This is a genomic window from Blastococcus sp. SYSU DS0669, assembly GCF_054050895.1.
Genome location: NZ_JBJHAE010000004.1, coordinates 1 through 55,842, shown reverse-complemented (window position 1 = coordinate 55,842; position 55,842 = coordinate 1). Strand labels below are relative to the sequence as shown.

The following is a 55,842-nucleotide window of genomic DNA, read 5'->3' as shown; positions in this document are numbered from 1 at the left end:
CTCGACGACCCGGTCGACCAGGGCGAGCTGCGCGCGCCAGCTCGGTGAGTCGACGCCCCGGACGTGCCCGGTGAGGTCCAGCTCGGCCATGTAGCCGTACGCCAGCGCCCGGGGTCCCGCGTCCAGCGCCGAGCGCATGAGCGCGGTGAGGTCGCCGGGGCCGACGGCGCCGGTGTAGCGGGCGCCCCGGTAGGCGGCCACGGTGAGCCCCGAGCCCGCGTAGGCCCACGGGCCGACGGCGGTGACCGCGACCCCGTCGGCGGCGACCCGCTCGAAGACGGTGGGTTGGGCCTGCCAGTCGGCCGGGTCCGGGTCGTCGCTCCACTGCGTGTGGTTGAGGGTGCGCCCCTGCCCTGGCACCTCGGTGACGAAGCCCAGGATGCCGTGGCTGCCCGGCGGCAGGCCGGTGCCGATGGTGGCGAGGCTGACCGGGGTGGTGCTGGGGCAGGGCGCCTGGAGGGTGCCGGCCGGGCTGGCCAGCGCCGCCAGGGTGGGGGCGATGTCGGCGTGGGCCCGGACCAGGTCGGCGCCGAGACCGTCCACCAGCAGGACCGCTGCACGGCGCGCGCCGTGCAGGGCCCCGGCCAGGCCCAGGGGGTCGACGGGGAGGTCGCCGCGGGGCACGGGGCTGCCCAGGGCCGCCGCGACGCCGGGCAGCACGTCGGCCAGGGTGGCGACGCCGTAGGCGGGCCGGTGCAGGTCGGGCGGCAGGGCGCCGTCGACCCCGCCGGTCACGCGCGGGTCGCCAGCAGGTGGAGGCCCGCGGCCACCTCGCGGTAGGGCGAGGTGTCGGCGAGCGCGAGCTCGAGGTCCCGGACCGCGGCGGGGTCGGCGCCGGACGCGGTATCCAGCAGGTCGGCGACGACGGAGACCCCGCGCCAGGTACCCGGCGTCAGCCCGGCGCCGGCGACCAGCGCGAGCAGGTCCTCGGGGGTGAACCGGCGGCGGACCGGCCGACCCGGCGCCGCGCCCTGGTCGCGGAGGTGCGTGAGGGCCTCCGCGGGGTGGCCGGCGAGAGCGCGGGCGAGCACGGAGCCGGCCCGGTTGGCGACGGCGAGGCTCACCCACCCCCCGCTGCGCAGGGCGCCGGCGATCTCGGCCAGGGTGACCGCGGGGTCGTCGACGACCTCGAGGACGGAGTGGCAGAGGGCGAGGTCGTACCCGCCGTCGTCCGCGAGGACCTCGTGCAGCAGGTCGCCGTCGCCCTGGACCCCGCGGACCCGGTCGCCCACCCCGGCGGTCTGGGCGCGCCGGCCCAGGGTGGCCAGGGCGTCGGCACTGGGGTCGACGACGGTGACGGTGTGGCCCAGGCGGGCCAGGGGGACGGCGAACATCCCGCTGCCGCCGCCGACGTCCAGCACGCGGAGCGCGTTCCCGGCGCCGACCAGCGGGTCGAGCGCGGCCCACACGGCAGCGGTCCGGACGGGCAGCTGCTCCGCGGTCGGCGAGGCGGGAACGGTCGGCACCCACCGGAGCCTAGCGGCGGACCGCGGCGCCCACCGCTTCCCCGCCGGTGGGCGCCGCGCCGTCGTCCCTGGGCACCGGGCTATGCGTCGACCTGGGCGTCGACCCCGTCGGCGGCCCGGCGGATCTCGGCGAGGTCGATGCGGCGCATCTGCAGCATCGCCTGCGTCGCGCGCTGGGCACGCGCCGGATCGGGGTCGTTGAGCAGGGCCATCAGCTCCTCGGGGACGACCTGCCAGGAGACGCCGAAGCGGTCCTTGAGCCAGCCGCACATGCTCGCCTCGCCGCCGTCGGTGAGCCGGTCCCAGTAGTGGTCGGCCTCCTCCTGGTCAGCGCACATGATCTGGAAGGAGACCGCCTCGGTGAACGGGAACTGCGGGCCGCCGTTGAGGGCGGTGTACTCCTGGCCGTCGAGGGTGAAGGTGACGGTCAGGACGTCGCCCTCCTGCATGGGCGGCGGCATGCCCGGTCCGTACCGGGTCACCTGGCCGATGCGGGAGTTCGGGAAGACCGAGGTGTAGAGCGTCGCCGCCTCCTCGGCCTGGCCGTCGAACCACAGGCACGGGATCTGCTTGGGCATGGTCGGTCCTCTCCTGCGCACGCCGGCCGGGTGCCGGTGTCGGTGGTGGGACCTCCGGCGTCGCCCGGACTCATCGGTCGGTGGTCGACCGGCGCCGGTCGTTTACCGGCCGGGAGCCCGGGGGCAGACCTGTCCGGTCAGTACCACCGACGACCGAGGAGTTGCCATGACCCGCGCCACCCGTCCACGTCTGCTCCGCCGGACCGCGGCCGCGTTCGCCATCACCGCCGCCTCCCTCACGACGGTCGCCTGCGGTGACGACGTGGTGGACGACGGCGTCGAGCAGAACATCGAGCAGGGTGTCGACGAGGTCGAGCAGGAGGTCGACGAGGCCACCGAGCCCGAGAGCGGCAACGGCTGAGCCCGGGCGCTGCCCCCGGCCGGCGAGCGGCTGGGGGCAGCGGGTTCTTCCTCAGTGGCCCGAGCTGCCCGGACTGGAGTGCCAGAGCTTCCGTGGCGGTCCGGCCGCGGCGCGGCGGGCCGCGCCCTTCGTCTCCTCGCCGGCCGGCTTGATGTCGGCGTAGGGCGACATGCGGAAGCCGGTCGGGTGGACCAGGACCGGGCGCACGACCACCGGTCGGGAGCCGTGCGATGCGGCCGCCCCGGCGATCGACTGCTCGGTGTACTCCCCCGGCGCAGCCATCAGGTCGCGGACACCGTCGAGCCCGTCGGCCTCCCACGCCTCGTGCAGCGCCGGGAGCTCCCACGCCCCGGTGGCCCGCAGCGACACCCCGCGCGGCCCGGTCCGGCGCAGGACCCCGCGGATGACCAGCAGCCACGAGTGGAAGACCGTCGCGGCGTAGGGACCCTGCGCGTCCTCGAAGAAGGTCGAGTCGGTGCAGCCGGTGCCGTCGTCGAGGGTCACGAACACCACGCGGCGCCCCGACCGGATCGGCGGGGTCTGGGTGGCCACCTTGACACCGGCCACCAGCACCTCGCTGCCGCTGCGGCAGCCGAGGAGCTCCCCGGCCGGCACCGCGCCGACCGCCGACAGGAACGGCCGGTAGAAGTCGACGACGTGCCGGCTGGCGTCCAGCCCGAGCACCTCCAGCTCCGCCCGCACCAGCTCGGCGTCGGTGAACTCGGGCAGCCCGCTGCCCTCGGCCCACTCCGGGCCGGCCGGCTCCCCGGTGGACTCCTCCTCGGGCAGCCCCATCCCCATGAGGTCCAGGCTCAGCTGCCCGTCGGACGTCGCCCGCGCGCCGCTGCGGCTCCACCGGTCGAGCTCGCTGATCTGCAGCAGCAGGTCGCGCCGGGTCACCTGTCGTCGCCGGCGGGTCGGCCGGCCGGCCTCCCGGTCGCGCATCCCGAACCCGTAGAGCGAGTCGAACCCCCCGGCCAGCACCAGCCGCTCCACCACCGGGCGGGACACCGACGTCCGCCCCCAGAAATCCGTCAGTGACCGATAGGGCTGCCCGGCGACCACCCGCGCGACCTCGTCGTCGGAGATGCCCTTCACGTCGGCCAGCGAGAGCCGGATGCCGTACCGCGTGGGGTCGGGCATCGTCGCCGGCATCCACTCCGGGCGATGCCAGCCCTCGACCTCCACCTGAGCTTCGGGGTCGTCGTCGGTGTCATCGCCGGCAGCGAGCCGTTCGACCCGGTAGCTGCCGGTCGAGGCGTTGACGTCGAGCCCGAGCACCCGGATGCCGAAGTTGCGCGCGTCGTCGAGGATCAGCCGCTTCGGGTACATGCCGGGGTCGTGGGTGAGCACGCCGGCCAGGAACGCCGCCGGGTGGTGGGTCTTCAGCCAGGCCGACTGGTAGGTGGGTAGCGCGAACGCCGCCGCGTGCGCCTTGCAGAAGCCGAACGACCCGAAGGCGGCCAGCACCTCCCACACCCGCTCGGCGACCTCCACCGGGTACCCGGCGTCCAGCGCGCGCGGGACGAACCAGGCCCGCACCTCGGGGTGGGCGTCCTTCTCCCCCAGCGCCCGGCGCACCTCGTCGGCCTCGGCCAGCGTGCAACCGGCCATCCGGGCCACCACCTGCAGCACCTGCTCGTGGAAGACCACCACCCCGGCGGTCTCGGCGAGAGCGAACTCCAGGTCGGGGTGGGGGTACTCGGCGTCGCGCCAGCCGTTCCGGGCCATGAGGAACGGGGTGACCATGTCGCTCTTCACCGGCCCGGGCCGGAACAGCGAGATGTCGATGATGATGTCCTCGAACGTCCGGGGGCCGAACTTGCCGACCAGCTCCCGCTGCCCCGGTGACTCGATCTGGAACATGCCGAGCGTGCGGGTGCTGCGGATCAGCTCGAACGTCGTCGGGTCGTCCCGCGGGATCGCGTCGATGTCGACGGTCTCGCCGTCGGTCCGCTCGATCTCGTCGAGGGCGTGCGCGATCGCCGACTGCATCCGGATGCCCAGCAGGTCCAGCTTGAGCAGCCCCAGCTCCTCGACGTCGTCCTTGTCGAACTGGCTCATCGGGTAGCCGAGATAGCTGCTCTCCACCGGCGTGCGGTCCAGCAGCGTGGCGTCGGAGAGCAGCACCCCGCACGGGTGCAACGCGATGTGCCGGGGCAGCCCGTCGAGCCGGGACACCAGGTCGAACAGCAGGTCGAGGTCACCGGTGCCGCCGGCCCGGCGCGAGCCGTACCGGCTGGCCCGCAGCTCGGGCAGGTCCCGCAGCGCGGCGTGCACCTGGTTGGCGCGGATGTGCGGGAACGCCTTGGCCACCGCGTCGACCTCCGCCGGCGGCAGGCCGAGCGCCGCACCGACGTCGCGGATGGCGTGGCGCACCCGGTAGGTGTCCATCATCGAGATGCAGCTGACCCGGTCGGCGCCGAAGCGGTCGATGACCGCGTCGTAGACCTCCATCCGCCGGGCGGACTCCACATCGATGTCGATGTCGGGCAGCTGGTGGCGCAGCGGCGAGAGGAACCGCTCCATCAGCAACCCGTAGCGCAGCGGGTCGACGTCGGAGATGCCCAGCAGGTAGGTGACCAGGCTGCCGGCGCCCGATCCGCGCGCCGCCGCGCGAACCCTCAAGCTCTTGATGAGGTCGACCACGTCCGCGACGGTCAGGAAGTAGGACGGGTAGCCGAGGGAGTCGATGACCCCGAGCTCCTCCTCGAGCCGCTGCCGCACCCGGGTCGTGGGCACCATGCCCCGCCGCCCCAGCCCCGCCTCGCACCGGGCGCGCAGCACCTGCGCCGGACCCATCCCCCGCTCCGCCGGCGTGGTGACGACGTCGAGCTCGGGGTAGCGGACGCTGCCGATGCCCAGGTCGCCGGCGGGGTCGACGGCGCACTGCTCGGCCAGCCGGGCGGTGCGTTCGAGCAGCCGCAGGGCGGCGTCCCGGTCGGGGCCGGTGAGGTCCTCGGCGACCTCGGCCATCTCCTTGCCCGACTTCAGGTAGCCCTCGGCCGTGGTGCGGTCGACGTGCCGGGCCCCCAGCGGGACCAGCCGCCGGGCGGCGTCCAGGACGTCGGCGGTGGGGGCGTCGAGAGCGTCGACGTACCGGACCGCGTTGCTCAGGACCACCGGCACCTGCTGCTCGGCGGCGAACCGGAGCAGCGCCTGGGCGCGCTGCCGGTCGCCCCGGCCGCGGTGGTGCACCACCTCCAGTGCCAGCCCCGGGCCGAAGACCGCGCGCCAGGCGTCCAGCTGCTCGACGGCCAGGTCGACCCGCCCCGCGAGCAGGGCCCGGCCGACCGGGGAGCCGGGACCGAGCAGGGGCACCAGCCCGGTGGCGTGCTCGGCGGCGATCGCCAGCGAGCTCACCGGCTCGCCGCGCGTGCCGCGCAGGTGGGTGGCGCTGGTGAGCCGGCACAGCGAGCGCCAGCCGGCGCCGTCGCGCGCGAGGAAGGTGACCCGGGGCAGCCGCGGATCGACGCTCACCCCACCGCGGGCCGGGGACCGGCGCGGAGGTGTCGCGGTCCGCGGCCGCGGGGACCGAGCCGCGGCGGGGTCCTCCCCCAGCACGTGCGCGAGCGCCGGCGGCACGCTGGTACCCAGCGCCGGCGCCACCGCCAGGTCGACACCGAAGATCGGCCGCACCCCGGCCGACCGGCAGGCCAGCGCGAACTTGACCGCACCGTAGAGCCCGTCCCGGTCGGTCAGGGCCAGGGCCGGCATGCCGTGCTCGGCGGCCCGTGCCACCAGGTCGGCGGGGTGGTTGGCCCCGTACCGCATGGAGTAACCGGAGGCGACGTGCAGGTGGACGAAGGGGTCGCTCACCGCCGGAGCCCGGCGGACCGGGACGGGGTCCGGCCGACCACGTGCGGCCGCGGGTAGCGGGGCGGCTCGGGCAGCGCGTCGACGCCGAGCCCGGCCTCGACCACGGCGAGGAAGCCCCGTACGTCGCGGACCAGGTCGTCGGCCTCCCGCTCGGTGACCGCCCGGGACAGCCCCGCCTCCGCCGCGGCGCGCTTGGCCGCGCCGGCGGCGAAGAAGGTGGCCCACTCCCCCAGCTCGGGGGCGACCTCGGCGAGCAGCACCCAGGCGCTGCGCGGGCGCCGGCGACCGCCCTCGGGACGGGTGCGCGCGGCCAGCACCGCGGCGGCGGCCCGGAGCGCCGCCAGGTGCGCGGTGGCATACCGCTCCCGCGGATCGGTGGCCGCGGCCGCCTCCGCCAGGCCGCGGTGCGCCTGGTCGAGCAGGCCCGCGGCCGCGGCGGGCAGCGCGGGCGGCAGCGGCAGCTGACCGGCCGGCACGGCTCGTGCGGCGCCCATCAGTCGTGCACCCGGACGAGCCACCAGTGGTTGCCGGCGGCGTCCCACGTCAGGTCGTAGACGCCGGCGAAGCTCATGCGGGACCGCCCGGCCCGCACCGCCTCCACCCGCCAGACCTCGCGGGGGGCGACCAGGTCGTCCGACGCGCCACCCACCTCGGCGTCCCGGAGCCACCACGGCGCGGTCTCCACCCAGGAGTCGAGCAGTTCTCCCACGACGTACCGGGACTGCCCGCGCCAGAACTGCACCGGGCCCAGCGGGCCACGTTCGACCTGCACCTCTTCGCCGGCCCGACCGACGACCTCACCGAGCACCCGGCTCATGACAGCCTCCCCACGCCTCGCCCCGCGCGCACGCCCGCCACCCCACCGGCGGGGAAGAGAGCCGGGAAGGACGGGCCGACCACATCGTTCGAACAAGTGTTCGAACGAGGTCCAGTAGACCGGAGCGCTCCCGCGTCGTCAAGCCGGGCCGCGGCGTGTTGTGGACAGCTGGCCGCGCTCGTCGAGGTCACGCCGCCCCACCCCCGCCCCCGCCCGCACCACGCGAATCGCCTCCGCCCACGACTCGGGCGAAGCCCCGGACAGTCCCCGTCCGTCCACCTGCCACTCCGGTCCGCCGGGCGACGCGCCGGGCACCGGCTGACCTCACGCGCGGAGCGGATCCGGGGGTGCGAGGTCGTCGAGCCAGGGCGGCTCCGGCTCGGGGTCGTGGTACCAGCCGGGCGGACGGGTGGTCCGGGAGACACCCGCCGGGGTGCGGACGACGAGCCGGCCGTCGGGGAGCAGGGTGAACGACCAGCCGCGGGCGAAGGTCTTGATCCGGTGGTGCCGCCGGCACAGGCAGCACAGGTTCCAGCAGTCGGTGGGGCGGCCGTCGGCGAAGGCCTGACCGTGGTCGATGTCGCAGCGGCCGGCGCGACGGCGGCAGCCGGGCACGCGGCAGTGTCGGTCGCGCACGGTGACGAGCCGTTCCTGGGCAGCGGTGGGCCGGTACCCGAGGGTCGGAGGAGGGGGCCGCAGGCCTGGCCCGTCGGGCTGCCCCGGCGGGTGGGCGCCCCGCGAGGCCTTCCCGCGCCGCACCCGACGGCCCCGGCCGGCGGCGCGACGGAGCTCGGCCCGGGTGGCCACCGCGACGGTCTCACCGGTCGCCGCGTCGTCGATGGCCACGTGCACCGACCCGCCGACCGGCGCCGGTGACAGGCCGAGCACGTCGAGGGAGTCGAGCAGTTCCCGGCACTGGGCGGCGGAGATCAGCTGCCCGTCCAGCTCCGCCGGCGCGGCGCCGGCCGGTGCGTCGTGCCGGAGCGAGGGCAGCGCGGCGTGGACGTGCAGGTGCGCGGTCACCGGCGGGCGGCTGGTGTCCCACGGCCTCAGGATCAGGTCCAGCGCCGCCGTCGAGCGCAGCACGCCCATCGGCCGGTCGTCCCCGTCGGCGCGCATCCACCGCGCGTACTGGTCGACCGCATCGCGGGCCGCGTGCACCGCCGGCAGCGGGCCCTCGATGACCAGCCGGCCGAGGTCGTCGGCGGTGCGCTGGACGTGCACGTCGGCCTTGCGCTCGGCTTCCCTGCGACGGCGTTCCCTGGCCGCGGCGTCCACCCGGTAGAGGTGGTAGCGGGTCCGGTCGCCCAGCCGGGACGGCGGGCAGTCCGCAGCTCCCGGGAGCACCCGCGCCTGCACCGCGGCGGCGACGGCGTCGGAGGCGTCGCCGAGCAGGTCGAGCAGGATCCGCGCCTTGCGGATCGTCAGCCGCCCGGCGAACAGCTCCGCCCACGTGGCGGCGAGCTTGGTGGTGAGCAGGATCGACTCGGCGGCCAGGCGGCCGGCCTCGACCTCGGAGCAGTTGCGGATCGTCGCCAGCTCGGAGACGAAGTCGTCGGAGACATCGGCCAGCGCAGCCGGGCGCGCCGCCCGGGAGTCCGGCCCCGGCCCGCCGCGAGGGCCGTAGTCGGCATCCCGCTCCGCCGGGCGCCGGCGCGCCAGCTCCGCGATGGCGGCCGCCTGCCGGGCGTACTCCCGGGCCATGTGGGCGTCGGCCGACCAGATGTCGCACACCAGCTCGAACTCCTCCGACGCCGGCGGCACCACCTCACCGGGGAGCAACGGCATCGGCACGCCGTCGCCGGCCGGCTGTGCGCCCCCGTCGTCCTCCATGCCCTGCACGGTAGGCAGGAGGTACGACAGTTCTCGCTGGTCAGGCGCCCGGAGGGCTGCAGGGATCGGCCGGTTCGACGGCTGCACCGCGGCGGGCCGCACCGCCGGGGGCGCGCACCCTCGGGCGGTGGCAGGATCGACGCATGAGCCCACCCCCGCACCCCCGGGTGGCCGCCGTCGCCCGTGCCCTCGCCGCGGCCGGCGCCGAGGGTGAGGTCCGCATCCTCCCCGCGGAGGTCCGCACCGCGGCCGCCGCCGCCCAGGTGCTCGGCGTGCCGGTCGGCGCGATCGTCAACAGCCTGGTCTTCCTCGCCGACGGCTCGCCCCTGCTGGTCCTCACCAGCGGCGCCCACCGCGTCGACGTCATCCAGGTCGCGGGGCTGCTCGGCATCGGCTCCCTGGTGCCCGCCCCCGCCGACGTCGTCCGCGAGCACACCGGCCAGCCCATCGGCGGGGTGGCCCCCGTGGGGCACCCCGCCCCCCTCGGCACCCTGGTCGACGTGGAGCTCGCCCGGTACGACCGGCTGTGGGCCGCGGCCGGGCACCCGGCGGCGGTCTTCCCCACCACCTACGACGAACTGCTCCGCATCACCGCAGGCACCGCGGCCGAGGTCGGCGGTGGGCCGCTCGACGGGACCGCCACCAGCCTCGGGGGCACCCCCCTCCCGGACGCCCCCCTCCCGGACGCCCCCCTCCCGGACGCCCAGCGCCCGGACGCCGAAGGGGCGACCGCCCAGTGACGGGGACGCGCAACGCCACCCGCATCCTCGAGCTCCCGGCCCCGTGGATGCGTGAGCACATGCACGAGGTGCTGGCGATCTACGGCCTGGCCATGGGCTACGACTCGGGCATCGTCGCCGGCCGGTACGGCTACGCCGTCCAGCACACCGAGCGCCCCGGGTTCCGCGCGGTGGGCGCCTTCGCCCGCTCCCCCGAGGGCGAGCGGCTGGTCGGGTTCGGCTACGGCTACCTCATCGCCCCCGGGCAGTGGTGGCACGACCAGGTGCGGGCCGCGCTCGACCGGCGGACGGCGAAGAAGTGGCTGCCCGGGGCCTTCGAGGTGTGCGAGCTGCACGTGCACCCCGACGCGCAGAGCCAGGGGCTCGGCCGGCAGCTGCTGCACGCCCTGGTGGAGGGGCTGCCGCACCCGGTGGCGTTGCTCTCCACACCGGACGCCGACACCAAGGCGTTCCGGCTCTACCGCGCCGACGGGTTCGTCGACCTCGCCCGCGGTTACCACTTCCCGGGCGACTCGAGGCCCTTCGCGATCCTCGGCGCGCGGCTCCCGCTGCATCCACCCGGCCCCTCCGCGACGAACTCCCGGGCGTGACCGCCTCCCCCGGTGCCGTGGACGTCGTCGTCGTGGGCTCGGGCCACAACGGCCTGGTGGCCGCCTGCTACCTCGCCCGCGGAGGCCTCTCCGTGGAGGTCCTCGAGTCCGACGAGGTCCTCGGCGGGGCGGTCTCCACCGTGGAGCGCTGGCCAGGGGTGCGAGTGGACCGCGGGTCCAGCGCGCACGTGATCGTCCGGCACAGCGGCATCGTCGAGGAGCTCGCGCTGGCCGAGCACGGCCTCCGCTACATCGACTGCGACCCGTGGGGCTTCGCGCCCGCGCCCTCCCCCGGCGACCCGGGCCCGGACGGCCGGCCGCTGGTCCTCTCCGTCGACCTGGACGCCACCTGCGCCTCGATCGAGGCCGCCTGCGGTCCGGACGACGCCGCCGCCTACCGCCGCTTCGTCGAGGTGTGGGGGCCGCGCAGCCGCGCCGTCGTCGCCTCGTTCGGCCGGGCACCGTCGGCCGGCGGCCTGCTCCGCTCGTTCTGGCCGCTGGGCGCGCCGGCGGAGGGGCGTCCGCGCACCCCGGGCGGCGAGCTGGCCGTCGACTTCCTGGGCTCCGGCGACGCGCTGCTGGACAAGTGGTTCACCAGCGAGCGGCTCAAGGCGGCGCTGGCGTGGTTCGGCGCGCAGTCCGGCCCGCCGATGTCCGAGCCCGGCACCGCGGCGATGGTCGGCTGGGTGGCGCTGCTGCACGACGTGCCACCCGGCCACCCGGTGGGCGGCTCCGGCGGGCTGACCCAGGCGCTGCGCCGCCGGCTGGAGTCCGACGGCGGCCGGGTGGTGCTCGGCGACGGCGCCGCGCGGTTGCTCGTGGAGGACGGCCGCGTCGCCGGCGTGGGGACCCGGTCCGGCCGGGTCGTGCGGGCGTCCTCGGTGGTCGCCGCCTGCCACATCGGCGTGACCCGCGAGCTCGCCGGGGACGCCGCGCCCCCGGTGCTCGCCGAGGCCGCGCCGCCGGTCGGCAACGGCTTCGGCCTGGTCGTGCGGGCGCTGACCGACGCCCCGCCGTCCTACCCCGGGGCCGGGCCTGAGGCGCTGCAGGGCCTCCAGCTGCTCTGCACCGACCGCGCCCAGCTGGCCGCGGCGCACGGTGACTGGGGCGCCGGCCGGGTGCCCCGCGAGCCGGTGCCGCTGGCGATGTCCTTCTCCGCCAGCGACGCCACGCTGGCCCCGCCCGGGCAGCACGTCGTCACCATCTGGGGCCAGTGGTACCCGTACGCGTTGGCCGGCGGCGCCGACTGGGACGCCCTCGCCGACGCCGAGGCCCGGCGGCTGGTGGACGCCGTCGACCGCTACGCCCCCGGGTTCGCCGGGTCCGTGCGCGCGATGTACGTGCAGACGCCCCTGGCCCTCGAGCGGGAGCTGTCCCTGCCCCGTGGCAACGTCATGCACGTGGAGATGGGCCTGGCCAGCATGTTCGCCCTCCGCCCGACCCCGGGGCTGTCGGGCTACCGGGTGCCGGGTCTGCCCGGGCTCTACCTGGCCGGCGCCTCCACCCACCCCGGGGGCGGCGTCTCCGGCAATTCCGGGCGGACGGCGGCGCGCACGGTGCTCACCGACCGGGGCGCGCTGCCCCGCGCGCGGGCGGTGGCCGGTCGCGCGCTGCGCCGGCTGCGCGGCGGGGTGGGCCGGGCGTGACGACCACCGCACCTGCTCCCGCACCCGCCGCCGTCCGCGTGGTGCCGTGGGCCCTCACCGCGGCGCTGGTCGCCACGGCGATCGCCTACCCGCTCGCCTCGGGCTCGTTCCGGGACACCGTCTCGTGGGGCATCGTGCTGCTGGGGTCGGCGCTGTCGGTCGCGCACGCGGGCCTCAGCCGCGGCACGCGCACCGGCCTGGGCGTGCTGGTGCTGGTGGCACTGGTGTCGATCGCCTTCGAGTCCGTGGGTGTGGCCACCGGCTTCCCCTACGGCACCTACTCCTACAGCGACGTCCTCGGCCCGACGCTGCTCGGCGTGCCGTTCCTCGTGCCGCTGGCCTGGCTGATGATGGCCTGGCCCAGCTGGCTGCTCGGGGAGGTGCTGGCGCGCCCGGTGCGCGCCTCCCGCCGCCGGGCGGCGCGCATCGCCTGGGCGGCGGCGGTCTTCGCCGCGTGGGACGTCGTCCTGGACCCGCAGCTGGTGCAGGCCGGCTACTGGACCTGGGCCCACCCCTCGCCCGGCCTGCCGGGCATCGACACCGTGCCGCTGACCAACCTCGCCGGCTGGCTGCTGGCCGGGCTGGTGCTGATGACGCTGCTGGACCTGCTGGTCGAGCGCACCGCCCCCGCGCCCCGGACCGGCCCCGGCGCCCCGCTGTTCGCGCTGGCCTGGATGACCCTCGGCGGCGCCCTGGCGCACGCGGGCTGGCTGGGGCTGCCCGGCTCCGCGGCCTGGGGCGCAGGGCTGGGGGCGGCGGTCCTGCTGGTCCTCGCGGTCCAGCACCGGCGTGCGGGACGACGGTGAGCGGCAGGCTGCTCCGCTCGCTGGCGGGGATCTCGATGGCCGGTGCCGTGCACGCGGCCGTGAACACCGCGCTGCTGCGCCGTGCACCCGCCGACCCGCCGCCGGTGGCCCGCCCGGTCACGGTGGTGCTGCCGGTGCGCGACGAGGCCGAGCAGGTCGCCGGCTGCCTGGCGGCGCTGCTCGACCAGCGGGGGGCGACGCGGCTGCGGGTCGTGGTGGTCGACGACGGCTCCACCGACGGCACCGCCGACGTCGTGGGCGCCGTCGCCGACCCCCGGGTGCGGCTCGTGACCGCGCCGGCGCTGCCGTCGGGGTGGCTGGGGAAGCCGCACGCCTGCGCCGTCGGGGCCGCCGCTGCCGACGGTCGGGACGACGAGGTGCTGGTGTTCGTCGACGCCGACGTCCGGCTGTTCCCCGACGCGATCGCCGGCGCCGTCGCGGTGCTCGACACCCACCGCCTGGACCTGGTCTCGCCGTGGCCCCGACCGCTCGCGGTCGGCCCCGCCGAGCGCCTCGTGCAGCCGCTGGCGCCCTGGCTGTGGATCACCTCGCTGCCGCTGCGGCTGGCCGAGCGCTCCCCCCGGGCCTCGCTGGCCGCCGCCAACGGCCAGTTCCTCGTGGTGCGGCGCGACGCCTACGCGCGCGCCGGCGGCCACGCGGCGGTGCGCGGCGAGGTCCTCGAGGACATCGCCCTGCTGCGGGCGGTCAAGCGCGCCGGCGGCCGCGGTGTGCCGATCGACGGCTCCTGCCTCGCGGCCTGCCGGATGTACGAGGGGTGGGCGGCCGTCCGGGACGGCTACGCCAAGTCGCTGTGGGCCTCGGTCGGCGGGACGCCGGCGGGTGGGCTGGCCGCCGCGGCCGCGCTCACCGCCGTCTACGTCGTCCCGCCGCTGGCCGCCCTCGGCGGGTCGCGCGCCGGGCTGGTGGGCTACCTGGCCGGGGTGGCCGGTCGCGTGGCCGCCGCCAGGGCCAGCGGGGGCCGCGCCTGGCCCGACGCCCTCGCCCACCCGCTCTCGGTGCTGGCCCTGGACGCGCTGATGCTGCGGTCGGTGCGGGGCCGGCGGCGCGGCACCCTGCGGTGGCGGGGTCGACCGGTCGACGCGACCCCTTCCCCCACGTCGGCGACGATGGGCCGGTGACCTCCGCCGAGCAGCAGCGCCCGCGCACCTCCTTCGACCCCGCCGCGATGGAGGCCGGAGCGTTCTACCGCGTGCTGAACTCCGTCGTCGTCCCCCGCCCGATCGCGTGGGTGTGCAGCCGCTCGGCGGACGGGGTGCACAACCTGGCGCCGCACTCCTTCTACACGGTGGCCTGCGTCGACCCGCCGATCGTGCAGTTCACCTCCGTGGGCCGGAAGGACTCGCTGCGCAACGTCGAGGCGACCGGCGAGTTCACCGTCAACCTCACGCCGGAGCCGCTGTTCGAGCAGGTCAACGCCACGGCCACCGACTTCCCGCCGCACACCAGCGAGGCCGAGCAGGCCGGCGTGCGGCTGGAGCCGGCCGACACCGTGGCGGCGATGCGGGTCGCCGAGTCGCCGGTCTCGATCGAGTGCGTCCTGCACTCCACGCTGCGCCTGGGTGACAGCACCGTCGTCCTCGGCCGGGTGCAGCACATCAGCGTGTGGTCCGACGCCGTGCGGGACGGGCGGCCGCGGATCGAGCACCTCCGCCCGCTCGCGCGGCTGGGTGGCAACGAGTGGACGACGATCGGCGACGTGCGTGAGATCGCCCGCATCCCCTACCACCGGTGGACCGGGGACCCCTCGATCGGCGAGGCCCTCCGCGGCGAGTAGCCCGCGCTGCGATCAGGGACCCTGATCGCAGCGCGTCCTCCCTCAGCGCAGGAGGTGAGGGAGGACCCTCGATGATCAGGTCACCTGATCCCAGCGGGCCTCACGCGGGGAGGTGGGCGGCGATCTCCTCGGCGGCCTCGGCCCCGAACGCCTCGGCGAACCGCTCGAGGAAGCTCTCCCGCGGCAGGTCGTACTCCTGGGTGCCGATGACCTCCACCGCCGCGGTGGCGACGGCGGAGCCCAGCTGGGTCGACCGCTCCAGCCCCAGGCCCCAGGTCCGCCCGGCGATGAACCCGGCGCGCAGCGCGTCACCACCGCCGGTCGGCTCGACGGGCTTGGTCTCGGGCACCGCGATCACCGACAGCGGCTCCTCGCCCTCCCGCCGCACCAGGACGCCGTCCGCGGCGCGCGTGGTCACCCACGTGCCCACCCGGGCGAGCACCTCGTCGGCCGTCCAGCCGGTCTTCTGCAGCAGCAGCGCCGACTCGTACTCGTTGGTGAAGAGCACCTCCGCCCCGTGCACGAGCTCGCGGATCATCTCGCCGTCGGCCCAGGCCAGCTGCTGGCTGGGGTCGGCGGCGAAGGCGTACCCGCGCTGCCGGCACTCCTGCGTGTGCCGCACCATCGCGGTGGGGTCGTTCGGCCCGACGACGACGAGGTCGGGGCTGCCCACCCGGTCGACGACCGGCGCCAGCTCGATCTGCGCGGCCTCGGACATCGCCCCCGAATAGAACGACGCGATCTGGTTGTTCGCCTCGTCGGTCGTGCAGACGAAGCGGGCGGTGTGCTTGAGCTCCGACCAGTGCACGCTGCCGGTGTCGACACCGTGGCGCGAGAGCCAGGCCTCGTAGTCGGCGAAGTCGCTCCCGACCGCCCCCACCAGCACCGGCGCCAGGCCGAGCAGGCCCAGCCCGTAGGCCATGTTGGCGCCCGCGCCCCCGCGGTGCTGGACCAGGTCGTCGACGAGGAAGGAGAGGGAGACGTTCTCCATCTGGCCTTCGACGAACTGCTCGGTGAAGCGACCGGGGAAGGTCATCAGGTGGTCGGTGGCGATGGAGCCGGTGACGACGACGGGCACGGGAGGCACTCCTCCGGGTCGGGCTGCCTCGGGCCGCTGCGCCGCGGGGAGCACCGGGCGGGGAACGGGAGACGAACGGCGGGGGTCGGGCACCGCACACCCTAGGGCCCGCACGCCCGACCCGCCGTCCAGACCGGGGTCACCCCTCCGGCGGGGGCTCCCCCTGGCCCGGACCGGCCAGCTCGGCGCCGAGCCACCGGGCCAGCTGCAGGGTGCCGACGGCGCCCAGCAGGACCCCGGCGGCGGCGCCGGCGGTGACCGAGAGCACCGCGGCGTCCACCCCCGCGACCTCCAGGCCGCTGACCACCCCCGCGCCGCAGAGCGTGAGGGCCGCCATCGCGACCCGGGTGGGCCGTTCCCACAGCGAGATCGGGCCGGTCCGGTGCACGCCGGCCTGCCCCGCGCGCGCCCGCAGGTAGTCGGGCAGCCAGCAGAGCGCGCCGAAGGCGACGGCGAGCCAGCCCGGCGCCCCGGCCACCCAGAGCGCCGCGGCGTACGCGACCTCGGTCAGCCGGTCCACCACGGAGTCGAGGACGAAGCCGCGCTGGGATGCCCGCCCCGTGCCGATCGCCAGCGCGCCGTCGAGGCTGTCGAGCAGCCCGGAGAGCCCTACCAGCCCCCCGGCCAGCAGCAGCCAGGCGCCGCCCGCGGCAGCCGGGGGGACCGCCGCGGCCGCGACGACCACCCCGGCGGCGGTGGCGACGACCGGGGGCAGCGCCGCCAGCGGCCGGGCGAGCCCGTGCGCCAGCGACAGCCAGGCCCGCACCAGCGGTGCCTGCGTGTCGGCGCCGCCGTGCCAGCGGGACCAGGCCTCGAGGTACTCCTCCCGGCTCAGCACGCCGCCCCCTCCCGCGACCGGGCGCCGTCCGGTGACGCCGGCGCCTCCACCAGGGACAGTAGGTGAGTGCTCGCCGGTCTCTCCCCCGCCCGCCGCCGTCTCGTCGTCGCGGTGCTCGCCCTCGTCACCGCCGCGTTCGTGGCCCTCGGCGTGCTGCTGGCCACCCGCGGCGCGGACGTCCAGGGCCCGGGCCCGACGGCGCGGCCCGGCCCGGTGCTGCTGGTGCCCGGGTACGGCGGAGGCACGGGCGCCCTGCGGACGCTGGCCGACCGGCTGGAGTCCGCGGGCCGTGACGCCACCGTGGTCCCGCTGCCCGGCGACGGCACCGGCGACCTCGGCCAGGCGGCCGCGGCGCTCGACGACGCCGCCCGCGCGGCGCTGGAGCGCACCGGCGAGGAGAGCGTGGACGTCGTCGGCTACTCGGCCGGCGGGGTCATCGCGCGGCTGTGGGTCGCCGACGGCGGCGCGGAGGTGGCCCGCCGGGTGGTGACGATCGGCTCGCCGCACCACGGGACCGGCCTCGCGGACCTGGCCGGCCAGATCGCACCGGCCTCCTGCCCGGAGGGGTGCCGGCAGCTGGCCACCGACAGCCCGGTCCTCGCCCGGCTGAACGCGGGCGACGAGACGCCGGGCGGGGTGGGCTGGGTGTCGGTCTGGACGACGCTCGACCGGACGGTCACCCCGCCTGACTCCGCCCGGCTCGAAGGCGCGCTCAACCTCCCCGTGCAGTCGGTGTGCGCGGACAGCCGGGTCGGGCACGGCCAGCTGCCCGGCGACCCGCTCGTGCAGGGGATCGTCCTCGAGCAGCTGACCGCCGGTGAGCCGGTCCCCCTCGACGCCGCCGACTGCGCCCGCCTCAGCGGCTAGCTCGTGACGTCCTTGGTCGTGAAGTTCGCCCACGCCGCGGCCAGCAGCACGCCCACGTAGACGGCCTGCAGCGCGAGCCCCCGGGTGATGTCGCGCCAGAGGATCGGGTCGCGGAAGAGGTCGACGAACGCCAGCCAGTAGCGCGTCGGCAGGTACGGCGCGATCGGCGAGGCGGCGTCCAGGGTGAACAGCAGCGACGACGTGACGAGCACCGCCAGGGCGCCCATCGTCGCGCCCAGCGGTGAGTCGGTGAGCGTCGAGAAGAACAGCGCGAAGGCGGCGACACCCAGCATCGACACCGCGACGTAGCCGACCGCCATCACCGTGCGGACGGCGAGCTCCTCGACCGTCAGCGACGTCCCGGAGACCGACGTCCCGGCCCCCGGCACGGCCTCGAACAGCGTCGTCCCGACGAGGTAGCCCAGGGCCGCGACCACGACGACGGTGACCAGCACGAAGGCCAGGACGGCGACGAGCTTGGCCACCAGCAGCCGGGTCCGCCCGGCCGGCCGGGCCAGCAGGTAGCGCAGCGTGCCCGCCTGCGCCTCGCCCGCGACCGAGTCGCCGGCGACCACCGCCACCGCGATGGGCAGGAACAGCGGCAGCACGATGGCGAGCGCGGCCAGGGGGTACAGCGCGCCGTTGGTCAGGACGGCGGAGAGGAACGGCGGGCCCTCGCCCGGCCGGGGGGCCAGGTCGGTGAGCACGAGCAGCACCGCGACCAGCACCGGCAGCGCGTTGAGGACGGCGATGATCGCCCAGGTGCGGGGCCGGCGGAACAGCTTGCGCAGCTCGACGGCGATCACGGCGTCCGCTCCACCCGGTCGGCGCTGGTGGCCGCGGCCGCCAGCACCACCTCCTCGAGCGTCGGGCGGTCGGCGGCGAGGCCGGTGACCGGGATCCCGGCGCGGACGAGCAGCGCGTTCACCTCGGCGGGGTCGCCGCCGCGCACCACCACCCGCTCGCCGTCGACGGCGGCGACCCGGCCGTCGAGGACCGCCCGCACCTGCTCGGGGGTGGGCGTGCGCACCACGGTGGCGCCGGTCGGGGCGGTCAGGGTGGCCAGGTCGTCCTGCAGCACCAGGCGGCCGCGGTCCAGCACCCCGACGCGGGTGCACAGCTGCTCGACCTCGGCCAGCAGGTGGCTGGAGAGGAAGACCGTCGTCCCGCCGCGGTGCAGGTCCAGGAGCAGCTCCCGGATCTCGGAGATGCCCTGCGGGTCCAGCCCGTTGGTGGGCTCGTCGAGGACCAGGAGCTCGGGACGGCGCAGCAGCGCCCCGGCCAGGCCCAGGCGCTGCCGCATGCCGAGGGAGTAGGCCTTCACCGGCCGGCGTCCGACGCCGCCCAGCCCGACCTGGTCGAGCACCTCGGCGACGCGCCGGCGGCGGTCGCGGCGCGCCCCGCCGGGGCCCGCGGCGTCCAGCAGCGCGAGGTTCTCCCGGCCGGACAGGTGCCCGTACGCAGCCGGCGCCTCGATGAGCGCGCCCACCCGGGGCAGCACGCGGCGGCCTGCGCGCGGCATCCGCTCGCCGAGCAGGTCGATCTCCCCGCGGGTGGGCAGGACGAGCCCCAGCAGCATGCGGACGGTCGTCGTCTTGCCCGAGCCGTTGGCCCCCAGGAAGCCGTAGACGTCGCCCTCGCGCACGTCCAGGTCGATGCCGTCGACCGCGCGGACCCGCCCGAACTGCTTGGCCAGCCCGCGGGTGGCGATGACCGTGCTCACCGCTGCCGCCCCAGCACCGGGAGCTCCCCGGCGGCCTCCACCAGCGCGTCGAGGGTGACCGTCCCGGTGAGCACGTACGGTTCCGCGTCCTGCGGGTCGACGAGCATGAGCCCGATCGGCCCGGCCGCGATCCGGGTGCTCGTGGCATCGGTGACGGCGTCCGGGCTCTGCGCCAGCGTTCGGCGCAGGCCGTCCGCCAGCCGGCGCGGCACGGGGGCGACGGCGAGCAGGGTGGCCCCGCGCCCGTAGAGCCCGATGCCGGTCGGGGCGCCGTCGAGCGTCCGGCGCGGCAGGCCGGCCAGCGTGGGAGGGAGGCGGAACGGTCCCAGGCGCCGCCCGGCCTCCAGCACGATCTCGGCCTGGTCCGCCGAACGCACGGCGGCGTCGGGTGGAGGGGTGAAGGCGGTCGTGGCGGCGTCCGGGACCCCGAGCTCCAGGTCCAGGAACCGGGTGTCCAGCGCCGGCACCTCCGACGTCTCGCCGAGGACGACCACCTGCACCGGCAGGCCGCTGACCCGGTCCACCCACACGTCCACGTGGCGCACCGCGGAAGCCGGCTCCGCGGGGGTTGCGCGCAGCCCGAGGGCGTCGCGGCCGGCGATCCGCCGGGCGCCGATGCGGGTCAGCTCCCCGTCGGTGGCCTCGGAGAGCAGCCGCCGGCCCAGCGTGGAGGGCAGCAGGTCCGGGGGCGCCGGGAGGGCGAACGGTGTGGCCGCCGCGCGGGTCGCGGAGGCGGCCTCGTACTGCCACGTCCAGGTGCCGCGTGCGTCGCGGTGGACGCCCGTCTCGCCGGCCGCGGTGATCACGTCGACCCGGTGGTCCTCGGGGCCGCGCCACCACACCCGCATCTCGGTGCGGTCGCTGAACAGGTCGGCGACGGAGTCGAGCTGGCGGGTCACCGGCAGGGCCAGCCCGCCGGCGGACTCGGCGTACCCGGAGTAGGTGACGTCGTCGGAGGCGAGGACCGCCGCACGCAGCTCGGCCGCGGGCACCGGCGGGTCGGCCACCGGCAGCGCACCGACGAGCGCCGGGAGCGCGACGAGGACCGCGACGACCACCCCCACGACGGCCCAGCGCGGAGCCGCCGCCCGCGGTCCGGACGCCATGGCGGCCACGGTAGCCCGCGGCTCCCGGCCCCGCGGCACGCCGGGATGCCCCACAGGAGTCTCACAGCGAGGCCGGGCTACGCCCGTGCGACGACCAGGCAGCAGGCGGCCAGCACCAGCACCAGCGGGGTCATGACGACGCGCTCCGACCGGCTGCGCGAGATGCCGTTGAGCAGGATGCCGACCGCGAAGTACCCGGTCAGCACCCGGATGCCGACGTCGCCCACCGCCGCGGGCACCGCCGTCACGAGCCCGGCCGCCTGCAGGATCACGACGGCGAAGAGGGCGTAGAGGACGACGGAGACCGCGCTGCCGACGCGCAGGCCCGTGGGCAGCACCTCGTGCTGCCCGCCCCACGCGAACCGCCCCCAGGGACGCCCCGCGGCGAGGGCCACCTGGAAGGCGGCGAGGCCGGCGAGCAGGGCGCAGGCGAGCACGGTGGCTCCGGTGATCACCGACGCAGGGTAGGGCCGTGACCGGCACCTTCCCGGCAACAGCGCGCGTGGCACCCCTCCCGCCGGGGCATGGCCGCCCCATGGCTGCTCCCATCAGCGACGCCGTGGTCGTCGACGTCCTCCGCCGGCTGGACCGGCTGCTCACCCCCCTGGCGACCCGGCTGGGGCGCCCCCCGGAGCTGCCGCGCGGGCAGCGCGACGAGTGGTGGGCCGACCGCGTGTCCCGGGTCGCGGCCGGGGTCTCGGCGGTGCCCCGCTTCGCGGGCAAGCTCGCCGACCTGCTCCCCCTGCAGAACACGGTCGGTACCGCGGTGCAGTCCCTCGTCGTCCTCGGCGTGGCCGGCGAGCACGGCGTGGAGGCCCCGGCCGAGCGGGTGTCGCTGCTGGCCCGGGTGCTGCTCCGCCGGGAGCTGTCCGCCGAGCAGGTGGAGCCGCTGCTCACCCGGACCAAGGGCACCTACGTGGAGGGCGCGCTCGGCCCGCGGGACGAGCGCCGCGGGGCGAAGGGCGTGGTCCGCACGCTGTGGCGGGCCGCCCGGCTGCTGAGCCGCATCGACGACGCCCTGGACGCCCGGCCGAAGGGGAAGTTCTTCGCCCGCGCGGTGTCCAACCTGCCGGTCGTCGGGGTCGTCGGCGGGTACGCCTCCGAGCGCGAGGGGCTGCGCCGCGCGGCCGCCCGCGCCGCCGACCTGCTCGAGGGCGCTCGGCAGCCGTGACGCTCCCCCGGAACGACCTGGGTCAGCCCTCGTCACCGGTCCGGGCAGCCACCGGCTCCGCACCGTCCCGGGCTCGCTCGTCCTCCTCCCCGACCACCCTGCCCCCGTCCCCCCAGCCCGGGCCGGCGGCGGGGTCCCGACCGCGCAGGTAGTCCACGACGCGGCCCGCGCAGGCGGCGATGGGCACGGCCAGGAAGGCGCCCAGCACGCCGTAGGTCACGCCGCCGACGGTGACCGCGAGGATGATCAGGAACGGGTGGAGCCGCAGGACGGGGCTCAGGATCAGCGGCTCGAGCAGGTTGCCCTCGGCCTGCTGCACCACGACGACGAGGGCGAGCACCAGGAGCGCCGTCGTGAGCCCCTGGTCGGCCAGCGCGACGAGGACCGCCAGCAGGCCCGAGACGAACGCCCCCACGATGGGGAAGAAGCCGCCCAGGAAGATCAGCACCGCGAGCGGCAGGGCCAGCGGGACACCGAGGACCACCAGCCCGATGCCGATCGCCACGGCGTCCACGAGGGCGACGACCAGCTGCCCGCGGAAGTAGGCACCGAGGGTCCAGAACAGCTGCCCGGACACGCGGTCGACGTGCACCCGGGTGCGCTCGGGCAGCAGGCTGGTGACCCCCGACCAGATGCGCCCGCCGTCGCGCAGGTAGAAGAACAGGGCCACCAGGAACAGGACGACGGCCGTGGCGACGTCGCCGAGCGTCCGCGCCACCTGCAGTCCGCGGTCGACGACGTCGCCACCACCTCCGCCGAGCGCACCGGCCGCCTGCTGGGCCATGTCGGCAAGCCCACCGTCGCCGACGTCGAAGGGGAGGGAGAAGGGCGTGTCCGCGACCAGCTCCGCCAGGTCGCTGAGGGCGTCCTCGACGCTGTCGGCCAGTGCGGGGATCTCGGCGGCGAAGCGCGGCACCACGAACCAGACGGCCAGCCCCAGCAGCCCGAGCAGCGAGAGGAGGAGAAGGAGGGCGACGACGGTCGAGGGCACCCCCTTCCGCTTCAGCCAGGCCGCGACCGGCCACAGCACGGCCGCCGGGAAGAGGGCGATCGCGAGCGGGGTGGCGACGACGCTGACCTCGCGCAGCAGCAGGTAGCCGAGCGCCACGAGGACCAGGACCCCCAGCGCGGCCCAGGCGCGCCGCCCGGCCCGCACGAGCCACGAGTACGGCTCAGCCTGCTCCTCCTGCGCGACCATGCAGGCTCCATGCCCCGCTGCCCGCCCGGGCAGACGCCGCCGTCAGCGGATCGCGGGTGCGCTCCCGGCCAGGTTGGCGAAGACCTCGCGCGTCGCGGTCGAGCGGTTCATGGTGATGAAGTGGATGCCCGGCACGCCCTCGTCGAGGAGCCGCCGGCACAGGTCGGTCGCGACCTCCACCCCCAGGTCGCGCACCGCGGCCTTGTCCTCGGGGCGGTCGCCGTCCAGCGCCTCGAACCGCTCGGCCAGCTCGGCCGGGAAGGCCTGACCCGACAGCTGGACGATCCGGGTGATCTGCCGGACGTTGGTGACCGGCATGACCCCGGCGATGACCGGCACCTCGCAGCCGCGCGCCACGACGCGGTCGCGCATCCGCAGGTAGTCCTCGGCCCGGAAGAACATCTGGGTGATCGCGAAGTCGGCGCCGGCCCGGCACTTGGCCACGAACATCTCGACGTCGGTGTCGAAGTCCGGCGACCGCGGGTGCCGCTCGGGGAAGGCGGCGACGCCCACCGAGAAGTCGCCCACCGAGCGGATCAGCTCCACCAGCTCGGCGGCGTAGTGCAGGCCCTCGGGGTGGGCGACCCACTCGGCCTGCGGGTCGGCGCCCGGGGGGTCGCCGCGCAGCGCCATGATGTTGCGGACCCCCGCCGCGGCCAGCCGGCTGATCACGTGCCGCAGCTCGGCGATGCTGTGGTCGACGGCGGTCAGGTGCGCCAGCGGCGTCATCGTGGTGTCCGCCGCGATCCGCTCGGTCATCGCCACGGTGCCCTCGCGGGTGGAGCCGCCGGCCCCGTAGGTCACCGACACGAAGGACGGGTGCAGCCGCTCCAGCTCGCGCAGCGCCGTCCAGAGCTGCTCCTCCCCCACCGGGGTCTTCGGCGGGAAGAACTCGAAGGACCACGTCGGCTGCGCGGTGGCCAGGAGCTCGCGGACGGTGGGTGTCACGGCACCCGAGGGTACGGGCGGCCCGGCGGCGCCCCGGAACCGTCCCGCCGGAAGACGTCCCGCGGCTGCATCCGGAGGGCCCACTCGCGGCGAAGAGGTCCTGTCCCGGACGACCGAGCGACGGAGGAACCATGCAGCCGACCACCTCGGCCGCCCTGCTGGTGGGGCGGCGCCCCACCGGGTCGGGCGATACTGAACCAATGATCGCCGGGGCGCAGCAGCGCGAGTCCGCCCGCCTCGCCCCGCCCCTGTCGGTCGCCGAGCTCGACCGGGTGCGCGCCGCGGTCGCCGAGGCCCTCACCGGCTTCCTCGACCAGCAGCGCGCCACGCTCGCCGCGATGGACGCCAGCCTCGTCCCCGTCGTCGACGAGGTCTGCGCCGTCGCCGCGGGCGGGAAGAAGCTGCGCCCCTCCTTCGCCTACTGGGGCTGGCGCGGGGCCCGCGGCCAGGGCCCGGGCGCCGGCGAGGACGAGGACGCCGTGCTCCGCGCGGTCGCCGCCCTGGAGTTCGTGCACGCCAGCGCGCTGGTGCACGACGACGTCATGGACGCCGCCGGCACCCGGCGCGGGCGCCCCACGACGCACGTCGGGTTCGCCGACCGGCACACCACCCACGGCTTCACCGGCGACCAGGAGCTCTTCGGCGTCGGCGCGGCGATCCTCGTCGGCGACCTCGCGCTGGTCTGGTCCGACGAGCTGCTGCGCTGCTCGGGCATCTCCGAGGCGGCGCTGGGCCGCGCCCGCGCCGTCTGGGACACCATGCGGACCGAGGTCACCGCCGGCCAGTACCTGGACCTGCTGCGCGCCGCCGGCGGGCTGCCGGGCCCCGACGGCGCCCTGACCGTCGCCCGCTACAAGAGCGCGGGGTACACCGTCCAGCGGCCGCTGCAGCTGGGCGTCGCCATCGCCGGTGCGGGGCCGGCCACGGTCGAGGCCTGCAGCGCCATCGGGCTGCCCCTCGGGGAGGCGTTCCAGCTCCGCGACGACCTGCTCGGGGTCTTCGGCGACCCGGAGGTCACCGGGAAGTCCGCCGACGACGACCTGCGCGAGGGCAAGCAGACCCTCCTGGTGGCGCTGGCCGCGGAGGCGGCCGACGACGCCGGGCGCCGGCTGCTCGGCGACCTGCTCGGCAACCCCGATGCCGGGCACGAGGAGTTCGAGACCCTCCGCGAGCTGCTGGTCACCACCGGCGCCCGCGACCGGGTGGAGGAGCGCATCGCCCTCAGCACCGCGCGGGCCCGCGAGGCGATCGCCGAGTCGCCGCTGGCCGAGGACGCCCGCCGGGCCCTGGACGCGCTCGCGGTCGCCGCGACGTCGCGCGCCGCCTGATGGTCCGCACCGTCCCGGGTCGCACCGACCGCGTCGTCGTCGTCGGGGCGGGGCTCGCGGGGCTGGCCACCGCGCTGCGCCTGCGCGGCGCCGGCCGCGAGGTGACCGTCGTCGAGCGTGCCGAGGGCCCCGGCGGGCGCGCCGGCCGCATCGAGCGCGACGGCTACGCGCTGGACACCGGGCCCTCGGTCTTCACCGCGCCCGAGATCGTGGCCGAGACGCTCGCCGCCGTCGGTGAACGGCTGGCGGACCGGCTCGAGCTGCGCCGCCTGGAGACCAGCTACCGGGCGCAGTTCGCCGACGGCACGCACCTGGACGTGCACGCCGACCCGGCGGCGTTCGCCGCCGAGGTCGCCGCCCTGTGCGGGCCGGCGGAGGCCGATGCGCTGCGCCGCTACCTCGTCGACCTCGCCGAGCTCTACCGGTTGCAGCTCCGGACGTTCATCGACCGCAACCTGGACTCGCCGCTGGACCTGCTGGGCCCCGAGCTCGTCACGCTGGCCCGCCGCGGCGGGTTCGGCCGGCTGTCGACGCACGTAGGCAGGTACTTCGCCGACGACCGGCTGCGCCGGCTGTTCAGCTTCCAGGCCCTCTACGCCGGGGTCTCCCCCTTCCGCGCCATCGCCGCCTACGCGGTGATCGCCCAGCTCGACATCGGCGCCGGCGTCTGGCACCCGGTCGGCGGGATCGGCGCGGTGCCGCGGGCCCTCGCCGGGGCCGCGGCCGACGCCGGGGTGTGCTTCCGCTACGGCGCCGGCGTCGAGGAGCTGGAGACCCGCGGCGACCGCGTCAGCGCGGTGGTGCTGGACGGCGGCGAGCGGCTGCCCGCGGATGCCGTCGTCGTCACCACCGACGCGCCGCACGCGCTGGTGCCGGGGCTGCGCGGGCCGCGCCGACCGGTCTACTCGCCCTCCTGCGTCGCGCTGCACCTCGGGGTGCGGGCCGAGCTGCCCGACCAGGCGCACCACACGATCAGCTTCGGGCACTCCTGGCGCGGGGTGTTCGACGAGCTCACCCGCGACGGCCGCCCCATGAGCGACCCGAGCCTGCTGATCAGCATGCCGTCGCGCAGCGACCGGTCGCTGGCCCCCGACGGCGGGCAGGTGGTGAGCGTCGTCGCGCCCACCCCCAACCTCGACCCGCGCAGCGGCGGCAACCCGCACCTCGACTGGGACACCCTGGGGCCGCGCTACCGGCAGGAGCTGCTGGCCACGCTGGAGGCCCGCGGCCTCACCGGCGTCTCCGGCGCCATCGAGGTCGAGCACATGGACACCCCGGCCACCTGGGCCGCGCAGGGCATGGCGGCCGGGACGCCGTTCGCGCTGGCGCACACCTTCGGCCAGACCGGCCCCTTCCGCCCGTCCACGCTCCCGCGCCGCGGCCCGGAGAACGTGGTCCTGGCCGGGTCGTCGGTGCAGCCGGGCGTCGGCGTGCCGATGGTGCTCATCAGCGGCCGGCTGGCGGCCGAGCGGATCACCGGGCCGGTGGGGCGCTGATGCTGCAGCCCCCCGGCACCCAGGCCGCCCGGCAGGAGCAGCTGGCCGCGGCCTACCGGCACTGCGCCGCGATCGCCGCCGAGCACGGCAAGAGCTACCACCTGGCGACCCGGCTGCTGACGCCCGAGCGGCGGCCCGCGGTGCACGCCCTCTACGCCGCCGCCCGGGTGGCCGACGACTTCGTCGACCACCCCGGCGCCGACCCGGCCGGCGACCTGATGACCTGGTCCAAGGCGCTGCTCACCGAGCTGGAGACCGGCTGGTCCGACGACCCCGTGCGGCTGGCCCTGGTGCACACCTACCGCCGCTACGCGATCCCCGTCGAGCACCTCGTCGACTTCCTCGCCGCGATGACCAGCGACCTCGACGTCGACTCCTATCCCGACATGGCCGCCCTCGACCGCTACATGTGGGGCTCGGCGTCGGTGATCGGGCTGCAGGTGCTGCCGGTGCTGGGCACCGCGCCCGGCGTGGCCCGCGAGGAGGCGGCGTCGCACGCCATCGCGCTCGGCGAGGCGTTCCAGCTGACCAACTTCCTGCGCGACGTCGCCGAGGACGTCGACCGCGGCCGGGTCTACCTGCCCGAGGACGCCATGGCCGCGCACGGCGTGACCCGGGAGCAGCTGGCCGAGAAGCGGTTCGACGACGGCTTCCGCGAGCTCATGCGGGAGATGGTCGCCGTCGTCCGGCGCCGGTACGACGACGCCGCGCCCGGCACCCCGATGCTCGCGCCGGAGTCCCGCGACTGCGTGCGCGCGGCCACCGCCCTCTACGGCGGGATCCTCACCGAGATCGAGCGCGCCGACTACCGGGTGCTCGACCGCCGGGTGTCGGTGTCCAAGCCGCGCCGCCTGGCGGTGTTCGCCCGCCGGTTGACCGCCGCCCAGGTGGCCAGGGTGAGGGTGACCATGGCGAACCCGAAGAGCAGGTCCTCCACCGGCGCGTAGGCGATGCGCGGCCCCCAGATGGTCTCCGGGTCGTAGGTGACGACGTCCAGCCCGGTGAGCACGCCGTTCATCAGCAGCTGGAAGGTCACGATGATCGCGTAGGCGACCCAGAACACCGGCCGGGTGACCATCCGCGTGCGGTAGACGGCCAGGTCGACGACGAGCACGCCGAGGACGGCGAGCACGGCGAGCGTGGAGTAGCTCATCGCCGGTCCGCCTCCTCGGCGGGATAGCCGGCGTCCCAGCCGGTCACCTTCCGGACCGCCTCCAGGGCGAGCACCGAGCACAGCGGGACGACGAGGAAGAACAGCACCTCCTCGAGCGGGATGCCGCCCGGCAGGCGGACGCCGAGGGTGAGCTCGTCGCTGTAGTCCCAGTGCCCCTGCGCGATCGCGTACAGCACCCACACGACGAAGACGGCGAACTCCGGCAGCGCCGCCAGCAGGAACCGGCGCCAGCGGGCGTAGACCCGCACGCCCAGCACCAGCTCCAGCGGCGCGGTCACCACCAGGCAGCCGGCCAGCAGGCCCAGGTACGTCAGCTGCTCCACGGCCCGGGCTTCGGTTCCCGCACCGGCCCCGGATGCACCGGGCTCAGAACGCCAGCGCCTGGGCCCGGCGGGTGACCTCGGTGTGCCGGTCGTCGCGCAGGGCCTGCACCGGCGTACCGGGCAGGGACGGGTCCTCGCGGAAGAGCCAGTCGAAGGCCTCCTCGTCGGTGAAGCCGCCGTCCTTCAGCACGGTCAGCAGGCCGGGCAGGTGCTTGAGGATCACGCCGTCCTGCACGAACGCGGCCGGGATCTTCCCGTTCCCGCTGCCGGGGACGGCCATCAGCTTCCGGTCGCGCAGCAGCTGGCGGACCCGGTTCGGCGAGGTGCCCAGCAGCTGGGCGACCTCCGCGGGGGTGAGCGTGTCCATAGAGTGTCAGCCTATGGCGAGCGGTGGATCAGCGAGCAGCCCGGTACCGGGACCGGCCGGGCAGGACCAGGCGGCGGAGATCGCCGAGGAGCCCGGGCAGGAGGCGCCCTTCGTCGACCTGGTGCGGCTGGAGGCCCGCTCGCGGGAACTCCTCCCCGAGCCGGTCTACGACTACTACGCCGGCGGCGCCGAGACCGAGACGACGATGGGCGAGGCGACGGCGGCCTGGCGCACCTGGCGGCTCCGGCCCCGGGTGCTGCGGGGCACCACCACCGCCTCGCTGGCCACCGAGCTGCTGGGCGCGCCGGTGGGCACCCCCATCGGCGTCGCCCCCTGGGCCTACCAGGCCATGGCCCACCCGGACGGCGAGCTGGCCACCGCCCGCGGCGCCGCCGCCAGCGGTGCCCTGATGACCGTGTCCACCAGCGCGACCACCAGCCTGGAGGAGGTCGCCGCCGTCGACCCCGGCAGCCCGAAGTGGTTCCAGCTGTACCGGCTGCACTCCGAGCGGCACACCGACGACCTCGCCCGCCGCGCCGGGGACGCCGGCTACCGCGCGCTGGTCATGACCGTCGACGTCCCGCTGCTGGGGCGCCGCCGCCGCGACCTGCGGCACGACTTCGTGCACCGCGCGGGCGTGCGGATGGCCAACCGGCCCCCGGAGGGCGAGGAGCCGACCCTGGACGGCCTGGCCACCGGCACCTGGACCTTCGACGAGATCGCCCGGTTCGGCCAGCTCTCCGGGCTGCCGGTGGTGGTCAAGGGCGTGCTCCGGGGCGACGACGCCATCCGCTGCGTGCAGGCCGGCGCCGCCGCGGTGTGGGTCACCACGCACGGGGGCCGGCAGGTCGACCCCGCGGTCAGCAGCGCCCAGGCGCTCCCCGAGGTGGTCGACGCCGTGGGCGAGGACGTGGAGGTCTACGCCGACGGCGGCATCCGTTCGGGGTCGGACGTGCTCACCGCGCTGGCGCTGGGCGCGTCGGCGGTCTTCCTCGGCCGGCCCATCGTCTGGGGGCTCGCCGCCGGCGGCGAGCAGGGCGTGGCGCGGGTCCTCGGGGGCCTCGCCGAGGAGCTCGAGCACACGATGGTCCTCTGCGGGCTGGACGACGTGCGGTCGGTGCCCGCCGATACCGTCGTGGCGGCGCGATAACCTCTCGGAGGGCCGTGACTGGCGCGTCGAGGTGGGCCACCACCGGGGAGCGGCCCGCACCACCGTCGCCGTGCGCCTGGGCACCTATCCGTCGTCCTGCGCAGGAGCCCCCATGACCACCGCCCCCCGCACCACCCACGCCTTCGACGGCACGGCCGCCTCGGCCGCCTACCGCAGCGCCCTCGAGGTGATCGGCGCCGTCGAGCCGCGGGTCGCCGACGCGATCAGCCAGGAGCTGACCGACCAGCGCGGCTCGCTGAAGCTCATCGCCAGCGAGAACTACGCCAGCCCGGCCGTGCTGCTCACCATGGGCAACTGGTTTAGCGACAAGTACGCCGAGGGCACGGTCGGGCACCGGTTCTACGCCGGCTGCCAGAACGTCGACACCGTCGAGGCGCTCGCCGCCGAGCACGCCCGCGAGCTGTTCGGCGCGCCCTACGCCTACGTGCAGCCGCACTCGGGCATCGACGCCAACCTCGTCGCGTTCTGGGCGGTGCTCGCGCAGCGGGTCGAGCTGCCCGCGCTGCAGCAGGCCGGCGCCCGGCACGTCAACGACCTCACGGACGCCGACTGGGCGACGCTGCGCCGCGCGCTGGGCGACCAGCGGATGCTCGGCATGTCGCTGGACGCCGGCGGCCACCTGACCCACGGGTTCCGCCCCAACATCAGCGGCAAGATGTTCGAGCAGTCGTCCTACGGCACCGATCCCGCCACGGGGCTGCTCGACTACGCCGCCGTCCGCGCCCGGGCCCGCGAGTTCCGGCCGCTCGTCCTCGTCGCCGGCTACTCCGCCTACCCGCGGCGGGTGGACTTCGCCGCGATGCGCGAGATCGCCGACGAGGTCGGCGCCACCCTGGTCGTCGACATGGCCCACTTCGCCGGCCTCGTCGCGGGCAAGGTGCTGACCGGTGACTTCGACCCGGTCCCGCACGCGCACATCGTCACCAGCACCAGCCACAAGTCCCTGCGCGGCCCGCGCGGCGGGTTCGTGCTCGCCCAGCCCGAGTTCGCCGACGCCGTCGACCGGGGCTGCCCGATGGTGCTCGGCGGGCCCCTCCCCCACGTCATGGCCGCCAAGGCGGTGGCGTTCGCCGAGGCCCGGCGTCCGGAGTTCGCCGGCTACGCCCAGGTGGTGGCCGACAACGCCCAGTGCCTCGCCGAGGGCCTGACCGCGCGCGGCGCCCGGCTGGTCACCGGCGGCACCGACAACCACCTGGTGCTGGTCGACGTCACCGGCTTCGGGCTCACCGGCCGCCAGGCGGAGTCCGCCCTGCTGGACGCCGGCATCGTCACCAACCGCAACGCCGTCCCGGCCGACCCGAACGGCGCCTGGTACACCTCCGGCATCCGGCTGGGCACCCCGGCGCTCACCAGCCGCGGCTTCGGCGCCGACGAGTTCGACCGGACGGCGGAGCTGATCGTCGACGTGCTCTCGGCCACCACCCCGACCGCGACCCGCGACGGCCGCGCCTCGCAGGCGAAGTACGTGGTCGCCGACGGCGTCGCCGAGCGCACCCGCGCGGCCGCCTCCGAGCTGCTCGCGGCGCACCCGCTCTACCCGGGCCTCGAGCTGGCGTGAGAGAGCCCGTCCTCCTCACCGCCGCCGTGCGGGCGGTGAGGAGGACGGGGTCCCCGACGTGAGGGACTACATGCGTCACAGGCGCCCCGTCGATACCCTTCGCCGCGTCGTGGAGCGACCAGCGCCCTCGGCGCTCCTACACTCGGCCGTGTGGACACCGCCGTGACCGACCCCGTGGTCGGCCTCGTTCTCGAGGGGCGCTACCGCCTCGAGGAGCGGGTGGCACGGGGTGGCATGTCGACCGTCTACGCAGCCACCGACCTCCGGCTGCACAAGACCGTCGCCGTCAAGGTGATGGCCGAGCACCTGGCGCACGACCCGACCTTCGTCGACCGGTTCACCCGCGAGGCGCGGGCCGCGGCGATGCTCAGCCACCCCAACGTCGTGGGCGTCAGCGACCAGGGCAGCGACCAGGGCCTGGTCTTCCTCGTCATGGAGCTGGTGCGCGGCCGGACGCTGCGCGACCTGCTCAGCGCCCGCGGGCGGCTCACCGTCGGCGAGGCGTTCGCCGTCCTCGAGCCCGTGCTCGCCGGGCTCACCGCCGCCCACCGCGCCGGCATCGTGCACCGGGACATCAAGCCCGAGAACGTGCTGATCGGCGTCGACGGCGTGGTCAAGGTGGCCGACTTCGGCCTGGCCCGCGCCGTCGTCGGCACCGGGCAGACCAGCCAGACCGGCGGGGTGCTCATCGGCACCGTCGCCTACCTCTCCCCCGAGCAGCTCGAGCGCGGCCGCGCCGACGCGCGCAGCGACATCTACGCCGCCGGGATCGTGCTCTACGAGATGCTCACCGGGCACCCGCCCTTCGGCGGGGACACCCCGCTCGCGGTGGCCTACCAGCACGTGCACCACGACGTCCCCGCCCCCTCGGCCGAGGTCCCCGGCCTGCCGTGGCAGGTCGACGAGCTGGTCGCCCGCACCACCCGCCGCGACCCCGCCGGCCGCCCGCTGGACGCCGGGGCGTTCCTCGCCGAGCTCACCGACGTCCGCACCGACCTCGGCATCGAGCCGGTCCCGGTGCCCACCGGGCAGAGCGCCGGCCCCGGCACGCTGCGGCCGACCAACCGGTCGACCCGCCCCCGTCCCGGCCACCCGAGCAACCCCGGCACCGCGGTGCTCCCCGACCGCGCGGCCCGGTCGGGGCGCACCAGCATGCTGCCCGGGATGGGCGCCGGGCCCACGACCGACGTGCACGGCCGCCGTCCCGGCCCGGCCCGGCCGCGCCCCGGCGTGCCCGACCACGTCCGCCGGCGCCGCGCCCGGCTGCTGATCGCCGTCGTCCTGCTGATGGCGATCACGGTGGGCGCGGTCGGCTGGTGGCTCGGCTCCGGGCGCTGGACCGACGTCCCCGCGCTGACCGGCAAGCAGGAGAGCGCGGCCATCGACCTGCTGCAGGACGCCGGCCTCGACCCCGACCCGGTGGTGCAGGAGTGGAGCGAGACGGTGCCCGCGGGCGTCGTGATCTCCACCGATCCGGCCTCGGGCGAGGTCATCCGCGGCACCGACGTCCGCGTCGTCGTCTCCAAGGGCCTCGAGCGCTACACCGTGGCGCCCGAGCTCGTCGGCCTGCCCGTCGACGACGTGGAAGCGCGCCTGCAGGCCGACCTGCCCATCCAGCTCACCCGGGGTCAGGCGTTCGACGACCAGGTGCCCGCGGGCCACGTCGTCGCCTTCGACCCGCCGGCCGGCACCGCGCTCAAGCGTGACCAGGTGGTGACGGTCGTGGTGAGCCAGGGCCGGGCGCCGGTCGCCGTCCCGGACGTCACCGGGCAGACCCCGGAGCAGGCGACGTCGAACCTCGAGGCGCTGGGCTTCGTGGTCCAGCGCGGCGAGGACGGGCGCAGCGACCAGGTCGACGAGGGCGAGGTCATGGCGGTCGAGCCGGGCCCTGGCGCCGGCCCGGTCGCCTACGGCAGCACCGTGCGCATCCAGGTCTCGGCCGGTGTCCCGCTGGTCACCGTGCCCGACGTGGTCGGCCGGAGCGGCGACGAGGCCGAGTCGATCCTGCGGCAGGCGGGCCTCGAGGTCGAGGCCACGCGTTTCTTCGGCAACCGGGTGCTGCGGCAGAGCCCCGCGGCCGGCGAGAGCGTCGAGCGCGGCACCCCCGTGACGATCCTGCTCTCCTTCGGATAGGCCCGTGTCGGACGTTCCCCCCGGTGTGCCGCCGATCGGCGCGCACATCCAGATCAAGGGCGGCCTCGCCAAGGGCGGCCTGCCCTACACCGACGCCGTCGGCGCCCGCGCCGTGCAGGTGTTCGTGGGCAACCCGCGCGGCTGGAAGCTGACCGACGGGGACGCGAAGCAGGACGCGCTGTTCACCGCCGGCTGCGCCGAGCGCGGAGTGCCGTCGTTCATCCACACGCCGTTCCTGGTCAACGTCGGCTCCCCGACCGAGGCCACCGTGAGCCAGTCGATCGCGTCGATCGCGCACAACCTCCGGCGCGGGGCGCAGCTGGGCTGCCAGGGCGTCGTGGTGCACGCCGGGTCCGCCGTGGGCGAGGACCGCTACGAGCCGGCGCTGCGCCAGCTGCACGAGCAGCTGCTGCCCGTGCTCGAGGCCGCCGACCCCGACGGGCCGCGGCTGCTGGTCGAGCCGACGGCCGGTGGCGGCAAGGCGCTGGCCGCCACCGTCGAGGACCTGGGCCCGTACTTCGCCGCGCTGGAGCACCACCCGCTCGTCGGCGTGTGCTTCGACACCTGCCACGCCTGGGCGGCCGGGCACGACCTCGCCGTCCCCGGCGGCATGTCGGCGACCCTCGACGCGCTCGAGGCGACCGTCGGCCCCGGCCGGCTCGGCCTGGTGCACGTGAACGACTCGCTGGACACCTGCGGGTCCAAGCGCGACCGGCACACGACCATCGGTGAGGGCCTGATCGGCTCCGGCGCCTACGGCACCGGCCCGTTCGCGGAGCTGGTGCGGCACCGCACGACGGCGGGGGTGCCCATGGTCGTGGAGACCCCGAGCCTGCGGGACGGCGACCCGTGCGGTGGCCACGCCGCGGACATCAAGCTGCTGAACAGCCTGATCGGCGACCCGCTCGCCGCCTGACCTGGCGGGATCTGCGCACGCGGCCCGAGCGGGCGCGACGCCGGCACGGCCCGGGGTGCCGGCGCGGAGGCCCGCTAGCGGTCGAGCAGCTCGGCGAGGACGTCGGCGGCGCGCTCGACGGCGGCCCGGTCGACGTCCAGGTGGGTGACGAGCCGGACCCTGCGGGCGCTGACCTGGCTGACCAGCACGCCCTCGGCCTTCGCCGCCTCGGCGAGCATCGGCGCCTCGACGTCGTCCAGCACCACCATGTTGGTCTCCACCGACGCCGGGTCGACGCCGAGCCGCTTGGCCAGGAGTTGGGCGTGGTCGTGGTCCTCCCGCAGCCGGGGCAGGTGGTGGTCGAGCGCGTAGGTGCAGGCGGCCGCCAGGACGCCGACCTGCCGCATGCCGCCGCCGAGGCGCTTGCGCCAGAGCCGCGCGGTCGCGATCCGCTCCGCCGACGCCACCAGCACCGAGCCGACGGGCGTCCCGAGGCCCTTGGAGAAGCAGACCGACGCGGTGTCGGCCAGCCCGCCGTAGGTGGACAGCGGCACCCCGGACGCCACGTGCGCGTTCCAGATCCGCGCCCCGTCGAGGTGCACCGCCACACCCGCCGACCGCGACCAGTCCCAGAGCTCCTGCAGCTGGTCCAGCGGCTGCACGAGCCCGCCGCCGCGGTTGTGCGTGTTCTCCACGGCGATCGCCGCGGTGGCCGTGAGGTGCCAGTTGTCCTGCGGCCGGACCTGCTCGACGAGCTGCCGGGCGTCCAGTCGCCCGCCGGCCGACACCACGGTGCGCGTGGAGATCCCGAAGATCGCCGCCGCGGCGCCCATCTCGTAGGTGACGACGTGGGCGTCGGCGTCGCAGAGGACCTCCTGCCCGGGCTCGCAGACCAGACGCATCCCGATCTGGTTGCCCATGGTCCCGCTGGGCACGAACAGCGCGGCCTCGTGCCCGAACAGCTCCGCCACCCGCTCCTCGAGCGCGGTGACCGACGGGTCCTCGACGTAGACGTCGTCGCCGACCTCGGCCTCGGCCATCGCCCGCCGCATGCCCGGGGTCGGCCTCGTGACCGTGTCCGACCGGAGGTCTACGGCCCCCTGCAGGGCCCCGCCGCGAGCCTGCGAGCGGTGGGGGGCAGGGAGTTCTTCAGCCACGCAGCATCTCCGCGACCAGGAACGCCAGCTCCAGGGACTGCCCGGTGTTCAGCCGCGGGTCGCACGCCGTCTCGTACCGGCTGTCGAGGTCCTCGTCGCTGATCTCCATCGCGCCGCCCAGGCACTCGGTGACGTCCTCACCGGTGAGCTCGACGTGGATGCCCCCGGGCCAGGTGCCCAGCGCCCGGTGCACGTCGAAGAAGCCGAGCACCTCGTCGACGACGCGGTCGAAGTGGCGGGTCTTGTAGCCGGTCGGCGACTCGTGGGTGTTGCCGTGCATCGGGTCGCACTGCCACACCACCCGGTGGCCGCTCGCGGTCACCTTCTCCACGATGCCCGGGAGGACGTCGCGGATCTTGCCGTTGCCCATGCGGCTGATCAGCGTCAGCTTGCCGGGGATGCCGTCGGGGTCCAGGCGCTCGACGAGTTCGGTGGCCTGCTCGGGCGTCGTCGTCGGGCCGATCTTCACGCCGATCGGGTTGGCCAGCTTGGAGACGAACTCGATGTGCGCGCCGTCCATCTGCCGGGTGCGCTCGCCGACCCAGACGAAGTGCGCGCTCAATGCGTACGGGCGGCCCTCGTGCATGCGGAGCAGCGCCCGCTCGTAGTCGAGGATCAGGGCCTCGTGCGAGTTGAACAGCTCCACCCCGCGCAGGGCGTCGGAGTCGATGCCGCAGGCGCGCATGAACGCCAGCGCCCGGTCGATCTCGCGGGCGATGACCTCGTACCGCACGCCGGCCGGCGAGTTGGCCACGAAGTCGCGGTTCCAGTCGTGCACGGCGTGCAGATCGGCCAGGCCGCCGCGGGCGTAGGCCCGGATCATGTTCATGGCGGCGGCGGAGTTGGCGTAGGCCCGCACCAGCCGGTTCGGGTCGGGGATCCGCTTCTCGAGGACCGGCTCCAGCGAGTTCACCATGTCGCCGCGGTAGGACGGCAGGCCGAGGGCGTCGGTGTCCGACGAGCGCGGCTTGGCGTACTGGCCGGCCACCCGGCCCACCTTGACGACGGGCACGCTCGCCCCGTAGGTGAGGACGACGGCCATCTGCAGCATCGTGCGCGTGGTGGCCTGCAGGTGCGGCTCGGTGTTGAGGTCGAAGGTCTCCGCGCAGTCGCCGCCCTGGAGCAGGAACGCCTTGCCCTGGGCGACGTCGGCCAGCTGCGCGCGCAGCGTGTCGACCTCGCTCGGGGCGACGATCGGCGGGACGGTGGACAGGGTCTCCAGCACGGCGTCCAGGGCCGCGCGGTCGGGCCACCGCGGCTGCTGGGCGGCGGGCAGCTCCCGCCACCGGTCCAGACCGGGTACCAGCTCGGCAGGTTCGGGGAGGCTCACGCCCCCGAGAGTACGGCGGACACCCGCTGCCACCAGAGGCCGTGTCGCCGGTTCCGCACTTCGGGGGTCTCAGCCGAAGAAGACCTCGGCCTCCGCGTACCGCTCGGCGGGCACCAGCTTGAGCTGCGCGGTCGCCTCGCCCAGCGAGACGCGGACGATGTCCGTGCCCCGCAGGGCCACCATGACCCCGGTCTCCCCCGCGTGCACCGCCGACACCGCGGCCAGGCCGAACCGCGTCGCGAGCACCCGGTCGAACGGCGACGGGGTGCCGCCGCGCTGGACGTGCCCGAGGACGACGGCGCGGGCCTCCCGCCCGGTCCGCTCCTCGAGCAGCGCGGCCAGCGCCGGGCCCACCCCGCCCAGGCGCACGTGGCCGAAGGCGTCCTTCTCCCCCGTGGCGACCACCATGCCGCCGTCCTTGGGCTGCGCCCCCTCCGAGACGACGATGATCGGCGAGTAGCCCGAGTCGAACCGGTGCCGCACGTGGTCGAGGACCGCCTCCACGTCGAAGGGGTGCTCGGGGATGAGGATCACCGTGGCCCCACCGGCCATGCCGGCGTGCAGCGCGATCCACCCGGCGTGCCGGCCCATCACCTCGACGACCAGGGCGCGGTGGTGGCTGTCGCCGGTGGTGTGCAGCCGGTCGATGGCCTCCATCGCGACGCCGACGGCGGTGTCGAACCCGAAGGTGTAGTCGGTGGCGTCGAGGTCGTTGTCGATGGTCTTGGGCACGCCCACCACGCGCACCCGCCCGGTCGCGGCCAGGCGGGCGGCGACGCCGAGGGTGTCCTCCCCGCCGATGGGCACGAGGGCGTCGACCCCGGAGCGCCGCAGCGTGTCCAGCACCCGCTCGGGACCGCCCTCGACGGCGTAGGGGTTGGTGCGGGACGTGCCCAGGATGGTTCCACCCCGCGGCAGCAGGCCGCGGACCGACGCCAGGTCCAGCGGGACGCCGTCGTCCTCCAGCAGGCCGCGCCAGCCGTCCCGGAAGCCGATCACCTCGTCGCCGAGCTCGCCGACGCCCTTGCGCACGACCGCACGGATCACCGCGTTGAGGCCGGGGCAGTCACCGCCGCCGGTCAGGATGCCGATGCGCATGCGTCCCTCCGCGGAACCGGCCGGGCGGCACCCGGGTGTGCCGCCCATGATGCCGCAGGTCACCGCCCCGTCCAGCCTTTCGGGCACCGCCGTCGTCCCCGGCTGCGGCGGGTGGCCGGATCGCGCCCCACCCGGTCACCCGCAGGTCACGATCCGTCCCACCCCGCCCGCTCCGGTACCGGGCCGGCCGTTACCTGCCGAGACAGCTCCTGGCAGCGACACCGGGTCGCTGCCGTGACCCGGAAGGCCGACGATGCGCTGGACCTCCCTCCCCGCCTGGACGACGCCGTCCGGCTGGGGCATCCGCACCAAGGTGGTGGCGCTGGCGGTGGCCAGCGTGGCCGTGACCGGGGTGGCCATGGGTGGCGTGAGCGCCTGGCAGAGCAGCCGCTTCGCCGACGACGCCGCCCGTGACATGGACGCGCTCGTCGAGGAGGACATCAGCCGCGCGGCCCGCGGGACCTACGACGTCGTCGCCACCCAGGGCGCCTCGACCGCCGCCAAGGTCGACTCGGACCTGGCCACCGCCCGATACGTCCTGCAGCAGTCCGGCGGCTTCGCCGTCGACGACTCCGGCCGCGGGCTGGTCGCCTGGGACGCCAAGAACCAGATGAACGGCGAGGTCACCCCCGTCGCCCTGCCCCGCGTGCTGGTCGGGGGGCAATGGCTGGGGAAGAACAGCGACGCCGCCGTCCCCACCCCGGTGGTCGACACCATCAAGGAGATGGTCGGCGCCACCGTCACGATCTTCCAGAAGACGCCCTCCGGCGACTTCCTGCGGGTGGCGACGAACGTCCAGACCGCCACCGGCACGCGCGCCATCGGCACCTACATCCCGGCGGTGAACCCCGACGGCAAGCCCAACCCGGTCGCGGCGGCGGTCAGCGGCGGGCAGACCTACCGCGGCAACGCCTTCGTCGTCGACTCCTGGCTGGTGTCGGCCTACGAGCCGATCCTCGGGCCCGCGGGCGACGTGGTCGGGGTGCTCTACGTCGGGGTGAAGCAGGAGAACCTGCCCGCGCTCCGCGAGGGGCTGCAGGCCACCACCATCGGCGAGAACGGCCACGTCGAGGTCTACGGCGGCACCGGCGACCGCGCCGGCACGGTCCTGATCAGCCCCGACGGCAGCCGCGACGGCGAACAGCTGCTCGACGCCACGGACGCCGACGGCGTCCCCTACGTGCGGCAGATCGTCGACGCCGCGCTGCCGCTCCAGGACGGCGAGCAGGCGACCGTCCGCTACGACGACCCCGAGGCCGGCCCGACCACCGTCCGGGTGTCCTACTACGCCCCCTGGGACTGGGTCATCGCCACCGTCGCGCGCGACGCCGACTTCGCCGGCGCCGAGGAGTCCCTGGAGTCCGGTCGCTCGTCGATGGTGTGGGCCATGGTCGTCGCCGCCCTGGTGATCGCCGTGCTGGGCGGGGTGCTCGCCCGGTGGGTCGGCCACCGGCTGACCCGGCCGCTGACCCACCTGCGCGACCGGATGGCCGAGATCGCCGACGGGGAGGGCGACCTGACCCAGCGGATGGACGACTCCCGCGACGACGAGGTCGGGCAGCTCTCCGGCGCCTTCAACCGCTTCGTCGACAAGGTCGCCGGCACGGTGCGCGACATCCACCGCTGCGCGCAGGAGGTCGCCGCCTCCGCGGCCGGGGTGTCCGCGGTGGCCGACGGCCTGGCCCAGCGGGCCGCCCGCAGCCGCGACCAGGCCCAGGGGGCGCACGGCGTGGCGTCGGAGATCAGCAGCAGCGTCTCCTCCGCCGCGGCCGGCGCCGAGGAGATGGGCGCCTCGATCACCGAGATCGCCCGCAGCGCCGCCGAGGCCGCGGAGGTCGGCCGTCAGGCGGCCGCGCTCGCCGAGCAGACCGAGACGACGATCGCCGCGCTCGGCGCCAGCTCCGCGGAGATCGGTGACGTCGTGAAGGTGATCTCGGGCGTGGCCGAGCAGACCAACCTGCTGGCCCTCAACGCCACCATCGAGGCGGCGCGCGCCGGTGACGCGGGCAAGGGCTTCGCCGTCGTGGCCAACGAGGTCAAGGACCTCGCCCAGGAGGCGGCCAAGGCCAGCGAGGAGATCGCCCAGCGGGTGCAGGGCATCCAGTCCGAGACGACCGAGGCGGTGCGGTCGATCTCGCGGATCGCCGACGTCGTCCGGGCGATCAACGACCACCAGACGACGATCGCCAGCGCGGTCGAGGAGCAGACGGCGACCACCCGGGAGCTCAGCCGCAGCGTCGCCACCGCGGCCGAGGGCGCCGGCGCCGTCACCACCACGCTCACCTCGGTGAGCCGCGACGCCGACGACAGCGCCACCGACGTCGAGCGGGCCCGTTCCGCGGCGCGGGAGCTCGACGGGCTCTCCAAGGAGCTCAACCGGCTGCTCGCGGCCTTCACCGTCTGATCCGGCGCCCGCGCCGCCGAGGCCCTCCCCGGAACTCCTCCGGGGAGGGCCTCGGCCACCGGGTGGGCCTCCGATCAGCCGGCTCCGTCGCGGTCGGCCCTCAGGTAGGGCCGCGGCGACCGGCCTCCCGCGGCCACCCACGCCGCGACCCCGTCCGGGTCCCTGCGGCTCAGCTCGTCGAGCAGCAGGGCACGCACCTCGACGACCCGGTCGCGGTGCTGCCCGGACCGGAGGATCTCCTCGGTCTCCACCCACCGGTCGGCCAGTTCGGCCGTGGGGAGCACGGGCAGGACGTCCGCGACCCCGGCGGCCGCGCCGACCTCGACCGCGGGGTCCTCGGCCAGCCGGTCGGCCGCCACCAGGGAGCCGACGACGAGCAGCACGAGCACGACCAACCCGCCCAGGGAGCCCAGGACCGGCAGGGCCGCTCCGAACGGCACGAGCAGGATCCCTGCCCCCGCGGCCCGGACGACGAGCCGGCGGGACGCCGCCTCGCGGGGGAAGCCCCCGTCCGCGAGCGCCAACGTCCCGCCGAGGAGCAGCCCCAGGGTCGGGCCGTGCACGAGCGTCACCTGCCAGGGCGCCACCAGGGCGCCGACGAGCGCCGGGCCCAGCAACGACGCGATCACCAGCACCCGGCTCCAGCGCACCGCCCTCCGCCACAGCGCGCGTCGCCAGGCCGTCGACGGGAGGAGCGCGCCTGCGGACGCCGGGGTCGGTGGCGGTTCCGGCGGGAGCGGCGCGGCCGTGCCCATGACCGTGGATCAGGCCGCGCCGCGTGCGTCCGTGCCGGATCCCCGCCGTGCAGAGATCCGGTTGTAGACGACGAGCACGATCACCGCCCCGATGACCGCCCCGATGATCCCCGCCGGGCCGAAGCCCCGGTCGCGGAAGCCACCGAAGAGCAGACCGAGGAGGAGGCCGCCCACGATCGAGCCGGACACCCCGAGCAGCAGGGTGCCGACCAGGCTCATCGAGTCCTTGCCGGGCACGAGCGCACGAGCGAGGAAGCCGGCGACCAGGCCGACGACGAGCAGCCAGAGCAGGGAGAGCATCAGAACTCCGTCCGGTCGGTGGGGTGGCCCATGAGCCGGAGCAGCCGGCGCACCGGCGGTGACGCGGCCACCAGGACCACGTCACCGTCCAGCGCCGGCGACAGCCCGTGCGAGTTGGCGAAGGTGACCCCGGACAGGTCCAGGGCGAGCACGCCGTCGTGGGTGGAGCGGACGTGGGCCAGCACGGCCTCGAGCAGTTCCCGGCCGACGAGGTCCAGCTCCCCGGAGACCGCGACCACCGGCTGCCGCCCGTCGCGCCGCACCTCCAGGAAGAGCTCCCCCAGGTGCCCGCGCGGGACCGGTCGCTCGTGCGGGGGCACGGCCGGACGTCGCCGGCGCGCCACCACCGGCCGCCGGGGTGGCAGTGCGGCGGAAGGGGCGCGGAAGCGGGGAACCGGGTGGGTGCTCCGTGTCATGCGCCGACGCTAGGCGGGGTGCGCGCCGGCGCGTCAGGTCCCGGCCCGGACGACTACCGGGCGCGGTCCTTGCCGGGACCCGGCAACCCGACCCCTCCTGCTAGGCGGTGCCGAGCGGCGTCGTGGGCCAGTCGAGCAACCGGGCCCCGGTCACCGCGACCATGAGCGCGAACTGGTCCGCCGGAGCCCCGGGGTCGTAGCCGGTCAGTTCCCGCACGCGCTGCAGGCGGTAGGTCACCGCCCGGACGCTCAGGTGCAGGCGGCGGGCGGCCGACGCCGCGTTGCGCCCGTCCGCGAAGTACGCCTCCACCGTCGCCACGAGCGGCCCTGCCCCGCCGCGGGCCCCGGTGAGCGGTCCGAGCACCGTGCCGACCAGGTCGGAGATGGCCTCCTCGTCCCGTAGCAGGACCCGGTAGACGAGCATGTCCCGCGCATGGACGACGCGATCAGGCAGCCCGAGCCGTTCGGCCACCTCCAGGGCGTCCACCGCCTCCCGGTACGAGCGCGGCACACCGCGCGGACCCGGGTGCGAACGCCCCACCCCGACGCGCCACTCCGGTCGCCGGGTCAGCCGGGCCACGGCCGGGCCGGCGGCCTCCGCCAGCTCCCGGCCGTCGGCCTCCGCCGGGCCGTCCGCGGCGCCGGAGGACAGCACGCTGACCAGGCGGCCGTCCTTGGCGGTGACGAGCACGGCGCGGTCGCCGAACCGCAGCCGCGCCTCGTCCTCGAGCCACCTCGTCAGGGGCATCCCCGAATCGGTCGGCCGGTCGGTGGCCGCCACCGTCACGGTGTGGCTGCCGGTGAGGGCCATACCCAGCCGGGCCGCGCGCTCCACCAGGGAGCCGACCTCCGACCGGCCGGTGAGCAGGTCGTCCACGAACTCGCGCCGGAAGGCCTCCTCCCGGCGGACCACCTCGCGCTGGGCCTCGTCGTGCCCGGCCGCCAGCGCGCCGAGGGCGGTGTCGGCGCCCCGCCACACGGACTCACCCACCGCCACCAGGTCCGACGACCGCGGCGACCGGCCGCGGACGTCCCCGATCAGCTGCGGCAGACGCGACCAGAGCCGGCGCGAGGCGCTCATGTAGAGGTCCACCAGCGCCGGCAACCCGACCCCCCGCCGCGCGGCCTCGGCACCCAGGGACCGGCAGTGCGCCTCCTCGTCCCGGCTGAGGGACCTGCCCTGCACGGCGACGTCGACCAGGGTGGCCAGGTACCCGCCCAGCAGGGCGGGGGGCAGCCCGTGCTCGCGCGCGGCGGCGGCACCGACCTCCGCCACCACCTCGGCCGCCCGGTCCTCGCCGGCGTGCGAGGTCATCCCCCGGCCGACTCGATCGCCCGCCACCGCGCCAGGTTGTACCGGGCGTCGACCAGCGCGTCGTGCGTGCCCTGGGGCTTGGGCGGGAGCGGCGGCTGCCCGCGGTCGTCCCAGCGCTGGCGCAGCTCCCGGGTGAGCCGCGGGATCGGCCGCGGCAGGGCCGGCATCGCGCCCCACAGCTGGCACAGCGCCACGTGGTCGTAGGCGGCGAACCAGGCCCAGAGCTCGATCTCCTCCCCCGGCGCGGTGAGGAAGGAGAGCAGGTCCTCGCGGATGCGCTCCCGGCTGCGCCACGCCCTGTCCGCGGGAGGGGGCAGCTGGTCGAGCACGTTGCGACGCACCCACGGGATCGCCTTGCCCGGGTCGAACTCGGTGCTGACGGCGTAGAACTCGCGCCCGGACTCGTCCACGACGCCGATGGAGACGAGGTCGATGGTGGTGCCGTCCTCGATGAACTCGGTGTCGTAGAAGTAGCGGCGCACGGCGTCCACCGTAGGGGGGCGGCCGGATGCCGGCGCCCCGGCTACGCGGCGCCGGTGGGCCGGTCGCCGACGGAGTGGGACCCGAACTCGCGGCCGTCCAGCGCCGCGATGTCCCGCTCGAGCTGCGGCACACGCTTCGCCGAGACCGCCATCGCCAGCTTCTCGGCCAGGACGCCGGTGACGAGCTGGCGCAGGGCGGCCACGGTGCCGACCGAGCGCGGCACGAACACCCTGCGGCGGCGCGTCTCCAGGTTCTCCACGAGCGCCTCGGCGCACGCCTCCACCGAGGTGTAGGCGCCCAGCGGCCCGGGCAGCCCCCGGCGGGTCGCGGCGAAGGTGGGCAGCGCGGCCTCGGTGTCGCGGACCATGTCGGTGTCGATCCACGTCGGGTGCGCGCTGGCCACGGTGACGCCCCGGTGCGCCACCTCCAGCCGGAGCGCGTCGCCGAAGCGCTCCACACCGGCCTTCGACGCGCAGTACGCGCTCATGCCGGGGAGGACGGTGAACGCCGCGGCGGAGCTGATCAGCAGGACGTGGCCGCGGCGCCGCGCGAGCTCCGGCAGGGCCGCGTGCGCGGTCAGCATCGTGCCGATCAGGTTCACCTCGACGGTGCGGGCCAGCGCGTGGGCGGAGCTGGTCATGACCGTGGTGAGCGGCGCGATGCCCGCGTTGGCGACGACGACGTCCAGCCCGCCGAAGGTGTCCACGGTGCGCCGCACGGCCGCGGCCAGCGCGTCGGCGTCGGTGACGTCGGCCTCCACCCACAGGTGCTCGGGACCCAGCTCGTCGGCGACCCGCGCGAGCTCCTCCGGCTCCAGGCCGACGAGGGCGACCCGCGCGCCCCGGGCGGCCGCCTTGCGGGCGAGCGCGGCGCCGATGCCCCGCGCGGCACCGGTGATCAGGACGGACTTCCCGGCCAGCGGGGTGCGGTGTCGGGACGCCATGGGGCTGCTCCTCAGCTCGTCGCGCTCGTGTTGAGCACTGCTCAACGACTGTTGTAGCTTCCTCACCGTTGCTCAGCAAGCCGACGGAAGGAGCCGACCGAGGTGACCAGCACGATGCGGGCACACGCCACGACCGCCCCTGGTGCCGCGCGCGAGGTGCGGGTGGCGGTCATCGGGTCCGGCTTCGCCGGCCTGGCCATGGGCATCACGCTGCGGCAGCGCGGTGAGACCGACTTCGTCCTCCTGGAGCGGGCCGACGACGTCGGCGGCACCTGGCGCGACAACACCTACCCGGGAGCGGCGTGCGACGTGCAGTCGCACCTGTACAGCTACTCCTTCGCGCCGAACCCGGACTGGCCGCGCTCCTACTCCGAGCAACCCGAGATCCAGGCCTACCTGCAGGCCACCGCGGACCGCTTCGGCGTGCGGGCGCACTGCGTCTTCGGCGCCGAGGTGACCGCCGCCCGGTGGGACGACGACGCCCGCCGGTGGCTGGTCACCACCACCGCCGGCGAGTTCCGCGCCCAGGTCCTCGTCTCGGCCGCCGGGGCGCTCGCCGACCCCACCTACCCCGACATCCCGGGCCTGGAGACCTTCGAGGGCACTGTCATGCACTCGGCCCGCTGGGACTCATCGCACGACGTCAGCGGCGAGAAGGTCGCGGTCATCGGCACCGGCGCCTCGGCGATCCAGATCGTGCCGGCGATCCAGCCGCAGGTGGAGAGCATCGCGGTCTACCAGCGCACGCCGGCGTGGGTCGTCCCCCGCACCGACCACCCGGTCCGGCCGTGGACCCGCCGGCTGTACCGGCTGGTCCCCGGCCTGCAGCGCGCCGTCCGCGGGGTGCTGTACGCCCTGCGCGAGTTCCTCGTCATCGGCATGGCCAAGCGGCGGGCGTTCCTGAAGCCCGTCGGCCGGCTCGCGAAGGCGCACCTCGAGCGGCAGGTCCGGGACCCGAGGCTGCGCGCGGCGCTGACGCCGGACTACACCATCGGCTGCAAGCGGATCCTCATCAGCAACGACTACTTCCCCGCGGTCTGCGCCCCCAACGCCGAGCTGGTGACCGCCGGCATCGCCGAGATCCGGCCGCGCTCGATCGTGACCCGCGACGGGGTCGAGCGCCCCACCGACACCCTCGTGCTGGCCACCGGCTTCCACGTCACGGACCTGCCGATCGCGGAGCGGATCCGCGGCCGCGACGGCCGGTCCCTCGCCGAGGTGTGGGCCGACGGCATGGTGAGCAACCGCAGCACCACCGTCGCCGGCTTCCCCAACCTGTTCCTGCTGGTCGGCCCGAACGTCGGCGTCGGGCACACGTCGATGGTCTACATGATCGAGTCGCAGGTGGCCTACGTCGACGATGCGCTGCGCACCATGGCGGCCGAGGACCTCGCCGTCCTGGAGACCACGCCGCAGGCCCAGGAGGCCTACCGCGACCTCATCGCGCGGAAGTCCCGCGGCACGGTGTGGCTCGGCGGCGGTTGCGCCAGCTGGTACCTGGACCGGCACGGGCACAACACCACGCTCTGGCCCGACTTCACCTTCCGGTTCCGCAGGCTCACCAAGGAGCTGGACCGGGAGAACTACGTCGGCGTACCGGCCGGGGCGCCCGTCCGCGAGGAGGAGGCGGCGTGACCGGCACGCTCACCCGCACCGTCCGCCGGCGCACCGCGGCGGTCGCGACCGACGACGGCGCCCGCCTGCACGCCACCGTCGAGGGCGCCGACGAGGCGCCGGTGACCCTCGTCCTCGCCCACGGCTGGACGCTGTCGCAGGTCGCCTGGGACGACGTCGCCGGGCTGCTGGCCGACCCGGTGGCCGACGGCGCGCTGCGGCTGGTGCGCTACGACCAGCGCGGGCACGGCCGCTCCACGTGGCCGCCGCCCACCCGCCCGACGACGCCCGTCTCCCTCGACCGGCTGGGTGCCGACCTGGCCGAGGTGCTCGACCAGCTGGTGCCCACCGGGCCCGTCGTCCTGGGCGGGCACTCCATGGGCGGCATGACGATCATGTGCCTGGCGGCCGCCCGGCCCGAGCTGTTCGGCGGCCGGGTGCGCGGCGTCGCGCTGGTGTCGACGTCGGCGGGCGACCTCGCCTCCGACCCGCGGTCGGCGGGCGGGCGCATGGCCAAGGTGCGCCCCGGCGTGCTGGCCGCGGCCCTCGCCGGGGCCGGCCTGCTCGAGCGGCTGCGCGACCTCCTGCCGCCGACCCACCCGCGGCACCGGACGATGGTCCGCGACCTGCTCTACGGCGCCGACGCCACCGACGAGATGGTCCTGGAGGGCGCGCGGATCATGCACGCGTCCACGGTGCGGTCCTTCGTCGAGTTCCTGCCCGCCCTGGGCGATCACGACAAGCGGACGGAGCTCGGGGCGCTCGCACGGGTCCCGGTCGAGATCTTCGTCGGCGACAGCGACAAGCTGACGCCCGAGCGGCACAGCGCCCAGCTCGCCGAGGCGCTGCCCGCGGCGCGCCTGCACCGGGCCGCGCGCACCGGGCACATGCTGCCGCAGGAACGGCCCGGCCTCGTCGTCGACGGGCTGTTGCGGCTCGTGGCCGGCGCCGTCGGTGACCGGGACCGGGCGTGACGCGGGGCGCGGCGGCGTGACGGCCACCCCGGAGGGGACGGGGCGGGGCCGCCGGTCGGCGGGCGACCGGCGGGCGCAGCTCGTGCAGATCGGCCTGGAGCTGCTGCCCACCACCCCGGTGCAGGAGCTGACCATCGACGAGGTGGCCCGCCGAGCGGGGATCAGCCGCAGCCTGCTGTTCCACTACTTCCCCAGCAAGCGCGACTACTACGCCGCCGTCACCCGGGCGGCGGCGGAGCTGCTCTGGACGCACCTGCTGCCGCGGCCCGGCTCGGCCGACGAGGGCACCGGCGCGAGCGCCGTCGACGGGATGCTCGACCGCTACGTCGGCTGGGTGGAGACCTTCCGGGAGACCCACCTGGCGTTCGTGCGCGGCGCCGCGGGAGGCGACCCCTGGGTGGCGGAGGTGTACGCGGAGACCCGCGACCGGCTGGTGGAGGTCGGGCTGCGGACCCTCGGGCTGCCGGACGACGCTCGCCGCCGCCAGCTCGTGCTCGCCTTCTTCGCCTTCACCGAGGACCTCGTCGCCCAGTGGGTCGTGGAGCCGACGATGCCCCGCGCCGAGCTCCTGGCGCTGCTGCGCGAGGTCCTCGACCGGCTCCTGCCGCGCTAGCCGGCGAGCGTCGTCGGGGCGCGGTCGGCGACCTCGGTGACCGGCGGCTGCAGGGTGGCGACGACCTCGACGGCGCTGGCCCCCGTGGCGTCCATCGACTTCTTCACCGTGGCGCCGTAGACGTCGACGTACTCCTGGCCCGACAGCGTCATGATCTCGTACATGATCTCGTCGGTGATCGACCGCTCCACGAAGCGGTCACCGGCCAGGCCCTCGTAGCGGCTGAAGTCCAGGGGCTTCCCGATCCGGACCCGCACCTGGGTGAGCTTCTTGCCGAAGGGCAGCCGCCGGCTGCCGTAGACCATCGCCACCGGGACGACGGGCGCCCCCGTCTCCAACGCCATGCGGGCGACGCCGATCTTGCCGCGGTAGAGGCGCCCGTCCGGCGAGCGGGTGCCCTCGGGGTAGATGCCCAGCAGCTTCCCGTCGCGCAGGATGCGGATGCCGGTCCGGATGGCGCCCTCGGCGGCCGAGGCGCTCGACCGGTCGATCGGCACCTGCCCGGCACCGGTGAAGAAGGCCCGCTGGAGGAAGCCCTTCACGCCCGTGCCGGTGAAGTACTCCGCCTTGGCCAGGAACGTGACCCGCCGCTTCAGCTGCAGCGGCATGAAGATCCAGTCGGCCGCGGACAGGTGGTTGCTCGCGAGGATGGCGGCGCCCGTCGCGGGCACGTGCTCGATGCCTTCCACCTTCGGGCGGAAGAGGGCCCGTGCCGGCGGGCCGATGGCGACGAACTTGAGGAACCAGTAGAACAACACGCCTCCCTCGGGGACTGCCAGACTAGGGAGCCTGGGGCCCCGATCACAATCCGGGCCCGCCGTGACCCAGCAGACACCGGCGCGACGCCGGATGCCAGGAGGAGCACCGTGCCCGGACCGACCCCCGCACCCGAGGTCATGCCCGGCGCCGAGCCGTTCGCCTTCCCCGGCGGCGACGGGCCGGAGGGCCGCACCGGGGTGCTCCTCGTCCACGGGTTCACGGGGACGCCGATGAGCATGCGGCCGTGGGGCGAGCACCTGGCGGCCGAGGGCTTCGCCGTCCGGTGCCCGCTGCTGCCCGGCCACGGCACCCGCTGGCAGGACTGCAACGCCAGCACCCACGACCAGTGGACCGCGACGGTCGAGGCGGCCTTCGACGAGCTGGCCGCCGGCTGCGACCGGGTCTTCGTCGCCGGTCTCTCCATGGGGGGCACGCTCGCGACGCGGCTGGCGCAGGTGCGGCCCGACGACGTCGCCGGGCTCCTGCTGGTGAACCCGGCCCTGCTCACCCGGAGATGGGACGCCAAGCTGCTGCCGCTGCTGGCCCGGGTCACCCCCAGCTGGGCGCCGATCGCCAGCGACATCAAGAAGCCCGGGGTGACCGAGCTGGCCTACCCCCGGCTGCCGATCCGGGCCATGATGCAGCTGCGCGGCCTCTGGGCCGCCACCCGCGCCGACCTGGCCCGGGTCACGGCGCCGGTCATCGTCTTCCGCAGCACCGAGGACCACGTCGTGGAACCGGTCAACAGCACCATCCTGCTCGCCGGGGTGGCGAGCGAGGACACCACCGAGGTCGTCCTGGAGGACAGCTACCACGTGGCCACCCTGGACAACGACGCCCCGCTGATCTTCCGCCGGTCGGCGGAGTGGATCCGCGCCCGCGTGCCCGCCGGTGAGCCCGACGCCCCGTCGGGCGGGCGACGGTGACCGACCGCCGCGGCCGGGGACGCCGCGACAACGGCCTGGACGCCGTCCTCTGGAGCCCGCTGCGCGACGTCGACCCGCGGGTGGGCGAGCACCTGCTCGACCTGCTCGAGGCCGCCGGCATCGCCGCCTACCTGGAGCCCGCCGCCGACGTCGGCCCCTACACCCGGTCGGTCGTCCTGCCCAGCCCGCCCTCGGACCGGCTCTTCGTCGACCGGGCGCGGCAGGTCGAGGCGCGCGGTCTGGTCGAGCAGCACGCCGACGACCACCCCGCCGAGCCGCGGGTCCTGCGCCGCCCGGCCGGGCGCGACCTGGACGAGGACGCCGAGTGGCGGCGCATCGTGGCCGCGTTCGAGGCCGAGCACGGCCGCCCCGTCGTCGAGGGCCTCCCGTCGGACGCGCCACCGCCGGCGCCCCACGAGGTGCCCGTGCTCGACCGGCCCGACGAGCACTACGAGCCGCCGGTACCGCCGCCGCTGCCGGTCCCGGCGCCCGCGGCGCTGTACGCCGTGCTGCTGGTCGCCGCGGGCATCCTGCTCATCGGCGTCCCCTCGATCATCGGCCTGTCGGCCGACGCCGGGCTCGTGCTCGGCGTCGGGGTGGTGGCCGGCGGGGTGGCCCTGCTGGTCTCCCGCATGCGCGACCGCTCGGACGACGGCGACGACGGGGCGGTGGTCTGAGATGGCCAGTTCCACCGCCCCGGCCACCGCGACGGTCACCGTGACCGGCCACCTGATGGACACCGGCATCCTCGGCCGCGTGCTGGACGACGTCCTCGAGTACGGCGGGGACTACCGGATAGCCGACCTGGACCTCGGGCGCGAGCACGCCGACGAGTCGACCGCGCTGATCGAGATCCGGGCGGACTCCGCCGAGCGGCTGGACCGCATCCTCATGCGGGTGCAGGTGCACGGCGCCAACCCGGTGGACCCGGGCACCGCCACCACCCGCCCGGCGCCGGCCGACGGGGTCTTCCCCGACGACTTCTACTCCACGACCAACCTGGAGACGCTGGTCCGGCTGGACGGCGAGTGGCTGCGGGTGCGCAACCCCGAGATGGACTGCGGCCTCGTGGTCACCACCGAGGAGGACGGCACCGTGGTCCGCACCGTCCCGGTCAGCGACGTGCGCGCCGGCGACGCCGTCGTCTGCGGTGCCCACGGCGTGCGGGTCGAGCTCCCGGCGCAGGCCGCCCGGGGCACGGAGGACGAGTTCGGCTTCATGTCCTCGGCGGTCTCCAGCGAGAAGCCGCAGGCGCTGCTGGTCCGGCAGATCGCCGAGCGCATGCGCGAGGTCAAGGCCGCCGGCCAGCGGGTGCTCTGGGTGGGCGGCCCGGCGGTGGTGCACACCGGCGCCTCCCCGGCGATGGTGCGGCTGGTCCGGGCCGGCTACGTCGACGTCCTCTTCGCCGGCAACGCCCTGGCCACGCACGACATCGAGTCGGCGCTCTTCGGCACCTCGCTCGGCGTCGACCTCGCCAAGGGCTCGGGGGTGCCGCACGGCCACGAGCACCACATCCGGGCGATCAACACCATCCGGGCGGCCGGCTCGATCCGGGCCGCCGTCGACTCCGGCGTCCTCACCGGCGGCGTCATGCACGCGATGGTGGAGGCCGGCAAGCCGTTCGTGCTGGTCGGCTCGGTGCGTGACGACGGGCCGCTGCCCGACGTGCACACGGACGTCATCGAGGGTCAGCGGGCGATGCGCGCCGAGCTCCAGGACGTCGGGTTCGCGATCATGGTGGCCACGATGCTGCACTCCATCGCGACCGGGAACATCCTGCCGGCGTCGATCCCGCTGGTGTGCGTCGACATCAACCCGGCGACGGTGACGAAGCTGGCCGACCGCGGCAGCGCCCAGGCCATGGGCATCGTCACCGACATCGGCCTGTTCCTCGAGCAGCTGGCCCGCGAGCTGTGTTGATCGTCGGCCTGCCGGCGGACACCGCGGCCACGAGCCGTCCCCACCTGCCCTGAGCCGCTGCGTCGCCCCTGCGCGGACCCCTCCGGGGCCCGCTCGGGGCGACCGTCAGTGCTCCCCCTCGGCGACGGCCTTCCTGACCAGGTCGGCCGCGCCCACGATCCCGGCCTGGGCGCCGAGCGCGGCCGCGACGACGCGCGGGCCCGGCCGGAAGCCGCGGCCGGGCAGCGCGCGCTCCAGCCGCTCGCGGGCCGGGCGCAGCACCATCTCGCCGAGCACGCTGACCCCACCGCCGATCACCACCACCTCGGGGTCGAGCACGGCGGCGAGGTCGGCGATCCCCTGCCCCAGCCAGTGGCCGACCTCGGTGACCAGTTCCAGGGCGAGCGGGTCGCCGTCGTACGCGGCCCGGGCCACGTGCTCGCCGGTGAGGCGGTCGGGTTCGCCGTCGACCCGCTCCAGCAGCACGGCGGCGGCGGCCGGCGAGGTGCGGGCCACCTCGCGCGCCGTCTGGCCCAGCGCCGTCCCGCTGGCGTACTGCTCCCAGCAGCCGCGGTTGCCGCAGGCGCACAGCCGGCCGTCGGGGACGACGCGCATGTGCCCCCACTCCCCCGCGACGCCGTGCGATCCGCGCCGCAGCCGCCCGTCGAGCACGATCCCCCCGCCGATGCCGGTGCCCAGGGTGATCATCAGGGCGAGGTCCGCACCGCGGGCGGCGCCGTAGCGGTACTCGGCCCAGGCCGCGGCGTCGGCGTCGTTGCCCACCCACAGGGGCCGCTGCAGCCGCGCGGCCAGGTCCTTGCGCAGGGTCGAGTTGCGCCAGGCCAGGTGCGGGCTGAACAGCACGGTGTCCCCGGTGCGGTCGAACCACCCGGCGGCGCCCACCCCGACGCCGACGATCGCGCCCGCGTGCCCGTCGGCGAGCTCCTCGACGACGGCGGCGATCGCGTCCTCGGTGTCGCCGACGGAGGCACCCGGCGTCGCCCGGCGGGCGGTGGCCACGATCGCGCCGTCGGGGGCCACCAGGCCACCGGCCACCTTGGTCCCGCCGATGTCGATGCCGAGCGCCGGAAGGGCCGTCACCTGCGGCCCGGTCACGCGATGTCGATCCGCTGGACGACGGGCTCCTCGGCCTGCTCCGCGGGCTGCGGATCCGGGTCCGGGGCGGTGCTCCCGGCGCCCGGCTGCTCCGCGAACGTGCGCAGCGCGGCGGCCGCGGTGGTGAGGACGTCGGCCAGCGCCGCGGTCACCTCGGGGCGCTCACCGCGCAGCACGGCCGCCACCTGGCACACAGGGCACCAGCGGCAGTCGTCGCCGCCGTGCTCGCCCGTGGCGGGGTCGGGGGACCGCTCGGCCCCCGCGCGCACGGCGTCGAGCAGACGGCGGGCCTGGTCGGTCCAGTCGGCACCGGTGGTCATCTGGTCCTCTCCTCGGCCGCCAGGAGGTCGGCCGGCCACTGCTGCGGATCCGGGCGGAAGCTGATCTCGAGCCGCGCGTCGGCGGTGGCGGGGGCGAGCAGCCTCCCGCCGGTCACCTCGCACCGGCGCAGCAACGAGTCCAGGCGCAGCGAACGACGATCCTCCCCCACGGTGACCACGAGGTCATCGCCCCACCGGGTCAACCCCACATCCGGGCGGTCGGCGAAGGGCAGCGGCACGTCCAGCCGCCACCCGCCCTCGCCCCGGCGTGGGGCCGGTCGCACCGGCGCGCGGGTGTGGGCCAACTCCACCCCGGCCAGCAGCCCTTCGGCGTCGGCGACATCCGCCGGCGCCGCGGGGAGCTCGGCCACCTCGTGCACCGGGGCCACCTCCGTCAGCCCGGCCCGCGCTCGGTCCTGCTCGGCGGCGCGCGCGCTCCACCACTCCCCCACGCCCCCCGCCGGGAGCACGCGGGCCAGCACGGCGGCGACCCCGAGCCCGTGCAAGCCGAGGACGGTCGCCGCGTGCCGCGCCACCGGGACGGCGGACCGGTGGGCCCCGGTGGTCAGCCAGACCGCGGTCGCCGTGGGGTCGGCAAGCCGGTCCCGGGCGAGCAGCCGCTCGACGGCCGGCAGCGCGGCCAGCAGAGCATCCAGCGGACCGGGGCGGACGGCGCCGGCCGCCACCGACGCGGTCCGCACGGCGGCCAGCGCGCGCGCCGTCGGCGGCAGCGCCTGGTCCAGCCACCAGCGCAGCGACCCCGGCAGGCCGGCGAGCGCCAGGCCGTCCCGCAGGGGTCCGGCGTCCACCACCACCAGGTCGGCGTCGGCCGAGCCGAGCGCCGCCAGCAGCGCGAGCTCCCCCGCGCCGGGGACCGGCACGACCGAGCTCGCCGGCGGCAGGTCCAGGTGCGGGAGCAGCGGGCCGAGCGACCCGGCGTGGGCGCCCCACAGCTCCTCGAGCGCCCGGCGGCCGTCCACCCACCGGGTGCGCAGGCCCGGGACGTCGCCGAGGCCGGTCACCGGCGCCGGCTGGCGGGAGAGCAGGAGGGTGCGCCGGCCCTCACGGGCGGCGCGCACGGCCGCGGCCGCGGCCACCGTCGACGAGCCCGCCCCGCCGGGGCCGGTGACCAGCAGGGTGCGCACGGCGGCTCAGCCCTCGACGCGCTTCTTGAGCTCCTTGAGCGCGGTGTCGAGGATGACCTTCTCGGCCTTCCGCTTGATCATGCCGAGCATCGGGATCGAGAGGTCGATGGTGATCGAGTAGGTGACCTCGGTCCGGCCGTCCTTCTCGACGAGGGTGTACGAGCCCTCCTGCCGCTTCTGCATCTGACCCTTCACCAGGGTCCAGGAGACGCGGCGGTCGTCGTCCCACGTGTACTCGAGGACGTAGTCGTCCTTGACCGCCCCGGCGTCGAGCACGAAGTGCACCCGGCGGGCCCGCCCGTCCTCGCCGGTCTCGAGCACCTCCACCTTCTTGGCGGCGGAGACCCACTGCGGGTACGAGGGGAAGTCGGCGATCACCGCCATGACCTCGGCCGCAGGCGCCTCGACGACGATCGACTGGGTGGACTGGTCGGCCATGGGCAGCAGGCTAGCCGTTCGGGTGCCGGCCGGGCCCGCGCACCACGGCACTCGGCTACTGCCCGGTAGCACCAGCCGCTAGATTGACCCGGACGTCCCCGCACCGGGGCCGCGGGGCGACGGTGCCCGGCGGGCGGTCGGGGAGGAGAGGACCGGGCGTGCGCGAGTTCAGCGTTCCAGCAACGCACGAGGTGGGCCCCGACGAGGCCCTCACCGACATGCTGGCGGCCAACGTCGCCGAGCACGGGGACGAGGTAGGCCTCCGGCGCCGGGTGGACGGTCGCTGGACCGACGTCACGTGGCGGCAGTTCGGCGAGGAGGTCCGCGGCGTCGCCAAGGGGCTGATCGCCGCGGGGGTGGCCGCCGGTGACCGCGTCGCGCTGCAGGCGAAGACGCGCTACGAGTGGACCGTCCTCGACTACGCCATCTGGACCGCCGGCGCCGTCGTCGTGCCGATCTACGAGACCTCCAGCGCCGACCAGGTCGCCTGGATCCTCTCCGACTCCGGAGCCACGGTCGCCGTCGTCGAGCGCGACGAGCACGCCGCCGCCATCGAGTCGGTCCGCGACCAGGCCCCCGAGCTGAAGGCCGTCTTCGTCATCGAGGACGGCGCGGTGGAGCAGCTGACCGCCTCCGGCTCCGACGTGCCCGACAGCGAGCTCGACGCCCGCCGCGCCACGCTCGGCGCCGACAGCCTGGCCACGCTGATCTACACCAGCGGCACCACCGGCCGACCCAAGGGCTGCGAGCTGACGCACGGCAACTTCCTGTTCGAGATCGGCAACGGCATCACGCTGCTCGAGCGGTTCATGAACGTGCAGGGCTCGCTGCTGCTGTTCATCCCGCTGGCCCACGTCCTCGCCCGCGTCCTGCAGGTCGGCGCCGTCAAGAACCGCACCGTCATCGGCCACACGCCCGATGTGAAGAACCTCGTCGAGGACCTCGGCGAGTTCAAGCCCACCTTCGTGCTCGCCGTCCCCCGCGTGTTCGAGAAGGTGTTCAACAGCGCCAAGGCCAAGGCCGAGGGCGACGGCAAGGGCAAGATCTTCGACAAGGCCGCACAGGTGGCCATCGACTGGTCGCGGGCCCAGGACACCGGCGGCCCGGGGCTGGGGCTGCGCGCGCAGCACGCCCTGTTCGACAAGCTCGTCTACGGCAAGCTGCGGGCCGCTCTGGGCGGGCGCTGCCTGGGCGCCATCTCCGGCGGCGCCCCCCTGGGCGAGCGGCTCGGCCACTTCTTCCGCGGCATCGGCGTGACCGTCTTCGAGGGCTACGGCCTCACCGAGACCACCGCGGCGGCCTCGGTGAACCACGACGGGGCGATCCGGATCGGCACCGTCGGCCGCCCGCTGCCGGGCGTCGCCTTCTCGGTGGCCGAGGACGGCGAGCTGCTCATCCGCGGCGGCATCGTCATGCGCGGCTACTGGAGGAACGAGGACGCCACCCGGGAGGCCATCGACCCCGACGGCTGGTTCCGCACCGGCGACCTCGGCGAGATCGACGACCAGGGCTTCGTCCGGATCACCGGCCGCAAGAAGGAGATCCTGGTGACCGCGGGCGGCAAGAACGTCGCCCCCGCCGTGCTCGAGGACCGGCTGCGGGCCCACCGCCTGGTGAGCCAGTGCATCGTCGTGGGCGACCAGCGGCCCTACATCGCCGCCCTGGTGACGCTCGACGAGGAGGCCCTGCCGCAGTGGCTGGAGTCCAAGGGCAAGGACACCGGCCTCACGGCCGCGCAGCTGCGTGAGGACCCCGACGTGCTCGCCGAGCTCGAGGCCGCGGTGGCGGAGGCCAACAAGGCGGTCTCCCAGGCCGAGGCGATCAAGAGGTTCACGGTGCTGGCGACCGACTTCACCGAGGACAACGGGATGCTCACGCCGAGCCTCAAGCTCAAGCGGAACGTCGTCATGAAGGAGTTCGGCTCGGACGTCGAGGCGCTCTACTCCCGGTAAGGACTCCCTCGCCCCCCACCGCTCGCAGGCTCGCGGCGGGCCCCTGCGAGGGGGCCCGCC

General features: G+C 75.6%; 55 protein-coding genes, 1 pseudogene and 1 riboswitch (1 of these 57 only partly in view). Of the genes and pseudogenes, 24 read left to right on the top strand and 32 right to left on the bottom strand.

What is annotated here, in order from left to right:
- The 3 genes from ACI792_RS06345 to ACI792_RS06335 all read right to left on the bottom strand — a co-directional run.
- Positions 1-735 carry the 5' portion of an alkaline phosphatase family protein gene (locus ACI792_RS06345; RefSeq protein WP_456601853.1) on the bottom strand. 453 nt of this gene lie to the left of the window's left edge, so the window shows 735 of its 1,188 coding nt (coding positions 1-735); it begins with the start codon at positions 733-735; the stop codon falls past the left edge of the window.
- On the bottom strand, positions 732-1,466 hold the full coding sequence (locus tag ACI792_RS06340) for a class I SAM-dependent methyltransferase (RefSeq protein WP_456601852.1): 735 nt from the start codon (positions 1,464-1,466) through the stop codon (positions 732-734). The genes ACI792_RS06345 and ACI792_RS06340 overlap by 4 nt, the downstream gene beginning before the upstream one ends.
- A gap of 80 nt (positions 1,467-1,546) precedes the next feature.
- Positions 1,547-2,044: a VOC family protein gene (locus tag ACI792_RS06335; RefSeq protein ID WP_456601851.1), complete on the bottom strand. Its 498-nt coding sequence runs from the start codon at positions 2,042-2,044 to the stop codon at positions 1,547-1,549.
- Between the two features lie 166 nt (positions 2,045-2,210).
- Between ACI792_RS06335 and ACI792_RS06330 the strand changes: the two genes are divergently transcribed.
- Positions 2,211-2,405 (top strand): hypothetical protein, encoded by a 195-nt coding sequence (locus ACI792_RS06330; RefSeq protein WP_456580907.1) that lies wholly within the window; start codon positions 2,211-2,213, stop codon positions 2,403-2,405.
- 51 nt (positions 2,406-2,456) lie between these two features.
- Here ACI792_RS06330 and ACI792_RS06325 read toward each other — a convergent pair whose 3' ends face one another.
- The 4 genes from ACI792_RS06325 to ACI792_RS06310 all read right to left on the bottom strand — a co-directional run bounded on the left by ACI792_RS06325 (position 2,457) and on the right by ACI792_RS06310 (position 8,874).
- Positions 2,457-6,224, bottom strand: coding sequence for a DNA polymerase III subunit alpha (locus ACI792_RS06325; RefSeq protein ID WP_456601850.1), 3,768 nt, complete (start codon positions 6,222-6,224; stop codon positions 2,457-2,459).
- Entirely contained in the window at positions 6,221-6,718 is a 498-nt protein-coding gene (locus ACI792_RS06320; RefSeq protein ID WP_456601849.1) for an SAV_6107 family HEPN domain-containing protein, read from the bottom strand. The genes ACI792_RS06325 and ACI792_RS06320 overlap by 4 nt, the downstream gene beginning before the upstream one ends.
- Positions 6,718-7,041: a DUF6504 family protein gene (locus ACI792_RS06315; protein WP_456601848.1), complete on the bottom strand. Its 324-nt coding sequence runs from the start codon at positions 7,039-7,041 to the stop codon at positions 6,718-6,720. The genes ACI792_RS06320 and ACI792_RS06315 overlap by 1 nt, the downstream gene beginning before the upstream one ends.
- A gap of 324 nt (positions 7,042-7,365) precedes the next feature.
- A complete protein-coding gene (locus ACI792_RS06310; protein WP_456601847.1) occupies positions 7,366-8,874 on the bottom strand; it encodes an HNH endonuclease signature motif containing protein in 1,509 nt (502 codons plus the stop codon).
- Positions 8,875-9,017: 143 nt separating this feature from the next.
- Here ACI792_RS06310 and ACI792_RS06305 point away from each other — a divergent pair, with 143 nt between their 5' ends.
- Genes ACI792_RS06305 through ACI792_RS06280 form a run of 6 tightly spaced genes read left to right on the top strand, consistent with a single transcriptional unit; the run spans position 9,018 to position 14,451 of the window.
- Entirely contained in the window at positions 9,018-9,614 is a 597-nt protein-coding gene (locus ACI792_RS06305; RefSeq protein ID WP_456601846.1) for a YbaK/EbsC family protein, read from the top strand.
- Positions 9,611-10,204, top strand: coding sequence for a GNAT family N-acetyltransferase (locus ACI792_RS06300; RefSeq protein ID WP_456601845.1), 594 nt, complete (start codon positions 9,611-9,613; stop codon positions 10,202-10,204). Before ACI792_RS06305 ends, ACI792_RS06300 begins: the two co-directional genes overlap by 4 nt.
- On the top strand, positions 10,201-11,850 hold the full coding sequence (locus tag ACI792_RS06295; protein ID WP_456601844.1) for a phytoene desaturase family protein: 1,650 nt from the start codon (positions 10,201-10,203) through the stop codon (positions 11,848-11,850). Before ACI792_RS06300 ends, ACI792_RS06295 begins: the two co-directional genes overlap by 4 nt.
- Positions 11,847-12,656, top strand: a complete 810-nt coding sequence (locus tag ACI792_RS06290) for a carotenoid biosynthesis protein (RefSeq protein ID WP_456601843.1) — start codon at positions 11,847-11,849, stop codon at positions 12,654-12,656. Before ACI792_RS06295 ends, ACI792_RS06290 begins: the two co-directional genes overlap by 4 nt.
- Positions 12,653-13,795, top strand: a complete 1,143-nt coding sequence (locus ACI792_RS06285) for a glycosyltransferase (protein ID WP_456601842.1) — start codon at positions 12,653-12,655, stop codon at positions 13,793-13,795. Before ACI792_RS06290 ends, ACI792_RS06285 begins: the two co-directional genes overlap by 4 nt.
- Positions 13,792-14,451 (top strand): flavin reductase family protein, encoded by a 660-nt coding sequence (locus tag ACI792_RS06280; protein WP_456580916.1) that lies wholly within the window; start codon positions 13,792-13,794, stop codon positions 14,449-14,451. The genes ACI792_RS06285 and ACI792_RS06280 overlap by 4 nt, the downstream gene beginning before the upstream one ends.
- A gap of 100 nt (positions 14,452-14,551) precedes the next feature.
- On the opposite strand, the gene ACI792_RS06275 is transcribed toward ACI792_RS06280, so the two are convergent.
- Together ACI792_RS06275 and ACI792_RS06270 are read right to left on the bottom strand one after the other, a co-directional pair.
- Complete coding sequence (locus ACI792_RS06275) at positions 14,552-15,529, bottom strand: carbohydrate kinase family protein (RefSeq protein ID WP_456601841.1); 978 nt, start codon at positions 15,527-15,529, stop codon at positions 14,552-14,554.
- 139 nt (positions 15,530-15,668) lie between these two features.
- Positions 15,669-16,367, bottom strand: coding sequence for a CDP-alcohol phosphatidyltransferase family protein (locus ACI792_RS06270; RefSeq protein WP_456601840.1), 699 nt, complete (start codon positions 16,365-16,367; stop codon positions 15,669-15,671).
- A 66-nt stretch (positions 16,368-16,433) separates the two neighbouring features.
- Here ACI792_RS06270 and ACI792_RS06265 point away from each other — a divergent pair, with 66 nt between their 5' ends.
- Entirely contained in the window at positions 16,434-17,234 is an 801-nt protein-coding gene (locus tag ACI792_RS06265; protein WP_456601839.1) for a lipase family alpha/beta hydrolase, read from the top strand.
- Here the strand turns inward: ACI792_RS06265 and ACI792_RS06260 are convergent.
- The 4 genes from ACI792_RS06260 to ACI792_RS06245 all read right to left on the bottom strand — a co-directional run bounded on the left by ACI792_RS06260 (position 17,231) and on the right by ACI792_RS06245 (position 20,518).
- On the bottom strand, positions 17,231-18,040 hold the full coding sequence (locus ACI792_RS06260; protein ID WP_456601838.1) for an ABC transporter permease: 810 nt from the start codon (positions 18,038-18,040) through the stop codon (positions 17,231-17,233). The two genes, ACI792_RS06265 and ACI792_RS06260, sit on opposite strands and share 4 nt — an antisense overlap.
- Positions 18,037-18,957 (bottom strand): ABC transporter ATP-binding protein, encoded by a 921-nt coding sequence (locus ACI792_RS06255; RefSeq protein WP_456601837.1) that lies wholly within the window; start codon positions 18,955-18,957, stop codon positions 18,037-18,039. The genes ACI792_RS06260 and ACI792_RS06255 overlap by 4 nt, the downstream gene beginning before the upstream one ends.
- Positions 18,954-20,063 (bottom strand): transcriptional regulator, encoded by a 1,110-nt coding sequence (locus ACI792_RS06250; RefSeq protein ID WP_456601836.1) that lies wholly within the window; start codon positions 20,061-20,063, stop codon positions 18,954-18,956. Before ACI792_RS06250 ends, ACI792_RS06255 begins: the two co-directional genes overlap by 4 nt.
- A 77-nt stretch (positions 20,064-20,140) precedes the next feature.
- Positions 20,141-20,518 carry a hypothetical protein gene (locus ACI792_RS06245; protein WP_456601835.1) on the bottom strand — a complete coding sequence of 126 codons (378 nt, stop codon included), beginning with the start codon at positions 20,516-20,518 and terminating at the stop codon, positions 20,141-20,143.
- 80 nt (positions 20,519-20,598) lie between these two features.
- Here ACI792_RS06245 and ACI792_RS06240 point away from each other — a divergent pair, with 80 nt between their 5' ends.
- The gene (locus tag ACI792_RS06240; RefSeq protein WP_456601834.1) at positions 20,599-21,234 is read left to right on the top strand and encodes a hypothetical protein; all 636 of its coding nucleotides are present in this window, start codon (positions 20,599-20,601) and stop codon (positions 21,232-21,234) included.
- A 22-nt stretch (positions 21,235-21,256) separates the two neighbouring features.
- Here ACI792_RS06240 and ACI792_RS06235 read toward each other — a convergent pair whose 3' ends face one another.
- Positions 21,257-22,432, bottom strand: coding sequence for an AI-2E family transporter (locus ACI792_RS06235; RefSeq protein ID WP_456601833.1), 1,176 nt, complete (start codon positions 22,430-22,432; stop codon positions 21,257-21,259).
- A gap of 42 nt (positions 22,433-22,474) precedes the next feature.
- Positions 22,475-23,380, bottom strand: coding sequence for a methylenetetrahydrofolate reductase [NAD(P)H] (gene metF / locus ACI792_RS06230; protein WP_456601832.1), 906 nt, complete (start codon positions 23,378-23,380; stop codon positions 22,475-22,477).
- Positions 23,381-23,511: 131 nt separating this feature from the next.
- On the opposite strand from metF, the gene ACI792_RS06225 reads away from it, so the two are divergent.
- The 3 genes from ACI792_RS06225 to ACI792_RS06215 are packed head-to-tail and all read left to right on the top strand — an operon-like array spanning position 23,512 to position 27,151.
- Entirely contained in the window at positions 23,512-24,708 is a 1,197-nt protein-coding gene (locus ACI792_RS06225) for a polyprenyl synthetase family protein (RefSeq protein ID WP_456601831.1), read from the top strand.
- The gene (gene crtI, locus ACI792_RS06220; RefSeq protein WP_456601830.1) at positions 24,708-26,204 is read left to right on the top strand and encodes a phytoene desaturase family protein; all 1,497 of its coding nucleotides are present in this window, start codon (positions 24,708-24,710) and stop codon (positions 26,202-26,204) included. Before ACI792_RS06225 ends, crtI begins: the two co-directional genes overlap by 1 nt.
- A complete protein-coding gene (locus ACI792_RS06215; RefSeq protein WP_456601829.1) occupies positions 26,204-27,151 on the top strand; it encodes a phytoene/squalene synthase family protein in 948 nt (315 codons plus the stop codon). Before crtI ends, ACI792_RS06215 begins: the two co-directional genes overlap by 1 nt.
- On the opposite strand, the pseudogene ACI792_RS06210 reads toward ACI792_RS06215, so the two are convergent.
- From ACI792_RS06210 to ACI792_RS06200, 3 genes and pseudogenes are all read right to left on the bottom strand, one after another.
- A pseudogene (locus tag ACI792_RS06210) lies at positions 27,148-27,357 on the bottom strand (lycopene cyclase domain-containing protein); the annotation flags it as partial. The gene ACI792_RS06215 and the pseudogene ACI792_RS06210 overlap by 4 nt on opposite strands.
- Positions 27,354-27,701 carry a lycopene cyclase domain-containing protein gene (locus tag ACI792_RS06205; RefSeq protein WP_456580933.1) on the bottom strand — a complete coding sequence of 116 codons (348 nt, stop codon included), beginning with the start codon at positions 27,699-27,701 and terminating at the stop codon, positions 27,354-27,356. The pseudogene ACI792_RS06210 and the gene ACI792_RS06205, both read right to left, overlap by 4 nt.
- A 43-nt stretch (positions 27,702-27,744) precedes the next feature.
- Positions 27,745-28,068, bottom strand: coding sequence for an Rv2175c family DNA-binding protein (locus ACI792_RS06200; RefSeq protein WP_456601828.1), 324 nt, complete (start codon positions 28,066-28,068; stop codon positions 27,745-27,747).
- Positions 28,069-28,081: 13 nt separating this feature from the next.
- On the opposite strand from ACI792_RS06200, the gene ACI792_RS06195 reads away from it, so the two are divergent.
- The 4 genes from ACI792_RS06195 to ACI792_RS06180 all read left to right on the top strand — a co-directional run bounded on the left by ACI792_RS06195 (position 28,082) and on the right by ACI792_RS06180 (position 33,846).
- Entirely contained in the window at positions 28,082-29,218 is a 1,137-nt protein-coding gene (locus ACI792_RS06195) for an alpha-hydroxy acid oxidase (RefSeq protein WP_456601827.1), read from the top strand.
- Positions 29,219-29,222: 4 nt separating this feature from the next.
- Positions 29,223-29,307: riboswitch (ZMP/ZTP riboswitch) on the top strand.
- A 23-nt stretch (positions 29,308-29,330) separates the two neighbouring features.
- A complete protein-coding gene (locus ACI792_RS06190; RefSeq protein WP_456601826.1) occupies positions 29,331-30,797 on the top strand; it encodes a glycine hydroxymethyltransferase in 1,467 nt (488 codons plus the stop codon).
- A gap of 150 nt (positions 30,798-30,947) precedes the next feature.
- Complete coding sequence (pknB, locus tag ACI792_RS06185) at positions 30,948-32,930, top strand: Stk1 family PASTA domain-containing Ser/Thr kinase (RefSeq protein WP_456580937.1); 1,983 nt, start codon at positions 30,948-30,950, stop codon at positions 32,928-32,930.
- Between the two features lie 4 nt (positions 32,931-32,934).
- A complete protein-coding gene (locus ACI792_RS06180; protein WP_456601825.1) occupies positions 32,935-33,846 on the top strand; it encodes a deoxyribonuclease IV in 912 nt (303 codons plus the stop codon).
- Positions 33,847-33,920: 74 nt separating this feature from the next.
- On the opposite strand, the gene ACI792_RS06175 is transcribed toward ACI792_RS06180, so the two are convergent.
- The 3 genes from ACI792_RS06175 to ACI792_RS06165 form a co-directional block, all read right to left on the bottom strand.
- Positions 33,921-34,982 carry a threonine aldolase family protein gene (locus ACI792_RS06175; RefSeq protein WP_456601824.1) on the bottom strand — a complete coding sequence of 354 codons (1,062 nt, stop codon included), beginning with the start codon at positions 34,980-34,982 and terminating at the stop codon, positions 33,921-33,923.
- Positions 34,975-36,312, bottom strand: a complete 1,338-nt coding sequence (locus ACI792_RS06170; protein WP_456601823.1) for a class II 3-deoxy-7-phosphoheptulonate synthase — start codon at positions 36,310-36,312, stop codon at positions 34,975-34,977. Before ACI792_RS06170 ends, ACI792_RS06175 begins: the two co-directional genes overlap by 8 nt.
- Positions 36,313-36,381: 69 nt before the next feature.
- Positions 36,382-37,410, bottom strand: a complete 1,029-nt coding sequence (locus ACI792_RS06165; RefSeq protein ID WP_456601822.1) for a 6-phosphofructokinase — start codon at positions 37,408-37,410, stop codon at positions 36,382-36,384.
- Between the two features lie 253 nt (positions 37,411-37,663).
- On the opposite strand from ACI792_RS06165, the gene ACI792_RS06160 reads away from it, so the two are divergent.
- On the top strand, positions 37,664-39,814 hold the full coding sequence (locus ACI792_RS06160; RefSeq protein ID WP_456601821.1) for a methyl-accepting chemotaxis protein: 2,151 nt from the start codon (positions 37,664-37,666) through the stop codon (positions 39,812-39,814).
- Positions 39,815-39,888: 74 nt separating this feature from the next.
- Here ACI792_RS06160 and ACI792_RS06155 read toward each other — a convergent pair whose 3' ends face one another.
- The 6 genes from ACI792_RS06155 to ACI792_RS06130 all read right to left on the bottom strand — a co-directional run bounded on the left by ACI792_RS06155 (position 39,889) and on the right by ACI792_RS06130 (position 44,026).
- Positions 39,889-40,464, bottom strand: coding sequence for a hypothetical protein (locus ACI792_RS06155; RefSeq protein ID WP_456601820.1), 576 nt, complete (start codon positions 40,462-40,464; stop codon positions 39,889-39,891).
- Positions 40,465-40,578: 114 nt separating this feature from the next.
- Positions 40,579-40,869: a GlsB/YeaQ/YmgE family stress response membrane protein gene (locus tag ACI792_RS06150; protein WP_456601819.1), complete on the bottom strand. Its 291-nt coding sequence runs from the start codon at positions 40,867-40,869 to the stop codon at positions 40,579-40,581.
- Positions 40,869-41,285 (bottom strand): STAS domain-containing protein, encoded by a 417-nt coding sequence (locus ACI792_RS06145; RefSeq protein ID WP_456601818.1) that lies wholly within the window; start codon positions 41,283-41,285, stop codon positions 40,869-40,871. The genes ACI792_RS06150 and ACI792_RS06145 overlap by 1 nt, the downstream gene beginning before the upstream one ends.
- A gap of 100 nt (positions 41,286-41,385) precedes the next feature.
- Positions 41,386-42,600, bottom strand: a complete 1,215-nt coding sequence (locus ACI792_RS06140; protein WP_456601817.1) for a PucR family transcriptional regulator — start codon at positions 42,598-42,600, stop codon at positions 41,386-41,388.
- On the bottom strand, positions 42,597-43,082 hold the full coding sequence (locus ACI792_RS06135) for a polyadenylate-specific 3'-exoribonuclease AS (protein ID WP_456580947.1): 486 nt from the start codon (positions 43,080-43,082) through the stop codon (positions 42,597-42,599). The genes ACI792_RS06140 and ACI792_RS06135 overlap by 4 nt, the downstream gene beginning before the upstream one ends.
- A 41-nt stretch (positions 43,083-43,123) precedes the next feature.
- Complete coding sequence (locus ACI792_RS06130) at positions 43,124-44,026, bottom strand: SDR family oxidoreductase (protein ID WP_456601816.1); 903 nt, start codon at positions 44,024-44,026, stop codon at positions 43,124-43,126.
- 102 nt (positions 44,027-44,128) lie between these two features.
- Here ACI792_RS06130 and ACI792_RS06125 point away from each other — a divergent pair, with 102 nt between their 5' ends.
- From ACI792_RS06125 to ACI792_RS06115, 3 genes are read left to right on the top strand one after another with little or no spacing between them, the layout of a single operon-like run.
- Positions 44,129-45,661, top strand: a complete 1,533-nt coding sequence (locus tag ACI792_RS06125; RefSeq protein ID WP_456601815.1) for a flavin-containing monooxygenase — start codon at positions 44,129-44,131, stop codon at positions 45,659-45,661.
- Entirely contained in the window at positions 45,658-46,614 is a 957-nt protein-coding gene (locus ACI792_RS06120; RefSeq protein WP_456601814.1) for an alpha/beta fold hydrolase, read from the top strand. Before ACI792_RS06125 ends, ACI792_RS06120 begins: the two co-directional genes overlap by 4 nt.
- A 16-nt stretch (positions 46,615-46,630) precedes the next feature.
- Entirely contained in the window at positions 46,631-47,227 is a 597-nt protein-coding gene (locus ACI792_RS06115; RefSeq protein ID WP_456601813.1) for a TetR/AcrR family transcriptional regulator, read from the top strand.
- Here ACI792_RS06115 and ACI792_RS06110 read toward each other — a convergent pair.
- A complete protein-coding gene (locus ACI792_RS06110; RefSeq protein WP_456601812.1) occupies positions 47,224-47,985 on the bottom strand; it encodes a lysophospholipid acyltransferase family protein in 762 nt (253 codons plus the stop codon). The genes ACI792_RS06115 and ACI792_RS06110 overlap by 4 nt on opposite strands.
- A gap of 108 nt (positions 47,986-48,093) precedes the next feature.
- On the opposite strand from ACI792_RS06110, the gene ACI792_RS06105 reads away from it, so the two are divergent.
- The 3 genes from ACI792_RS06105 to ACI792_RS06095 are packed head-to-tail and all read left to right on the top strand — an operon-like array spanning position 48,094 to position 50,832.
- Positions 48,094-48,912 carry an alpha/beta hydrolase gene (locus ACI792_RS06105; RefSeq protein WP_456601811.1) on the top strand — a complete coding sequence of 273 codons (819 nt, stop codon included), beginning with the start codon at positions 48,094-48,096 and terminating at the stop codon, positions 48,910-48,912.
- Positions 48,909-49,589, top strand: coding sequence for a hypothetical protein (locus tag ACI792_RS06100; protein ID WP_456601810.1), 681 nt, complete (start codon positions 48,909-48,911; stop codon positions 49,587-49,589). Before ACI792_RS06105 ends, ACI792_RS06100 begins: the two co-directional genes overlap by 4 nt.
- Position 49,590: 1 nt before the next feature.
- The gene (locus tag ACI792_RS06095) at positions 49,591-50,832 is read left to right on the top strand and encodes an ornithine cyclodeaminase, nickel-pincer nucleotide-dependent (protein ID WP_456601809.1); all 1,242 of its coding nucleotides are present in this window, start codon (positions 49,591-49,593) and stop codon (positions 50,830-50,832) included.
- A gap of 105 nt (positions 50,833-50,937) precedes the next feature.
- Here the strand turns inward: ACI792_RS06095 and ACI792_RS06090 are convergent, their stop codons facing one another.
- From ACI792_RS06090 to ACI792_RS06075, 4 genes are read right to left on the bottom strand one after another with little or no spacing between them, the layout of a single operon-like run.
- A complete protein-coding gene (locus ACI792_RS06090; RefSeq protein WP_456601808.1) occupies positions 50,938-51,927 on the bottom strand; it encodes an ROK family glucokinase in 990 nt (329 codons plus the stop codon).
- Complete coding sequence (locus tag ACI792_RS06085) at positions 51,924-52,247, bottom strand: hypothetical protein (protein WP_456601807.1); 324 nt, start codon at positions 52,245-52,247, stop codon at positions 51,924-51,926. The genes ACI792_RS06090 and ACI792_RS06085 overlap by 4 nt, the downstream gene beginning before the upstream one ends.
- Entirely contained in the window at positions 52,244-53,392 is a 1,149-nt protein-coding gene (locus ACI792_RS06080; protein ID WP_456601806.1) for an ArsA-related P-loop ATPase, read from the bottom strand. The genes ACI792_RS06085 and ACI792_RS06080 overlap by 4 nt, the downstream gene beginning before the upstream one ends.
- 6 nt (positions 53,393-53,398) lie before the next feature.
- Positions 53,399-53,830 (bottom strand): SRPBCC family protein, encoded by a 432-nt coding sequence (locus tag ACI792_RS06075; RefSeq protein ID WP_456580959.1) that lies wholly within the window; start codon positions 53,828-53,830, stop codon positions 53,399-53,401.
- 158 nt (positions 53,831-53,988) lie between these two features.
- Between ACI792_RS06075 and ACI792_RS06070 the strand changes: the two genes are divergently transcribed.
- On the top strand, positions 53,989-55,782 hold the full coding sequence (locus ACI792_RS06070) for an AMP-dependent synthetase/ligase (protein ID WP_456601805.1): 1,794 nt from the start codon (positions 53,989-53,991) through the stop codon (positions 55,780-55,782).
- Positions 55,783-55,842: the final 60 nt, after the last annotated feature.

What these genes read in the sequence shown, in the direction of transcription:
- ACI792_RS06225 (WP_456601831.1), top strand. Translation starts at nt 23,512, where the DNA reads ATGCAGCCGACCACCTCGGCCGCCCTGCTGGTGGGGCGGCGCCCCACC.
- crtI (WP_456601830.1), top strand. Translation starts at nt 24,708, where the DNA reads ATGGTCCGCACCGTCCCGGGTCGCACCGACCGCGTCGTCGTCGTCGGG.
- ACI792_RS06190 (WP_456601826.1), top strand. Translation starts at nt 29,331, where the DNA reads ATGACCACCGCCCCCCGCACCACCCACGCCTTCGACGGCACGGCCGCC.
- ACI792_RS06165 (WP_456601822.1), bottom strand. Translation starts at nt 37,410, where the DNA reads ATGCGCATCGGCATCCTGACCGGCGGCGGTGACTGCCCCGGCCTCAAC.
- ACI792_RS06095 (WP_456601809.1), top strand. Translation starts at nt 49,591, where the DNA reads ATGGCCAGTTCCACCGCCCCGGCCACCGCGACGGTCACCGTGACCGGC.
- ACI792_RS06315 (WP_456601848.1), bottom strand. Translation starts at nt 7,041, where the DNA reads ATGAGCCGGGTGCTCGGTGAGGTCGTCGGTCGGGCCGGCGAAGAGGTG.
- ACI792_RS06240 (WP_456601834.1), top strand. Translation starts at nt 20,599, where the DNA reads ATGGCTGCTCCCATCAGCGACGCCGTGGTCGTCGACGTCCTCCGCCGG.
- ACI792_RS06160 (WP_456601821.1), top strand. Translation starts at nt 37,664, where the DNA reads ATGCGCTGGACCTCCCTCCCCGCCTGGACGACGCCGTCCGGCTGGGGC.
- ACI792_RS06310 (WP_456601847.1), bottom strand. Translation starts at nt 8,874, where the DNA reads ATGGAGGACGACGGGGGCGCACAGCCGGCCGGCGACGGCGTGCCGATG.
- ACI792_RS06150 (WP_456601819.1), bottom strand. Translation starts at nt 40,869, where the DNA reads ATGCTCTCCCTGCTCTGGCTGCTCGTCGTCGGCCTGGTCGCCGGCTTC.
- ACI792_RS06085 (WP_456601807.1), bottom strand. Translation starts at nt 52,247, where the DNA reads ATGACCACCGGTGCCGACTGGACCGACCAGGCCCGCCGTCTGCTCGAC.
- ACI792_RS06330 (WP_456580907.1), top strand. Translation starts at nt 2,211, where the DNA reads ATGACCCGCGCCACCCGTCCACGTCTGCTCCGCCGGACCGCGGCCGCG.
- ACI792_RS06145 (WP_456601818.1), bottom strand. Translation starts at nt 41,285, where the DNA reads ATGACACGGAGCACCCACCCGGTTCCCCGCTTCCGCGCCCCTTCCGCC.
- ACI792_RS06250 (WP_456601836.1), bottom strand. Translation starts at nt 20,063, where the DNA reads ATGGCGTCCGGACCGCGGGCGGCGGCTCCGCGCTGGGCCGTCGTGGGG.
- ACI792_RS06235 (WP_456601833.1), bottom strand. Translation starts at nt 22,432, where the DNA reads ATGGTCGCGCAGGAGGAGCAGGCTGAGCCGTACTCGTGGCTCGTGCGG.
- ACI792_RS06200 (WP_456601828.1), bottom strand. Translation starts at nt 28,068, where the DNA reads ATGGACACGCTCACCCCCGCGGAGGTCGCCCAGCTGCTGGGCACCTCG.
- ACI792_RS06195 (WP_456601827.1), top strand. Translation starts at nt 28,082, where the DNA reads ATGGCGAGCGGTGGATCAGCGAGCAGCCCGGTACCGGGACCGGCCGGG.
- ACI792_RS06140 (WP_456601817.1), bottom strand. Translation starts at nt 42,600, where the DNA reads ATGACCTCGCACGCCGGCGAGGACCGGGCGGCCGAGGTGGTGGCGGAG.
- ACI792_RS06335 (WP_456601851.1), bottom strand. Translation starts at nt 2,044, where the DNA reads ATGCCCAAGCAGATCCCGTGCCTGTGGTTCGACGGCCAGGCCGAGGAG.
- ACI792_RS06320 (WP_456601849.1), bottom strand. Translation starts at nt 6,718, where the DNA reads ATGGGCGCCGCACGAGCCGTGCCGGCCGGTCAGCTGCCGCTGCCGCCC.
- ACI792_RS06075 (WP_456580959.1), bottom strand. Translation starts at nt 53,830, where the DNA reads ATGGCCGACCAGTCCACCCAGTCGATCGTCGTCGAGGCGCCTGCGGCC.
- ACI792_RS06130 (WP_456601816.1), bottom strand. Translation starts at nt 44,026, where the DNA reads ATGGCGTCCCGACACCGCACCCCGCTGGCCGGGAAGTCCGTCCTGATC.
- ACI792_RS06215 (WP_456601829.1), top strand. Translation starts at nt 26,204, where the DNA reads ATGCTGCAGCCCCCCGGCACCCAGGCCGCCCGGCAGGAGCAGCTGGCC.
- ACI792_RS06305 (WP_456601846.1), top strand. Translation starts at nt 9,018, where the DNA reads ATGAGCCCACCCCCGCACCCCCGGGTGGCCGCCGTCGCCCGTGCCCTC.